We start from the raw sequence: 56,680 nt of genomic DNA, 5'->3' as shown, positions 1-56,680 counted from the left end.
ATCAGCGCGGAGGCCACATCATGGCTCACCACCCGCTCGAACCGCTCTTCGCCGTGGTGCAGCGCTATCCCGGCGTTCTCGAGGACGATCTCTATGCCGAGGCGCGCGCCTTCGAGGAAAGGCTGGCGAGCTCGCTCGGCGCCGCCTGGGAGGAGGCCTGCCAGGAGAATGGCGTCCTGCGGACCGGGGCGGAGGAGGCCGGACAGGACGGCCGCGTCTCCTCGTCCTGGACGATGACGCCCGGCCATCGCGGCACTCTGGGGCTGGCTGCGCGGCAGGCGGATGTCAGCATCGTCGCAGCGGGCGGAACCGGACAGGACCCGGTCGACGGCACGTTCCGTGAGGAACTGCTGCTTTCTTCGGGCAGGCCCGCCCTGTTCCTGCCGCAGGGCGGCTGGGAGGCGCTCCCGCCGGCGGCGCTCATCGCCTGGGACGGCAGCCGCGAGGCGGCGCGGGCGGTGACGGCGGCCCTGCCGATCCTGCGCCTCGTGCCGCGCATCGCCGTCGCCACGGTGGGGGAGGGAGAGGAGGGCGCGCCCGGCGCCGACGCCATCGCAGCCTATCTCCGCCGGCACGGCATGGCGCCGGCCGTGCGGGTCATCGAGCGGCCGGACGGAAGGACCGAGGACTGCCTGCGCGCCGAGGCCCGCGATATGGGCGCGAGCCTGATCATCATGGGCGCCTATGCGAGCCAGCGCTGGCGGGAGCTGGCCTTTGGCGGCGTCACGCGCGCCATGCTGTTCGACACCGAGTTCAGCGTCCTCATGGCCGAGTGAAGGCGACGACCCGTCAGGACGGGTTCAGCCCGAGGGGGGCATAGTCCCATGACCGAAACCCACTCCTTCACCCAAGCGCGGGACGGCGCCATTCCGCATGAGGATGATGCCTTCGGCGCCCTCGACCGGATGTCGCATATCGCGCTCGCCCGCCTCAGCGGCGGCGTGTCTCCCCTGACCTATCTTGCCGCATGGACGGACTGGATCGGCCATCTCGCCATCGCGCCGGGAACGGCGGCCAGCCTGGCGGAGGATGCGGTGCGGCGATGTGCCGAGCTTGCACGCCATGCGGTCTTGCCAGCCCATCACCATCTGCCTCTTGAAGGCGACCGGGATCTTTGCGGTGACGCCCGCTTCCGCGACCCCGAATGGTCGAGATTTCCCTTCGCCTACTATGCGCGCGCCTTCCTCGCGACGCAGGGCTGGTGGCGCCATGCGGCGGAGGCGGTTCCGGGCGTATCGCGCCGCCACCGGCAGCTCGTCAGCTTTTCCTCGCGTCAGGCGCTCGACCTTCTCTGTCCGAGCAACGGGCTGTGGACGAATCCCAAGATCGCGGAGGCGACTCTGGAGGAGCGCGGCGCGAATCTCGTTCGCGGGCTGCATCATCTCGCCGGCGATCTCGCGCGCGAGGCCGCCGGAGATCCGCCGGAGGGTACCGAAGGCTTCGCTGTCGGCAAGGATCTGGCGGTGACGCCGGGACGGGTCGTCCATCGCGACCGGCTGGTGGAGCTCATTCAGTACGAACCGGCGACCGACAAGGTGGCCAAAGAGCCGATCCTGATCGTCCCGGCCTGGATCATGAAATACTACGTGCTCGATCTGTCTCCGCACAACTCGCTGGTCCGGGACCTCATCGGGCGGGGCCATACCGTCTTCATGGTCTCCTGGCGCAATCCGGAGCCGCAGGACCGGGATATCGGGATGGATGACTATCTGCGAAGCGGCATTCTGGAGGCTCTGGGGGTTGTGGACCGCATCGCCGGCGGCGCGAAGGTCCATCTGGTCGGCTATTGCCTCGGCGGAACCCTCGCGGCGGTCGGCGCGGCGCTGCTGGGCCGGCGCAAGGAGGATCGCCTCGCCTCGCTGACTCTGCTCGCGGCGCAGACCGATTTCGAGCAGGCGGGCGAACTCTCCGTCTTCATCGACGAGAGCCAGCTTCACCTCCTCGAGGATCTGATGTGGCAGGAGGGGGTTCTCGATTCCCGGATGATGGGCGGTGCCTTCCAGATCCTGCGGTCGCGCGACCTGATCTGGTCGCGCCTCCAGCAGCAATACTGGCTGGGCGAGCGGCCGAGGCATATCGACCTGATGGCGTGGAACGCCGATGGCACGCGGATGCCCGCGCGCATGCACGCGGAATATCTGCGGCACTTCTATCTGGACAACGACTTCGCCGAAGGGCGGCTGGTCGCGGATGGCGAGGTGGTGGCGCTGTCCGATATCCGTGTGCCGATCTTTGCCTTGGGCACCGCGCAGGATCATGTCGCGCCCTGGCGCTCGGTCTATGCGATCCATCTGCTGGCGGACACGGATGTCACCTTCGCGCTCGCTTCGGGAGGCCATAATGGCGGCATCGTCAGCGAGCCGGGGCATTCGGGCCGCGAATACCGCATGAGGACGAGGAAGAAGGAGGGCTTCTTCATGACGGCCGATGAATGGATGCAGGAGATCCCGGCGGATGAGGGCAGCTGGTGGCCGGCATGGTCGGACTGGCTGAAGGAGCATTCCTCCGGCGAGCGCGAGCCGCCCGTCCTGGGAGAGGTGGATCCCGGCTCCCCTCATGCAATCGAGGGCGAAGGCGAGGGTGTGCCCACGCCCGCGCCGGGCACTTATGTCCTGCAGCGGTAATCCACTGTCCGATCATGCGCAGCGGCCCGGCATGTGCCGGGCGGGAGCGAACCGATGGCCATGCCGGAAATCCTCGTCCTCAACACGGGTTCCTCCAGCCTGAAATTCGCTCTTTACTAGGAGGGCGGACCGGAACCGTCTCTGCGCGGCCAGGTGCGGGACCTCTATGGCCGCGCCCGCCTGATCATCGGCGAGGAAGAAGAAGCCTTCGCATCCGATGGGCTGGCCGGTGCCGTCGCATCCGTCATCGCGCGGATCGGCGGCACGGAGCCCAGAATCGGTGCCGTCGCCCATCGCGTGGTGCACGGAGCGGGCCTTCGCGGGCCTCTCTTCGTCGATGAGGCGGCGCAGGCGCAGATCGAGGCGCTGGTGCCTCTGGCCCCGCTGCATCAGAGCTCCGCCCTCCTGGCGATCGAAGCGGCCCGCTCGGCGCTGCCGGACGCGATCCAGATCGCGAGCTTCGACACGGATTTCCACGCCGGGATGCCGGATCGCGCCGCGCGCCTGCCATTGCCCCGCCGCTTCCATGAGGCCGGCATCCGGCGCTACGGCTTCCATGGCCTGTCCTATCGCTCTGTCGCCGAGCGGATCTGGGGGCCGGGGACACCCGGCCACGCCCGCGCCGTCGCCTGCCATCTGGGCAGCGGGTCGAGCCTCTGCGCCCTTGTCGAAGGGCGCAGCGTCGAGACGACGATGGGACTGACGGCGCTGGGCGGCCTGCCCATGGCGACCCGCACGGGCGATCTCGACCCGGGCGTCGTCCTCCACCTCCTGCGCCAAGGCGGCCTGCCGCTCTCCGAAGCCGAGCGGCTTCTCTCCCAAGAATCGGGCCTTGCGGGAATATCGGGTTCGACCGGCGACATCGGCAGGCTGCTGCATGAGCCGGACGAAGCCGCCGCTCAGGCGGTGGAAGTCTATTGCCATCGCGCGGCCATGGGGATCGCCGCGATGGCGGTCGCTGCGGGCGGGATCGATGCCCTCGTCTTCACGGGAGGCGTCGGCGAGCATCTGCCGCAGGTCCGTGAGCGCATCTGCTCCCGGCTGCGGCCGCTCGGGATCGTGCCGGGCGGGAAGGGCGGCGTTCCGGTGCTCGTCCTGCCGAGCGACGAGGAGGGCGTGCTACGCGCCGATGCGCTGACCCTTCTCGCGCATAAGGGGCCGCACGGTTGACGAAGCGCAAGGACGGAAGGCGTGGGGCCGGATCATCCTGTCTCCTGTCGCCAACAGGGAGACATTCATGCACATGCCCACCATGTTCCCCCGCCGCAGCCGCGATCTGGGCGCTTCCGCGCCGGACCGCAGCCTGCTTTCGCCGAGCCGGGATTTCGACCGCGTCTTCGATCTCATGCGCTCCGACCCCTTCACCCTCGCCGAGCGCCTCTTCGAGCGGCAGCCGACCGGCTTCGGCGCGATGGACGTCAGCGAGACGGAGGATGCCTATCTCGCCGAGATCGACGTGCCCGGCATGAAGGAGGAGGATATCGACATCGACCTCACCGACAGCACCCTGACCGTCCGCGGCGAGCGCAAGAGCGAACGCGAGGAAGAAGGCCGCGACTTCCGCCGGGTCGAGCGGGCCTATGGCAGCTTCTACCGGGAGATCGAACTGCCTCGGGATGTCGAAGGCGCCAAAGTCGCTGCCCGCTATGAAGACGGGGTCCTGAAGATCACTCTGCCCAAGAGCGCCGAGGCCAAGACGCACAAGAAGAAGATACCCATCGGCAAATAGGACCTTGCCCGGCCGGAGAGGGGGGGGGCGCCCGGTATGCGGAAGCGTTTCTCTCCGGCCGGGCCGTGGCTACGGGCTCGGCCGGGTGGACCGTTTCGCCTCATACGAAGTGCCCGTTATCCGCCGGAATCTCCTCGATCCGCTGCAGCAGACCCGCGGTCTCGCTGGTAAGCGGCGTCACCGCCTCCTGCGCCGCGGCCGTCAGCAAGGCCGCCATCTTCGAGGTCTCGGCCGCGTAGTCGTGCAGGGTCTGCTCCATGAAGGCGCTCTGGGTGCTGTAGAGCTCGGCCGGGCTGCGGCATCGCGACATGTGCTGCCCGGTCTCCGCCTCCTTCTTCGCTCTGTGAGAAGCGAAGCGGAGCATCTCGGTCCCGATGGTCAGCACGCCGACCGCGGCGTTCGCACAGGCCTTGAGGCCATGCGCCGCGATGCCGATCCCCACCCTGCCGTCGAGGAGGGGCGTATAGATCGAGACGAAAGGGGGCGGCATTTCGTCGGAACCGGTGACGGCGGGGCCGGGCGAGGCGGCCTCCTTCTTGGATGTGCGGGGTGATGCGTCCGCCATGAGATAACCTCCCTGGTCTGAGATGGTCCGGAGCATGCCGCGACCGGTTCATGCCCGCGCTGATGCCGATCAAGCCCGTGTTGCGCAGCATCAAGGCCGATGCGAGCCGCGGCTGCTTGGTTCTCCCCGAGACGAGGAGGTCCCATGCGGCAGGCGACCGGCAGGAGATGGCAGGATCTGGCCATCGGCGAGGAGGCTTCGCTGACCCGCCGGCTCACCATGCACGACATCGCCGCTTTCGCCGGCATTTCCGGCGACGTGAACCCGGCCCACATGGACGAGGCGTGGGCGCGCTCGGGCCCCTTTCACGGCATCGTCGCCCACGGCGCCTGGACCGCATCGCTGATCTCGACGCTCCTGGGGACGGAACTGCCCGGGCCAGGCACGATCTATCTGCGTCAGGACTTCCGCTTCACCGCGCCGGTGCGGGTCGGCGATGAGGTACGGGCCACGGTGCAGGTCGCAGGCAAGCCCGAAGACGGGCGCGTGCTGCTCGCCTGCCGCGTGTCAGGTGGCGAAGGGGATGTCCTCGTCGGCGAGGCGGAGGTGCTGGCACCGCGCGAGGCGAGAGCCGTCGATCTGCCCGACCTGCCGGCGCTCCTCCTGCCGGAGCGAGGAGAGCGCCTGCATGCGCTCATGGCAGCCCCCGGAGGCGGCGCTATTCCCAAGATCGCTCTCATCCATCCAGTCAGCCCGCGCACGCTGGGTCCGGTGCTGGACCGGGCGGAGGAGGGGCGGGCGGAGCTCGTTCTCGTCGGCCCCCGGCACCGGATCGAGGCCGCCGCGGCGGACCTCGGCCGTCCGCTCGGCGGCGCCCGCATCGAAGACGTGCCGCACAGCCACGCCGCGGGCGCGAGGGCCGCTGAGATGGCAGGACGCGGCGAGGCCGACATCCTGATGAAGGGGGACCTGCATACGAGCGAAGTGCTGGCGCCCGTCCTCGATCGCGCGAACCGTCTGCGGACGGAGCGGCGCGTCAGCCATGCCTATGTCATGGATGCCCCTGCCTACCACAAGCTTCTCATCGTAACCGATGCCGCGGTGAACGTGGCGCCGAGCCTGTCCCAGAAGGCGGACATTCTCGCCAATGCGGGCGCGCTGTCCCGCGCGCTCGGCACCCCCCTTCCCAAGGCGGCGATCCTTTCCGCCGTCGAGACCGTGGAGGAAACGCTGCCGACGACGGTGGAGGCGGCGGCACTCAAGGTCATGGCGGATCGCGGCCAGCTCGGCGTGCTCCTGGCGGATGGCCCGCTCGCCTTCGACCTCGCCGTCTCGCCCGAAGCGGTCGCTGCGAAGCGCCTGCGCTCGGCGGTGGCCGGGGACGCCGATATCCTTCTCGCGCCCGATCTCGAAGCGGGAAACATACTCGCCAAGCAGCTCGACCATCTCGGCGGCGCGGTCGCGGCGGGCGTGGTGCTCGGGGCGCGCGTGCCGATCGCGCTGACGAGCCGCTCGGAGGGCGCGCTGCCGCGCAAGGCCAGCCTCGCCGTCGCCGAACGGCTGTGGCGCGCGGCGGCTTCAGCAACGGAGGAGGCCGATGCGGACGCTCCGGGGTAGCAGGCGCAGAGCACCGGATGCTGCCCCGCCGGAGGCCGGCCAGCGGCACGAGGATGCCTTCGTCATCCGAACGCTGACAAAGGTCTATGGCGAAGGCACGGCCGCCGTCAGGGCGCTGCGCGGCATCGACCTGACCCTGCCGGACGGAGAGCTGACCGTCCTTCTGGGACCGTCGGGAAGCGGGAAGTCGACCCTGCTCAACATCCTCGGCGGCATCGACACGGCCACGGACGGAGAGGTCCTGTTCCGCGGCGTGGCGCTGACGGGGGCTTCGCAGCGGGAGCTCACCCGCTACCGGCGCGCCCATGTCGGCTTCGTCTTCCAGTTCTACAATCTGATGCCCAGCCTCACCGCGCTCGAGAATGTGGAGCTCGTCGCGGAAATCGCGCCGCACCCGGTCGATCCGATGGAGGCCCTGGCGCTTGTCGGCCTCGAGGGCAGGGCGGATCACTTTCCCTCAGAGCTGTCCGGCGGAGAGCAGCAGCGGGTGGCCATCGCCCGCGCCGTCGCCAAGAATCCCACCGTCCTCTTCTGCGACGAGCCGACCGGTGCCCTCGACAGCAGGACGGGAACGGAGGTGCTGGCCGTCCTTCAGGATCTCAACGAGCGCCTCGGCACGACGACACTCATCATCACCCATGCCGCGGCGACCGCGGCCATGGCGGACAGGGTCGTCACCTTCGCGGACGGGCGGGTCGGCTCTGTCGCATGCAATGAGGACAAGGCCCGGGCAAGGGAGCTGAGCTGGTGATCCGCCTGCTGCCGGTTCTGGACCGCAAGCTCCTGCGCGACCTCTGGCGCCTGCGCGGACAGGTGCTGGCGATCGCCTTCGTCATCGCCGCCGGATCGGCGCTGCTCGTCATGTCGACCAGCACCTATGCCGCGCTCGACGCCACCAAGCGCGCCTATTACGAGCGCACCCGCTTCGCGGATGTCTTCGCGCCGGTGACGCGGGCGCCCGTCGGGCTGATCGAGCGGCTGCGGCGGATCGACGGCGTGACGGCCGCAGAAGGGCGCATCAGCGCCTTCGGCCGGGTGGACCTGCCGGGCGCGCCGCCGATCAGCGCCCGGCTCGTCTCCTACGATGCTTCGGCGGCCGCGCCGCTCAACGGCGTCACGCTTTCGGCCGGACGCATGATCGCGCCCGGGCGGTCCTCCGAAATCCTGCTTCTCGACGCCTTCGCCAGAGCGACCGGCCTCGGCCCCGGCGACGACATCACCGTGACGGCGGACGGGCAGCGCGAGACGTTCCGCATCGTCGGAACCGCGTATTCTCCGGAATTCATCTTCGCCATGGCACCTGGCGAGTTCGTGTCCAACGATGCGCGCTTCGCCGTCATCTGGGCCTCGCGCGAGGCGCTCGAAGCGGCATTCGATCTCGACGGCGCCTTCAACGATGCGCTGCTGACCCTGTCGCGTGACGCGGACCTCCTTGCCGTGATCGAGACAGCGGACCGCCTCCTTGCGCCCTATGGCGGCGCGGGCGCCTATGCCCGCGAGGATCAGACCTCGGACCGCTATCTGACCGAGGATCTCGAGCAGCTGCGCGTCATGGATCGGATCATGACGCCGCTCTTTCTCGGGGTCAGCGCCTTCCTCCTCAACGTGGTGATCGGACGGCTGGTCCAGACGGAGCGCGAGGAGATCGGCCTCCTCAAGGCGTTCGGGCGGTCGGGCGGCGAGGTCGGCTGGCACTATCTGAAATTCGCGCTCGCCGTCGCGGTCCTGGGCGGCGTGCTCGGCTGGCTCGGCGGCCTTTATCTCGGCGCCAGGGTCAGCGCGCTCTACAGCTCCGTATACCACTTTCCCTTCCTGCTCTACGATCCGCCGGTCAGGGCGCTCGGCACGTCCATCCTCGCAGGGGTCGCCAGCGCCGGCATCGCCGCGGTCCTCGCCGTCCGGGCCGCCGCTGCCCTGCCGCCCGCCATCGCCATGCGGCCGCCCGTCCCGCCCGATTACGGGGGCAGGGGAAGCCTGCCGCGCTGGCTCGATCAGCCGAGTCGCATGGTCGCCCGCCGCATCCTGCGCGCGCCCCTCAAGGCGGCGCTGACCATTGTCGGCATCGGCGCCGCGATGAGCCTGACGGTGATGATGGGCTTCAACGCCGCCGCCGTGGACGAGATGGTCGTGCGCAGCTTCGACATCGCCGACCGGCACGATGTCGGCGTCACCTTCACCGACCCGCGGGGGCGCGCCGCCCTCTTCGCCCTCGGCCGCATCGACGGCGTGCAGCGGGTGGAAGGCAGGCGCGACGTGCCCGTGCGCTTCGTGAACGGAACATCCGAGCGGCTGGGCAGCATCACCGGCCTCAGCGGCGAGGCCGAGCTGTCCCGCGCGCTCGGCGCCGATCTGCGGCCGCTCGACATGCCCGCCGGCGGGCTCGTCCTGTCGCAAAGCCTGGCGCGGCTTCTCGGCGCCGAGGCGGGTGACGAGATCACGGTCGATGTCCGCACCGGCAGCCGGCCTTCCATCGCGCTGCCCGTCGCCGCGACGGCGGACGCGCTGATCGGCACCCCCGCCTATATGGACGAGGGCGTCCTCGGGCGCCTTCTCGGCGAGGAGGGGCGGGTGAGCGGCGCCGTGCTCATGGTCGATAGCGCGCGGGCCGATGCGGTGACCGAGAGGCTGCGCGAAGCCCCCATCGTTCTCGGCGTGTCCCTGCAAAGCGAGTCCCTCGCGGAGCTCGACCGGATGCTGGACGAGGGCCCCGGGCTGTTCCGCCGCATCATGATGGTCGTCTCCATCGTGATCGCCGTGGGCGTGGTTTACAACAGCGCACGGATCGCCTTCATCGAACGGGCGCGCGACCTCGCCAGCCTGAGGGTCCTGGGCTTCACGAGCGCCGAGGCGGGCTATGTCCTCCTTGGCGAACTCGCCCTTCTCACGGTGATCGCCCTGCCGGTGGGCGGCATGATGGGCGTCTTTCTGTGGATCGTCGTGGCGCAGGCGGTGAGCACGGACCTCTATTCCATCCCCACGGTCTTCGACCCCCGGGGCTTCGGCGTCGCGGCATTGACCGTTCTCATCTCTTCGGTGGCCGCGGGCCTTCTCGTCATGTGCGACGTGCGGCGGCTCGACCTCGTCTCCGCGCTCAAGGTGAGGGAGTAGGGCATGGCCGCAAGACCTCGCAGATCCCGCCGCGGCGTCCTGGCCCTCGTGCTCGCCTCTCTCGTCGGCGCCACGCTCGTCTGGGCCTTCTGGCCCCGGCCGATGGCGGTCGACCTCGAAGACGTGACGGTCGGGCCGATGAGCGTGACCATCAGGGAGGAGGGGCGCACGGTCGTGCGCGACAACTACGTGGTGTCCGCACCGGTCACGGCGCGGGTCTCGCGCATCGAACTCGATCCCGGAGACCCCGTGAAAGGCGGCGAGACCGTTCTTGCCTACATGATGCCCGCGGACCCCGCGGTGCTCGACCCCCGCACCCGGCGCCAGGCCGAAGCGGCCGTCGAGGCGGCCGAAGCGGCGCTCGCGGCAGCGGAGGCCGAGCATGGCCGCGCCCTCGCCGAAAGAACCTATGCGCAAAGCGAACTGGCCCGGATGACGAGCCTGCGCCGGGTCGAGGCCGCCGCCCAGCGCGATCTCGAAGCCGCCCGGCGCAGCGCCGAGGGCGCCTTTGAAGCCGTCGCCGCGGCGCAGGCCACCATCCACGCCGCCGAGGCCGATCTGCGCCATGCGAGGGCGCTGCTCGAGCCGCCGGAGCGCATGATGGCGCAGATGACCGGCAATCCCCATCCGCCCGGAGCGCTGCCGATCCGCGCGCCGGTGACGGGGCGCCTGCTCCAGGTGATGCATGAAAGCGAAGGCGTGGTCGCCGCCGGCACGGCCCTCGCCGAGATCGGAGACCCCGAGGGCGATCTCGAGGTGGAGGTCGAGCTCCTCTCCTCCGATGCGGTCGCGGCCGAGCCGGGCGATCCCGTCCGCATCGAGGCCTGGGGCGGCCCCGAGCCGCTCGCCGGCGAGGTGGAGCGCATCGAACCCTGGGGCTTCACCAAATATTCCGCGCTCGGCGTCGAGGAGCAGCGCGTGATCGCCGTCATCCGCTTCACCGGAAAGGATGCGGCGCGCGCCCGCCTCGGGCATGGCTACCGCATCGAGGCGGTCATCGAGATTTGGGCCGACCCCCAGGCGCTCCGGGTGCCGTCGAGCGCGCTGTTCCGTGCCGGCGGAGACTGGGCGGTGTTCCGGGCGCAAGGGGGACGCGCCCGCCTCACGCAGGTCTCGGTCGCGCAGGACAACGGCGTGGTCGCGAAGGTCAGGCAAGGCTTGGCCGAAGGGGACAGCGTCGTCACCCATCCCAGCGCAGAGCTACGGGACGGCGCCCGCATCACGCAGAGGAAAACAGGATAGGACCATGCACCCCGTCGTCACGCTCACGCCGAACCCTGCGCTCGATACCTATGTCGAGGTGTCCCGCATCCTGCCCGATGTGAAGCTCAGAACCGGCCCCGCAAGGCTCGATCCGGGCGGCGGCGGAGTGAATGTCTCGCGCGTTCTCGCCCGCCTCGGGGTTCCCACCCGCGCCGTCCTGCCGCTCGGCGGCGTCACCGGCGATCAGGTGAAGACGCTCGCCGCCGCAGAAGGGCTGACGCCGGAGGCTGTGCCGATCGCGGGCATGACCCGGTCGAGCTTCGTTGCCCGGTCCGAGGAGACGGGCGAGCTTCTCCGCTTCGTGACGCCGGGGCCCGCGCTCACGCGGGAGGAGGGGGCCGCGCTCCTGACGGCCTTCGCCGATGCCTTGGCGCCGGGCGCGCTCTGCGTGGGCAGCGGCAGCCTGCCGCCGGGCTCGGACGGCGCATTCTGGGCCGGGGCGGCGCGCATCGCGGCGCAGGCGGAGGCGCGCTTCATCCTCGACAGCTCCCGCGGCGTGGCGGGCGCGCTTTCGGCGGGCCTTTTCCTCCTGAGACTGAACTTTTCGGAAGCCGAGGCGCTGGCAGGAAGCGGCCTCTCCTGGCCGGACGGAGCGGTGTCGTGGGCGAGGACACTGCTCGCGCGCGGCTGCGAAGCGGTCATCCTCACTCACGGGGCGCAGGGCGCCCTGCTGGTGGAAGGCGGGGAGGCGGTCGCCGCGATCCCGCCGCCGGTAAAGGTCCGCAGCGCCGTCGGTGCCGGAGACAGCTTCGTCGGCGGCCTCGCGGCGGGGCTTGCGCGCGGAGAGGAGCTCGCGCCTTCCCTGCGCCTCGCGGTCGCGGCCGCTGCCGCGACCATGCAGACGGAGGGAACGGCGCTGTGCGAGGCCGCGGAGGTCGACCGGATCAGGCCGCTCGTGCGCTGAGGCCGGGCTCTCACGAGATAGGCCCGCGGGCCGTCAGCGCGCAAGAAACCCTCCGTCGACCGCCAGGCCATGCCCGATGATCATGCTGGCGCCCGAGCCGCAGAGGAACAGCACTGCGGAGGCGACCTCTTCGGGCTTACCCAAACGTCCGATCGGTACCTCGTCCTTGATCTGCTCCAGCATCTCGGGCTGCTCTTCCTCGAGCGAGTCATTCATCGAAGTGTCGAAGACGCCCGGCAGCACGGCATTCACGCGAATGTTCTTCGCGGCGTATTCGAGCCCGGCGGTCTTGGTCAGTCCCAGAACGCCGTGCTTCGAGGCGTGATAGGCGCTAAGGCCCGGCCCGCCGACTTCGCCGCCCATGCTGGAGCAGTTGACGATGGCCCCCGCCCCCTGCCGGGTCATTTCCTGCAGCTGGTACTTCATGCAGAGCCAGACGCCGCGCAGGTTCACCGCGATGGTCCTGTCGAAGTCGTCCGTGGAGGCATTGGCGGTTTCGGCGCGATCGACCATCACGCCCGCATTGTTGAAGGCGAAATCGAGTCGGCCGAACTCACTTATCGTGCGCGCGACGGCCTTTTCGACAGACGCCTCGTCGCTGACATCGCAGGCGATGGCGAGCGTGGCGCCGCCGATTCTTCCCGCCGCATCTTCGACATCGTCTTTATCAAGATCGATCAGCGCGACATTCGCGCCCGCTTCGGCGAAAGCCCCGGCGGTTGCGAAGCCGAGGCCCGATGCGGCGCCCGTGACGAAGGCGACCTTTCCTTGAAAATCTTCTGTCATTGCTGGTTCTCCTGGCATTTCAGCCGTCCGCTCCCATGAATTCATGAACGATGGCGAAGCAGGCCTTGCCGCGCACCCCTGTCAGGGCCCCTTCCGCCGATTGCAGTATGTCCGCCACCGAGGTGACGATGGCGCCCGCCCGCTCGATCCGCCGCAGCGCCGCTGCCTCCGCCCGGGCCGAACGGGCGCCGACCCCTTCGAGCGCCACCGCGACGCGATAACCGTTGGCGATCCCGTCGAGCGCGAGGTACTGGATCACGGCCTCGGCCGAATATCCCGCGACGACCAAGGTCCGCCGGCCGGTCGCGGCGAGCGCTGCGGTGAAATCCTCGTCGGCGAAAGGGCGGGCATGGCGGCGGGTAAAGCTGTTCGCCGCGCCAGCATGTTCGGCGATGGCGGGGAGGTGGCTCGGCGCCTTTCCGTCCACCCCCACCACGGTGAACAGCATGGGCAGGCCGAACAGGCCGGCCGCGCGCGCCAGCGCAGCCGCCGCTGCCGAGATGCCGTCGGCCGATCGCGTGCGGCTCTTCGCCACCAGCTCGGGCTGGAGATCCGCGAAGATCAGAACGGTATCGTCCGCGTCCACCGTAGGCGTGATTTCAGCGGGCGACATAGCCGCCGTCGACCGCGATGATGTGGCCGGTCACGAAGCTCGCGCCATCGCTGCACAGCCACATCACCGCCGCCGCGATCTCCTCTGGCTGTCCGAGGCGCTTGATCGGGACGTCCCGCATCATCTCCTCGATCACGCCTTCCTCCGCATTCTTCATGTCGGACACCATCGGCGTATCGATGATGCCGGGCGCCACGCCGTTCACGCGGATGCCGCGCGTGGCATATTCGAGCGCGGTGCTCTTGATCAGCCCGTGAATGCCGTGCTTGGCGGCATGATATGCGGCGCGGCCGGGGACGCCGACGAAGCCGCCGAGCGAGCTGTTGTTGACGATCGCGCCGCCGCCGGCTTGGCGCATATGCGCCAGCTGATACTTCATGGCCACGGCCACGCCGCGCAGGTTGATCCCGAGCATCCGGTCGTACTGGTCGATCGCCAGATCCGCGAACTCGACCGCATCGGCCTGGATGCCGGCATTGTTGAAGGCCATGTCGAGAGCGCCGAGTTCGGACACGCTCCGCTTCACCGCGTCCCTGACCGCAGCCTCGTCCGCGACGTCGCAGACGACCGGCAGCACGTGGTGGCCTGCATCGCTCAGACGGTCGGCTTCGGCATGCAGCACGTCCCCGTCCCAGTCGACGAGGGCGACCGCGGCGCCGGCAGCGGCAAAGGCGCTGGCGGCCGCCAGCCCCATGCCCTTGCCCGCACCGGTGACGAAAGCGGTCTTGCCGCTGAAGTCATAGGTTACGCTCATTGCGCCCGCGCCTTGTCCGCATAGACCGGGAACTGGCTCGCATCGCCGTAATCCGTGATCGACAGGTTCTTCAGCCTCTCCATATCCGCATCCGAGATTTCGAAATCGACTTCGGCGTTGCTTTGGATGTGCGAGGGCGTGACCGATTTGGGCAGCGGCAGCAGGCCGAGCTGCAGGCAATAGCGGATCGCCAGTTGCGCGACGCCGGCATCGTAATTGCCGGCGATCTCTCTGGCCTCGGGGTGATCCAGGATCTTGCCGTGACCGAGCGGAGAGAAGGCCTCGACCAGCACGTCCTCGCCCTGCGTATAGGCGATCAGCTCGCGCGGCGTGTTGCCGATATGGGTGAGGAACTGGTTCACCGCGGGCTTCACGCTGCCGTTCTTCAGGATGTTCTCCAGATCGGGCTTCTCGAAGTTCGAGACGCCGATGGCCCGCAGCTTGCCTGCCGCGAGCGCCTCTTCGAGCGCTTGCCACGCCTGAAGATTGCCCTCGAAGAAATGCTCGCCGCTGCGGAAGTCGGACCAAGGCTGCGGGCTGTGGATGATCATCAGGTCGATCATGTCCAGGCCAAGCGTCTTCAGCGAACCGTCGATCGCTTCGCGGGCGTCGTCGAGCGACTTGATCTCGGCCGCCAGCTTGGTGGTGACGAAGACATCCTCGCGCGCAACGGAGCTGTTGCGGATCGCGGCGCCGACGCCGCGTTCGTTCTGATAGGCCTGGGCGGTGTCGATATGGCGATAGCCGGCATCGAGCGCTGCGCCGACCGCCGCCTCCACCTTGGAATCGTCGATCATCCAGGTGCCGAACCCGATCTTGGGAATCGCGACACCGTTGTTGAGCGTATAGGTTTCATCAAGCATCGTCTGCCTCCTCTCGAAGAGTCCGGGCCTGACGGCGCCGGACGGGATCGACAGGGATATGGGCCCGCGAAGCGCCGACGCTGCCGGGCCTTGCGTCATTGCGGCGATGAATGAAATTCACCTACGGGCTCGCAGGCTTTCTCGCGCGATGCCGGCCAGCGGTCCTGGCCGGCGGGTCATCGCGCGAGAGCCCGGCTTCGGCTGAACACTGGGGAAGGCTGGTCGGGGCGGCAGGATTCGAACCTGCGACCCTCTGCTCCCAAAGCAGATGCGCTACCAGGCTGCGCTACGCCCCGACGCTTCGCCGTGTAGGCGCGGCTCAGTCGGCGGACAAGCCCCGCGCGCCCTCGCTCACGCTGCGATAGACGGGGGCGCCGCCGGCCGCCAGCGCATCGCGGCTCGGGGCGGGCTCGCCCAGGCGCTCGCGATAGAGCCAGAGATTGGTCATGACGTGGTCGACGAAGCCGCGCGCTTCGGGGTTCGGCACGCTCTCGATCCGCAGCAGGGGATCGTCGATCGGGTTGCGCGCCTGCCAGCGGCGGTAATTGCCCGGCCCCCAATTGTAGCTGAGCATCATCGCGAAGAGGTCGCGCGAGCCGTCATCGTGCTCGCTCAGCAGGTATTCGACATAGGACTGGCCCAGCTGCATGTTGTAGCCCGGCTCGTAGAGCTTGTCCGATGCGCGGCTGCGCGAATGGGCGAGGCTGCGGTCGCGGCTGATATAGGCGGCGGTGCGCGGCATGAGCTGCATCAGGCCCGCCGCGCCGACCCGGCTGCGGGCATGGGTCATGAACTTCGATTCCTGGCGGATCAGCGCGAAGAGCAGGGCCCTGTCCACCGTGAAGCCGCCATTGGGCGCGTAATCGGGGACGGGGAAGAGCCCAGCGCGCAGCTGCGCGTTCTCGGGCTCGTAGGCGCCGCCGCTCAGCGCGATCATCAGCTGCGCGGTCGGCAGGTCGAGGACATGGGTGAGGGCGGCGAGGGTCGTGTCCTCCTCCTGCGGCAGCTCGGCATGCACCCAGCGCAGCTCGTCCTGCGCCTCGCGCTCATGGCCGATCTGGGCGAGCGCCGCGGCGCGGGCGATCCGTGGGCTGAGCGATGTCAGCCGGTCGTAATCCGACACGGTCAGGACGGGCGGCGTCCAGTCGATGCCGGACTCCCGTCCGAGCTGTCCGAGCGCGAGCTGGCCGTAGAGGGTCAGGGGCATGCCGGCCGCGGTTTCGAGATGGGCGGTGACGGCATCCGCCCGGCCCGCCGCGATCGCCGTGCGCGCCGCCCAATAGGCGCCGGCGGCGCGCAGGCGCGGCGTCTGCTCCTCGATCGCGGCCATGCGCGCGAAATAGGAGTAAGCGCGGGCCGGGTCCTCCATCCGCATATGGGAGAGGCCGGCGATCCAATGGGCGAGGACGGCCGAATCCGGAGAGCGGTCGGCCGCCGCGACGGCGAGCGCGCGCGCCTGCGAGAGCTTCCCGTTGAAATAGAAGCTTTCGGCGATCCAGCCGCGCACGCGGTCGGTCTGGGCGCGGGTGAGGCGATTGAACTGGCGCGGCTCGTTCAGATAGTTGAGCGCCTGGGTCGGCCGGTCGCGCGACAGGAGCGAGCGCAGGCGCAGCTCGATGCGGCGGACCTCGGCGCGGCCATGGGGATTGGCGCGGTAGTCCGCTTCGAGCTCCGCGGGCAGGGGTTTCGGCGGCTCTGTCCGCCAGCGGCGCTTGGCCGGGCGGCGCGGCGTCTCGCCCACGGGACGCCGGCGAAGCGCCAGGCGGTGGACCGGACCGGCATTGGGGTGATCCGCATAGGCATCGAGCCAGCGGGCGAGCTCCCGGTAGGAGGAGCGGTAGGCCGTCGGGTGCATGTAGCGCTGTTCGAGGAGGTAGCCGAGAAGGACCGGGTCCTCGATCGCGCCGATCACTCTGTCGGCGGTCTTCCAGTCGCCTTTCTCCTGCGCGGCGAAGGCCTCGCGATAGCGGGCGGCATCGGCCTCCGACAGGGGGCGCACCTCGCGCAGGACGTCGCTCTGCGACAAAGGCGCCGTGGCCAGACCCTGAGCCGAGGCGGGGCCCGTGCAGAGGGCGCAGGCGGCCAGTGCCGCGAAGAGCGATGCGATTTTCATGCTGTCCCTCGTCCTCCGGATGCGCCGGTTGTCGCGCGGGACTATCGCTTAGCAGGGGGTAACAGGAGGTTGAAGAGCACACGCGCGAGCCGCCGCGCCTTCTTCTTTCACCCGTGCCGCGAGTGGTCAGGCGGCGAGGGCGCGGTGACGGAAGCAGGCGGTCTCGTGATCGTTCACCATGCCGACGGCCTGGCAGAAGGCATAGGTGATGACCGGGCCGCAGAAGCGGAAGCCGCGGGCCTTGAGGTCTTTCGCCATGCGGCGGCTGGTCTGCGTTTCGGCAGGGACCGCCGCTGCCGCGGGCCAGGCGTTCTGGCGCGGCGCGCCGCCGTAATAGGACCACAGCCATTCGGAGAAGGACTCCCGCTCCATCACCGAAAGCCAGGCGCGGGCATTGCCGATGGCCGCTTCGATCTTGGCGCGGGAGCGGACGATGCTCTTATCGCTGAGGAGGCGGGCGATGTCTTCCTCGCCGAAGGCGGCCACGCGCTCCGGCTCGAAGCCCTCGAAGGCGCGGCGGAAGGCTTGCCGCTTGTGCAGGATGGTGCGCCAGCTCAAGCCCGCCTGGAAGCCGTCGAGGACGAGCTTCTCGTAGAGCGCGCGGTCGTCCCGCTCCGGCACGCCCCACTCGGTGTCGTGATACTCGGCGTAAAGAGGATCGTTCGCCGGCACCCAGGCGCAGCGGGCGGGCGCCTGCGGTCCGCTCAAGACAGGTAGTCCGGCGCCAGGAGCGTGACGGGCAGGCCCTCGACCTGCGGCGCTTCCTCGGCGCGCTGCGCCCTGTCGACGCGGAGGAGGGCAATGCCGCTTCCGCCATGAGAGGACGTCACCGTGCCGAGCGTGCTGCCTCCGGCGGTGACCGGCGCGCCTTTCGGCAGCGGCCCTTCGCCGAGGACCCGCCAGCTGCGCTTGCGCACCTCGCCCTTGCGGAACATGCGGCTCGCGACCTCCTGGCCGACGAAGCAGCCCTTCTTGTAGTCGACCGCGCCGAGGGCATCGAGGTTCACGTCCATCGGAAAGACCTCGCCGCTTCCGTAGTCGGCGCCGAATTCGGGCACGCCGAGCGCGATGCGGCGCGCCTCATAGGCGTCGGGATCGCCTTTTTCGGCATCCTCTTCGCAGAGCCGGCGGGCGCCGAGCGCGGCGAGGCGCGGATCGGCCGCTTCGCCATCCCCGCTGACGACGACGGCGAAGCGGCCCGAGACATCCTCGATCTCGACCTTGGCGCGCAGCTTGTAGAGGCGCAGGCGCTGCAGGAGCGGCTGCGCCTCGCCCGGCGCGGCGTCGATCAGGACGCCGTCCTCCCGGCGCCAGACGAAGAAGGCCGAGAGCACCTTGCCCTGCGGCGTGAGCAGGGCGGTGTGGGTGACGCCGCCCGAAGAGAGCTTTTCGAGGTTCGCCGTCAGAAGGCCTTGTAGAAAGGGAACGGTTTCCTCGCCCGTGAGCGAGAGGACGGCTCTGCCGGGCAGGACGGTGGGCGGGAGCGCGGGAAGATCTGGCATGGATGCAAGATATGGCGCCGGCGGCCGCGTGTGTACCCGGGCGCGCAACGCCGCTAGAGGCGGGCCATGATCACACCGCTCATCATCCTCGTCCGGCCGCAGATGGGAGAAAATATCGGCGCCGCCGCCCGCGCCATGCTGAATTTCGGCCTGACGGGGCTGCGCCTCGTCGAGCCGCGCGACGGCTGGCCCAATCCGCGCGCGGGCGCCATGGCGGCGGGCGCCTCCGAGGTCATCGACAAGGCGCGCGTCTTTCCAAGCGTGGCGGACGCCGTCGCCGACTGCACCCATGTGCTGGCGACCACCGCGCGGCATCGCGGGCTGTTCGTGCCGGTGCACGAGCCGCCCGAGGCGGCCGCCGTGCTGCAGGGGCACGCGCAGAACGGCCATCGCACGGCGGTTCTGTTCGGCGGCGAGAAGTCCGGCCTCTCCACGGACGACCTCTCTTATGCCGACGCGATCCTGACCGTGCCGGTGAACCCCGGTTTCTCCTCGCTCAACCTCGCACAGGCCGTGCTTCTGGTCGCTTACGAATGGTCGCGCGCCGTAGCCTCGGGGCAGCGCTTCGACAGCCCCTATGACGAGACGCCCGCGCCGCGGGAGGCCGTCGAAGGCATGATCGTCCATCTCTTCGAGGCGCTCGACGAAGCGGGCTATTTCTATCCCGAAGCCAAGCGTCCGACGCTCGAGCGCAATCTTCGCACCATGCTCACCCATGCCAAGCTGACCGAAGCGGAGACGCGACTGTTCCGGGGGGTAGTCAGGCAGCTTTCCAGGCGGCACAAGGCTGGGACGTGACCATATTCGAGCCGCATTTCGTCCGAACCTCCCGTCTTCGGGGGTGTTCGCAGCTAAGAGCAACAATGAAGCCGAAAACCCATGGCTAGACTCATCGGCGTCTCCAACCGCACCGCGGCCGGGGGGTCGAAGGCAGGCGGCCTCGCCGTCGCGCTCTGGCAGGCGCTTGTCGAAACGAAAGGCACCTGGTTCGGCTGGTCCGGCGACGTGGTGAAGACCGCGCCGCGCGGCGTCGAAGTGTTCGAGGAGGACGGCGTCGAATTCGCCGTCACCGACCTGACCGAGGCCGAACACGAAGGCTTCTATCTCGGCTATGCCAACCGCGCTTTGTGGCCCGTGCTGCACTACCGGGTCGATCTCGCCAATTTCGACGAGGTCGAATACGAGGTCTATGCCGAGGTGAACCGCCGCTTCGCGCGGCTCGTCCGCCCGCGCCTTCAGCCCGGCGACCTCGTCTGGGTCCACGACTACCACTTCTTCCTTCTGGGGCGCGATCTGCGCGATCTCGGATGGCAGGGCCGGATCGGCTATTTCCTGCATATCCCCTTCCCGCCGCCGGAGATCTTCAAGTCGCTCCCCGACCATGCGCAGCTCGCCAGAGGGCTCGCCGCCTATGACGTTGTCGGCTTCCAGACGACGAATGACCGGCGCAACTTCGAGAAATACATTCTCGAGGAGATGGACGCGAAGGCGCTCGGCGACTGCCGCTTCGAGGTCTTGGGCCGCACCATCACCGTGAAGTCCTATCCGATCGGGATCGATGCGGACGCCTTCGTCAAGGCGGCGGAGGGCGAACCGGCCCAGCAGGCGATTTCCCGCATCAGGCCGTTCCTCGGCGGGCGCTCCTTGATCCTCGGCGTCGACCGGATGGACTATTCCAAAGGCATCCCGCAGCGCTTCGAGGCGATGGGTCGGCTTCTCGACCATTATCCCGAGCTGCACGGCAAGATTTCCTATACCCAGATCGCGCCGCCCTCCCGCACCAAGGTCGAGGAATATCAGGACCTGCGCGAGGATCTCGACCAGCTCGCCGGCCGCATCAACGGCGATTACGGCGATCTGGACTGGATCCCGATCCGCTATCTCGCGCGGTCCTATCCGCGCGACTATCTCGCCGGCCTCTATCGCATCGCCAGCCTGGCGCTCGTCACGCCGCTCCATGACGGGATGAACCTCGTTGCCAAGGAATTCGTCGCCGCGCAGGATCCGGAGGATCCGGGCGTCCTCCTGCTGAGCCAGTTCGCAGGCTCGGCCGAGCAGCTCTCGGGCGGCGCGCTGCTCGTGAACCCGCACGACATGTCCGGGATGGCGGACGGGATGCGCACCGGCCTGAAAATGCCGCTGGCCGAACGCCGCAGGCGTTGGGAAGCGATGATGAAGGTGGTGCGGGCGCAGGATATCGTCTGGTGGCGCGACGCCTTCTTGGGAGATCTGGATCCGAATGCGCGGCCGGGGCGGGAGCCCGGCGGCAGCGTGATCGCGATGGGACGGTAGGAATTTCTGGCATGAGGGAAACTCAGGAGGCGCCGCCGGCGCTGCTGACGGCGAAGACTGCGCTTTTTCTCGATTTCGATGGCACGCTCGCGCCGCTCCAGGACGACCCGGATGCGGTGAACCTGCCGGAGGGCGGCGCGGCGACCCTAACGGATTTGTCCGAGCGGCTCGGCGGCGCGGTGGCGCTGGTCTCCGGCCGCGACGCCCGCGACGTCACCGCGCGCGTGCCGGTGATGCTGTGGCGCGCGGGCAATCATGGCGGCATCGTCCTGTCCCCCGGCGAGGCCGAGCCCGCCACCGTTCCGTCCGCGCCCGAGGCCCTGACCGAAGCAGTGCGCGAGGCGGTCGCCGCCTTTCCCGGCGTGGTAGTCGAGGAGAAGGCCGCCGTCCTCGCCATCCACTATCGCCAGAACCCGGACTGCCAGGAGCCGCTGCTGGCGAGCCTGAGCGGGATCGCCGACGCCAATGAAGGCTACAAGCTCCAGCACGGCAAACGGGTCATCGAACTCAAGCCCGAGGGCGTGGACAAGGGCGTCGTCATCGAGCGGCTCATGAAGGAGGCGCCCTTTGCCGGGCGCACGCCGCTCTTCCTCGGCGACGACACGACCGATGAGGACGGCTTCGCCGTGGTCCAGCGGCTCGGCGGGGATGCCGTGAAAGTCGGTGACGGAGAGACCTCGGCACGCTATCGGCTCGACGGGCCCGACGAGGTCTGGAACTGGATGAGGAAGGCGCTGCATGAATTCGCTTGAACTGGGGATTGTCGGAAACGGGTCGATCGCGGGTCTGATCGACGAGCACGGCGCCTACCAGTTCCTGTGCCTGCCCCGTTTCGACGGGGAGCCCGTCTTCGATGCCCTGCTCGGCGGCGAGGGCACCTTTTCGGTCGAGCTCGTCGGTCATACGCATTCCGAGCAGATCTATCTGCGCAACACCGCGGTCCTGAAGACCACGCTCTGCGCGGGCGAGGGCTGCATGGTCGATATCTACGACTTCTGCCCCCGCTTCTCCGCGCGCGGCCGGACCTTCCGCCCCGCCTCCTTCGTCCGCCGCATCGTCCCGCGCGGCGGCACGCCGAGGATCAAGCTGCACCTGTGCCCCAAGGATGGCTGGGCCGGCGGCGATCTCGGCGTCAGCCGGGGCACCAACCATATCCGCTACCGCTCAGAGGACGGCAGCCGCTTCCGGGTCACGACCGACGCGCCGATCTCCTATGTGATGAGCGAGACGCAGTTCACGCTCGACCGCCCGATCAACATGATCTTCGGCCCCGACGAGTCCCTCTCCGATGCCGTCGACGTGGTCACCCGCGACTGGGAAGAGCGCACCATCGACTACTGGCAGGAATGGTCCCGCCGACTCGCCGTGCCCTTCGAGTACCAGCAGGCGGTCATCCGCGCCGCGATCACGCTCAAGCTCTGCGTCTTCGAGGAGACCGGCGGCATCGTGGCGGCGCTCACGTCTTCGGTGCCCGAGCATGCGGGGTCTTCCCGGAACTGGGACTACCGCTTCTGCTGGATCCGGGACGCCTATTTCACGGTGACGGCGCTCAACCGCCTCTCCTCGGTCTCGACGCTCGAATATTACCTGCGCTGGCTGCGCAATGTCGCGGCGCTGACCGATGGCGGGCATATCCAGCCCGTGCTCGGCGTCGGGCTTGAAAAGGACCTCGAGGAGCACATCGTCGAGCGCCTGCCGGGCTATCGCGGCAACAAGCCCGTGCGGCGCGGCAACCAGGCCTCCGAGCATGTCCAGCACGACGTCTACGGACAGGTGATCCTCGGCGCGGCGCAGGCCTTCTTCGACGAGCGCCTGCGCAGCCCGGCGGGCGAGGCGGATTTCCGCCTGATGGAGAAGATCGGCGAGCGGGCCTTCAAGATGCACGACCAGCCGGATGCCGGCATCTGGGAGTACCGCACGCGTGCGGCGGTCCATACGAGTTCCGTCCTGATGTGCTGGGCGGCCTGCGACCGCCTGGCGAATGTCGCCCATCATCTCGGCCACGAGGATCGCAGGATCTACTGGAACGAGCGCGCGGACATCATTCGCGAGACCATCGAGAAAGGCGCCTGGAGCGAGGCGCGCGGCGCCTATACCGGCGATTTCGGCGGCGACTATCTCGACGCCAGCGTCCTTCTGATGTGCGAGGTCGGCTATCCCCGCTCCGAGCAGGAGAAGGCCCGCTTCCGCAGCACGGTCGATGCCGTGGATGCGGAGCTGCGGGAGGGACATGCCGTCTACCGCTACAAGGCGGCCGACGATTTCGGCAAGCCGCAGACCGCCTTCACCGCCTGCACCTTCTGGCACATCGACGCGCTGATCTCCGTCGGCCGCAGGGACGAGGCGCGCGAGCTCTTCGAGCATGTCCTCTCGCGCCGGACCCGGCTCGGCCTCCTGTCCGAGGACATGGACACCGAGACCGGCGAGCTCTGGGGCAATTTCCCGCAGACCTATTCCATGGTCGGGATCATCAATTCGGCGACCCGCCTCTCCATGCCCTGGAGCGAGGTCGTCTAGGGGCAACACGTTTCCGTTAGCGCGGCGAAGCTGCTAGGCTCTGCCGCGTGGAAAGCGCGGCGATATCCTCGAGCGGCAGGTCCCCTTGCGGCCCGGTGACCATGCCGCTGACTCTCCTGCGGCGCCTGATCCGGCCCGTCGCCGGCGATCTCGATCTCGGCGCGATCCTGCGCGCCGAGGGGCTGAGCCCCGACCTCCTCGATGATGCAGCGGAGGCGGAGGTCCGGGTCTCGCATTATCTGCGCATCCGGGAGCGCGTCGCCGAGCAGCTCCGCGACGAGACCTGCCACCTTTCCGCGCGCCACCTCCTCCCCGGCTCGACGGCGCTCGTCCTGTCGCAGCTTCCCGCGCGCGGGACGCTCGAGGAGGCGATGCGGCGCGTGGCCGCCGCCTACAACCTTCTTCACGGCGGCGACTACAATGCCGTCGCCCGCGAAGGCGGCGCGGCCGTCTTCGCGATCGACGACCGCGGCTTCCCCTACACGCTGCGCAACGAGGAATATGTCGCCTTCCTGATGGAATGCGCGCTCCTCTTCGTGCATGTCCTGTTCTGCCGGATTTCGCCGCCCGCGGGGCAGGGCCTCCTGCGCATCGCGGTGCGGCGAAAGCATTCCCCCCTGCTTCCCCTCAGCGATATCGTCGGCGTGCCGGTCGAGACGGGGGCGGAGCGCTATGCCCTGTCCTATCCGCTCGAGGCCGCCACGCGCTGCTCGGCCTATCCGCCGGCAGAGCGCATGGCGCGCCAGGCCGTGACGGAAGAACTCTGCGCGCTTCTCGATCGCGCGGCGGGCGGACCGGCCGAGGGCGGCGAGCGCATCACCGGGGCCGTCGAGGCTCTTCTCCATGAGGGCGTCACGGATCAGGCCGCGATCTGCGCCCGTCTCGGCCTCAGCCCCGCCACGCTGCGGCGCAGGCTCGCGGCCGAGGCCTCGAATTTCCGCATCCTGCGGCGGAACGCGCTCGACCGGCGGGCGCGGGTTCTCCTGGCGACGGAATTGCCGCTTCCCGAGATCTCGTCCCGCCTCGGATTTTCGGATGTCAGAGCCTTCAACCGCGCCTTCAAGAGCTGGAACGGCATCACCCCCAAGACCCAGCGCAGCGAGGCTGCGGGTGAGGGGGCGGGCGTCTCATGAGCGAAATTGTTCACTCCTGCCTGCGCGAAGCGGTCGTGTGAGCAGGACTTGCAGCATGGTAGCCTTGCACAAGATCGGGCCGTCAGAGCCCAGTGTAGGGAGAACCAGCATGCAGAAGACTCAAGGACTTGGCTCGAAAGCCGCCTTGGCCATGGGCGCCGCGCTCGCAGCTCTGGCCGCCGCTTCGGGCGCGCTCGCCCAGGATGCCGAAGAGCAGTCGCTCGACGAACGCTTCGCCTCGGATGACGAGATCGTCGTCACCGCGCGGCGCCGCGGGGAGAGCCTTCAGGACGTTCCCGTCGCGGTCACCGCGCTCGACGGCGAGGCGCTCGAGGAACTCGGCACGCCCGACATCACCTATGTCGCCCAGACCGTTCCGAACACGACGCTGGAAGTCAGCCGCGGCACGAACACGACGCTGACCGCCTTCATCCGCGGCGTCGGCCAGCAGGACCCCGTCGCCGGCTTCGAGCCGGGCGTCGGCATCTATATCGACGATGTCTATCTCGCCCGGCCCCAAGGCGCCGTGCTCGACCTCTACGACGTGGAGCGGATCGAGGTTCTGCGCGGACCGCAGGGCACGCTTTACGGCCGGAACACGATCGGCGGCGCGGTGAAATACGTCACGCGGCGCCTGTCGGACGAGCCGACGGCCGAGCTGCGCGGCTCCTACGGCACCTACAACCAGGCCGATCTGGTGGCCAAGGGCTCTCTGCCCCTTGGGGACACGCTGCGCGTGGGCGGCGCCTTCGGCAGCTTCAACCGCGACGGGTTCGGCGAGAACCTGACGACCGGCGAGGAAAACTACAACAAGGAGATCCTCTCCGCCCGCGGCACGGTCGAGTTCGAGCCCAACGAGGTCTTCTTCGCGCGGCTGATGGCGGACTGGCTCAAGGACACCTCGAATGCCCGCGGCGGCCATCGCCGAATCCCGGGCCTCCTTTCCGGCGCGCCGGTGCTCGACGACGTCTTCGACACGCGCGGCGGCATCGAAGGCCCGAACGAGACCGAAGCCTTCGGCATCGCCCTGTCCGGAGAGCTGCAACTCACGGATACGCTCAGCGTCAAGAGCATCACCGCATGGCGCGAGGACGACACCGAGACGCAGATCGATTTCGACGCCCTGCCGGCGATCGATGTCGACGTGCCGTCGATCTACGAGAACGAGCAGTTCACCCAGGAGATCCAGTTCACCTATGAGGGCGAGGAGGTCTCCGGCGTCGCCGGCGTCTATTACATCGACGCGAACGCCTTCAACACGTTCGACGTCGTCCTCGGCACGACGGGCGATTTCGCGGGCCTTCCCGGCCTGAACGCGAACACGACGGGCGATGTCGACACCGAGAGCTGGGCCGTCTTCGGCGATTTCAGCTTCGACCTCGAGCGCATGATGGGCCTGACGGGCTTCGAGCTGTCCCTCGGCGGCCGCTACACCGAGGATACTCGCGATGCGGAGGTCCTGCGCCGCACCTTCATCGGCGGGCGCATCCCCGAACTCGGCGGCGACAACCCCACGCTGATCGCGACCACCTCGCTCTTCCCCACGCCGACCGGCGAGGGCGAGGAGACCTTCACCGACTTCTCGCCGCGCGTCTCGCTGGGCTATTCGGTGAATCCCGATCACGACCTCTATGTGTCCTATGCGGAAGGGTTCAAGGGCGGCGGCTTCGACCCGCGCGGCCAGACGAGCTCGGCCATCGACTTCGACGCTGACGGCGATGTCGACGACGAGGACATCTTCGAATTCCTGCTCTTCGAGCCCGAGGAAGTGACCTCATACGAAGCTGGCTGGAAGTCGCGGACGCTCGATGGGCGGCTGACGAACAATCTCGCGGTCTTCTTCGCGGACTACACCAATGTCCAGATCCCAGGGTCGGCCGGCGGATTCGACCCGGTCACGGGGCTTCCGACCTTTGTCGGGGTGACGACCAATGCCGGAGAAGTCGAGTTCTTCGGCGTCGAACTCGAAGGCAATGCGGTGGTGTCCGAGGACCTGACGGGTGCGGACGACCGCCTCAACGTCGCCTACAGCGTCGGCTATATCGACGGCGACTACAAGGAGTTCATCGTCAACGACGTGAACGTGGCCGATGACCGCGTCGTGCAGAACACGCCCAAATGGTCCGGCTCGCTCCAGACCAATTATTCCCGTCCCTATGGCGCGGGCGAGCTGAGCTTCCTCACCGTCACCTCGGTCAAGGACGGCGTGAACCAGTTCGAGGTGCCCAACGAGCTGATCGACGAGGCCGCCTATGTCCTCTTCGATGCCAGCCTCGTCTGGCAGAACGACGAAGGCGACTTCCAGGTCGGCCTTCACGGCAAGAACCTCTTCGACAAGGAATACCGGGTCTCCGGCTATAACTTCCTTGCGCAGAACAATGACGGCAGCTTCGTGCAGCCGATCACGCCGACGCTCGGGCTCGAAGGCATCGCCACCGCCTTCTACGGCCCGCCGCGCCAGGTCTTCGCGACCGTCACGCTGCGCTTCTGATCTGGTGGGCGCCGCGCGGAAGTCCGCGCGGCGCCGCCTGCGGAGGAATCCGACATGAAGGAAATCCTGCTCGGCGTCGTCTGCGCCGCGCTGCTCGTCGCGGTCTTCGCCGCGCTCTGGAACCGGCGGGGCGGGGGCGAAGCGGAAGCTGCGCTCAGCCCCCTCGAGGAGGCTTACATGACGGAAGAAGACCGCTTCGTCACCGTCGGCGGCGTCCGCGTCAGGGTGCGCGAGGAAGGACCGCGGCGCGCGCCCGTCCTCCTGATGATGCACGGCTTCACTTCCAGCCTCGAGACATGGGACAGCGTCGCCGAGCGGCTCTCGGAGGAGTACCGGGTCATCCGCTTCGACCTGCTCGGGCACGGCCTGACGGGGCCGGATCCGCAGCGGCGCTATTCACCGGCCGAGCGGGCCGCCTTCACCGGCGCGGTGATGGACGGGCTCGGCATCGCGCGCGCGACGCTGGTCGGCAACTCGCTGGGCGGCCTCGCCGCATGGCGCTTCGCCAGCGACAATCCCGAGCGGGTCTCGGCGCTCGTGCTGATCAGCCCCGGCGCCTATTCGATCAACGGCGTCACGGAAAAGCCCGCGCCGATCCCGCCCGCGACGGCCATCTTCCTGCGCACCGCGCCCGAGGCGGGCCTGCGCGCCGTCGCCGCCGGCATCTATGCCGACCCCTCCGCCGTGCCCGCCGCCCGCATGGCCCTGATGCGCGACATGATGCGGCGCGAGGGCAATGGCGAAGCCTTCATCCATTCGCTCGAGGAGTTCACGCTCCCCGATCCCGATCCCGACCTGCGGCGCCTCGAAATGCCGGTGCTCGTTCTGTGGGGCCGCTCCGACCGCCTGATCCCGCCCCGGCAGGGCGAGCGCATGGCGAAAATCATTCCCGACGTCCGGCTGGTCATGCTGAGCGGCGTCGGCCACGCTGCGCAGGAAGAATCACCGGCGCGTGTCGCCAAAGAAATCGAAGACTTCCTCGCAGAGACGGAAACGCCATAAGCCCGATGTCGACCGCACCCGCAGCCGCCGCGCACCTGCCTCCCGCTCCCAGCGCCGGATACAGGGCCTATGTCCTGTTCATCCTGGTCGTCGTTTACACCTTCAACTTCATCGACCGGCAGATCATCGGCATCCTCGCCGTTCCGATCAAGGAAGAGCTCGGCCTCTCCGACACGCAGATCGGCCTGATGAGCGGGCTCGCCTTCGCGCTGTTCTACACTTTCCTGGGCATCCCGATCGCCATGCTGGCGGACCGCAAGAACAGGGCATGGATCATGACCGGCGCACTGACCGTCTGGTCGGGCATGACGGCCGTCTGCGGCCTGGCGCAGAACTTCACCCAGCTCTTCTTCGCCCGCCTCGGCGTCGGCGTGGGAGAGGCGGGCGGCGTCGCGCCCGCCTATTCGCTGATCTCGGATTATTTCCCCCAGAACGAGCGGGCGCGGGCGCTTGCGGTCTATTCCTTCGGCATTCCGGTCGGCAGCGCGCTCGGCATCGTGCTCGGCGGCGTCCTCGCCAGCGTCATCGGCTGGCGCGAAGCCTTCTTCATCATCGGCGCCGCAGGCATCCTCGTCGCGCCGATCTTCCGCCTGACGGTGCGCGAGCCCGTCCGGGGGCGCTACGACCCGCCCCGGCCGCCGGCCGAGCAGGGAATGTGGGCCGCGGTGAAAGAGGTCGTCGCGACTCTCGTGCGCAAGCCGAGCTTCTGGGGCCTCAGTTTCGGCGCCGCCTTCTCCTCGATGATGGGCTATGGGCTGTTTTTGTGGGTGCCGTCCTTCTTCGTGCGCAGCTATGGCGGCGAGCTGGCCGATTTCATGGCGTTCCTGCCGGATGCGCTCATTCCCGCGAACCCGAGCCCGATCCTCTATGCGGGCTATTTCTACGGCGCGATCCTGCTGATCGGCGGTGTGGCAGGCATCTGGCTCGGCGGGGTCCTGGCGGACCGCTACGGCGCGGCGCGCAAATCCGCCTATGCCGTCGTGCCCGCCATCGCCTTCCTGCTGACAGTGCCCTTCCTGGTCGCCGGGCTGCTGACCAATTCGCTCGGCCTGTCCTTCCTCGTCTTCCTCGTTCCCACCGCGCTCGGCCTCGTCTGGCTGGGTCCCGTCGTCTCGGCGTTCCAGCACCTCGTGCCGCCGCATATGCGGGCGACGGCCTCGGCCGTGTTCCTCTTCATCAACAATCTTGTCGGCATCGGCATCGGCCAGCCCGCGACCGGCCTCATCTCCGACGTGCTGAATGCGGAATTCGGTGACGAGTCCCTGCGCTACGCGCTTCTGGCAGGCACCGGCTTCTATATCGTCGCGGCCGTCCTGTTCCTGATCACCGCGCCGAGGCTGAAGACGGACTGGGAACACTGACCGGACGCCCGCAGGGCGGGCGCCGGGAACGAAAAAAGCCGCGGCCGGGGCCGCGGCTTTTTCATTTGAGTGAAAGAGGAGGGCGCCAAGGCCCTCCGTCCTCAGAATGCCTTGCGCAGCGTGATGCCATAGGTGCGCGGCGGGTTCGGATACCCCAGATAGGTGCCCGTCTGCGCCGTCGCGGGGAAGGCCACCTGCACGAACTCGTCGTTGAACAGGTTCCGGCTCCACAGCAGGGCCTCGAAGCCGTTGTCCATGTTCAGGCCCAGCGAGGCGTTCACCAGATTGACCTCGCGGCCGGGCACGAAGTCGGGAATGTTGTCCGCCGTGTTCACCTCGGATTCGTAGACGTAGTTGATCCGTGCGAAGCCCTCGCCGAACGAGAACGGCTTGAACAGGGTGAGGGCGGTCGTGGTGTTCACCTCGGAGATGCCAGCAGGCGTCGTGCCGGACAGGTCGACCGGCCCGTTGGGGCCCGGGGCGCCGACGAACTCGTCATATTCGGGGTCGAGGAAGGTGCCGGCGAAGTCGAAGGAGATGAAGTCGGCAGGCTGAATGTTCAGCTCGACTTCGGCGCCGCGGACGGATTGCTCGCCGGCATTGGCGAGGACGAATCCCGTGCCCTGGAACAGGTTGGACTGGAAGCCGTCGATCGTCTGGTCGAACAGGGTGACGTTGAGCGCGCCCCAGTCGAAGCTGCTCTTCACGCCGATCTCGAAGACGGAGGATTCCTCGGGGCCCGCATAGCGCGTGCCCTGATAGGTGCCGAGCGCGACCTGTGTCTGGTTCGGCAGGAGGTCCGCAGCGGCGAGGGCCCCGAGATCCGCCGGGAAGGGCCGGCTGTCCCGCGTCAGGTTCCACGAGGACGGCTTGAAGCCCGTGGCATAGGAGCCATAGACGTTGACGCGGTCGGTCACGTCATAGGCGAGCCGCAGCGTGTAGGTCAGCTCGTCGTCCTTGGTCTGGCCGCTTTCGACGGCGTTGGGGAAGTCGACGAAGGGCGGCAGGAACTGCAGCGGCGCGAGGGCGAGGAACGGGTTGACGTCCGGGTTCACGTCATTGGCGTCGGCGAAGGCCTGGGCGCCGGCCTGGATCTGGCCCAGCGCGGCCGGGTTGAGCTGCGTGATGAGGGCGATGTTGTCCGGCGTCGGGGCGAGGCCCGTATTCTCCTGGAAGGCTTGGGCGAAGGCCTGCTGGAAGATCGCGCTGTTGCCGATCTGCACGAGGTTCAGCGAGCTGAACTCGAGCGTGTACTGAGACTCTTCGACAACGTTCTTCTCGTCGCTCGTATAGTTGAGGCCGACGGTCGCCGTCAGGCGATCGGTCACGTCGAAATCGACCTGCCCGAAGAGCGAGATCGACTCGTCCTCCTGATCGAAGAAGTTCGTGTAGTATTCTTCGGTGGACTGGAACTGCGTTCCGGGGGGAACGACGCCGAAGCCGATCAGCGCCTGCTCGGCTTCGATGAAGCCGCCGCCCGCCAGGATGTTGGCATAGGCTCGCTGGTCGGTGCCATAGGACAGGTAGCTGTCCGCCCGGACATCCTCGTTGAAGTAGAACAGCCCGGCGAGCCAGCCCACCCTGTCCGTCGCACCGGAGATGCGGAGCTCCTGGGTGAAGGTGTCGGTGTTGTTCACCTGCGCGAGCAGGTCGAGATTATCGCTGGTCGAGAAGTCCGCGTCGTAGTTTTCCTGCCCGCGCTTATCGCGATAGGCGGTGATCGAGGTCAGCTCGCCGAAGCCGAGATCCCAGTCCGCCTGAAGGCTGACGCCCCGGTTCAGGATGTCGTTTTCCGGATCGAAATTGTAATTCGCTTCGTAGTCGTAGAAGTCGCCGCCGAGCTGGCCGCCGACCGCCCGAATCGCGTCGCCCGTCGGGCCTTCGACGAGAAGGCCGGCATAGCAGCACAGCTCTTCGAGCTCGTCATAGTCCGCGATCAGACGGAAGGAGAGGGCATCGGTCGGCTCGAACAGGGCCTGGCCGCGGATCGACCAGCGGTCGCGCTCATTGATGTCGCTGCCGGTCGTCAGGTTCTCCGCATAGCCGTCGCGCTTGTTCACCGAACCTTCGAGGCTCAGCGCGAGCGTGTCTGAGACGGGGCCGGTGACATAGCCCTTGAGGAGGCGCTGGTCGTAATTGCCATAGGTCAGCTCGACCTTGCCGCCCGGCGTGAATTGCGGCTCCTGCGTGGTGATCGAGATGACGCCGGCCGAGGCATTCTTGCCGAACAGCGTCGATTGCGGCCCGCGCAGCACCTCGATGCGTTCGATCTCGGCCAGGTCCGAGATCGCCGAAGCGGAGCGCGAGCGGTAGACGCCGTCGATGAAGACACCGACGGAGGGCTCGATCCCGACATTGTTCGCGCCGTTGCCGAAGCCGCGAATGGTGAAGGTCGTATTGCCCGAGGACTGGTTCTGGTTGATGCGCAGGGACGGAACGACGGTCTGCAGGTCGAACAACTCGTTGATCTGCGCGTTCTCGATGGTTTCTTCCTGAACGACCGAGACCGCGACAGGCACTTCCTGCAGCGTCTGCTCCCGCTTGGTCGCCGTCACGATGATCTCGTCGACCTGCGCTGCCGCAGTGCCGAGCGCGGATAGCCCGAAGAGGGCCGTCGAGGCCATGAATAGAGTTCTGGTCACCGGATACCTCCCAATCGTCCTGCCAGCCGCCTTCGTTGGACGGCTTCGTCCCGGTGCGGCAGCAAGAAAGTAGGATTTCGGTCCTGCCCCAACCGTGCCGCGCGCTGTGCGTAAGCCGAGGATGGTTGTCACTCAAGCGTGAAGAGGCGGTGAAGGCGAGGAGTGCCGGGCCGATGCAAGGGCGCCACACATGGCCGCCCGTGACCCCTCGGCCCGGACCGGCTAGGAGCCGCTTTCAGGCGAGGAGACCGTCATGCCGCTTCTGACAGCTTTCGCCGCCTCGTGCGGCTTTCTCGGCGTCGCGCTCGGAGCGTTCGGCGCGCATGGCCTCGAGGGGCGGCTCGACGCGAAGGCCGCAGGGTGGTGGGAGACCGCCTCCTTCTACCTGCTGCTCCACGCCGTGGCGGCGCTGGCCATCGCCCTGTCGGGACGCGAAGGGCTTGGCGGGGCCGGCGGCTGGTGCCTTGCCGCAGGCGCCGCGCTGTTCGCTGCCACGCTCTACGCCATGGCGCTCGGTGCGCCGCGGGTCCTCGGCGCGGTGACGCCGGTGGGCGGAACGGTCATGCTGATCGGCTGGGCGCTGGTCCTCATCTCCGCATTCAGGAGCTGAACCCGGCCAGAAAGGCGTCGAGCATCAGGACCGACCAGAGGGCGGGGGCCGCATCAATCCGTCCCCGCTCATGCCGGGCGGCGAGCTTCTCCACGGCGTCGATGTCGAGATAGCCGCTGTCGCGCCAGGCGCCGCGCCCTCTCACCGCTCCGGCCAGCGCCTTGCGCGGCAGGATGACGGGAGCGGCGGGCGGCGCTGCGGGAAGCTCGCCTGCGAAGGCGTGCTCCAGTGCGGAATAGCCGCTTGCCGGTTTCTCGCCCGGCACGCGCGGCAGGCGCAGCGCCCAGTCCGAAAAGGCCGGGTCGAGGAAGGGAGATGCGAGGTCGAGCCCTGCGGAGGCGCTCAGGCGGTCAGCGCCGAAACCCATCCGTCCGGGTACGAGCAGCATGAGGTCGACCGCCCGGACCCGCGCGAAGGCCGGTTGCGCACGCACCGGCTCCAGACGCGCCCGGACATGCCGTGCCGGGTCGGAAGAGCGGAGCGGGGCGGCGAGGAGCGAGCGCCATTGCCCGGGCGGCACGACCGCCAGGGCCGCGGCATAGGCCTCGGCTTCCTCCCGCGCGAGCCGGGTCAGGCGGCTGCGCGCTTCGGCCAGGCCGGGCGCGATGGCCGGACCCGGACAGGCCGCCGCCAACGCTCCGAAGCCGCGGGCCCGAACTGCCGCGGGAAGCGGCGCGCGAAGGCGCGCATCTTCCTCGAAGAGGGCATAGCGGGCATGGCCGCCCAGAACCTCGGCGCCGCCCGCCCCCCAAAGAACGGTTCCGGCGCGCCGGCCCAGCGCTTCGAAATCATCGAGGCGGCGCAGGAGCGACAGATCCGCGAAGGGCTCTCCGAAAAGGCCCATCGCTTTTTCGGCCAGGGCCTCGGGATCGTGCTCGGCGGTGCGCGCCGGCGGGGTGTCAGGATCGGGATGCTGGCCGAGCGCCGCGGCCACGGCGCGATCGGGCAGGGTCTCCGCCGGCATGGCGCCGCAGGCCCGCTCGCCGCGGCGATGCGCCTCGACCGCGGCCTGAAGGAGCGGCGCGATCTCCGCTCGCGCTTCTTCGGCGGCATCGCCGGGCCCTGGCGGGGCAGGCGGTGTCCACCAGCGGCGCGGCGCCGGCACGGGCCTGCGGCGGCGCAGGAGAAGCGTGTGGCCCGCGGGCAGGCAGGCAATGCCGCGATAGATCGTGTGCGGCTCGGGAACGAACCCATAGAACAGATAGTCCGCCACCGCGTCCTCGCTGGGAAGCGTGTGCACGAGGCCGCTGGCGAGCAGGGCGCGCGGTTCGGAGGCGAAGAGCAGGAGCCCGTCCCGCGTGACGTGCCAGTAGAGCGGCCGCTCGCCGAAGCGGTCGCGGGCGAGCAGCAGCGTGCCCTCCCGCGGGTTCCAGGCCGCGAAGGCGAAGGGGCCGGACAGCTCCGGCAGCGCATCGGCGCCGCGCAGATCGACGATCTCGGAGAGGATCGTCGCATCCGACGAGCGCTCCGGCAGGCGGCCCTGAAGGGCGAGCTGCCCTTCGAGGGCGGGTGAATTGGCGAGGCGGCCATCGACGGCCACCATGCTCCGGCCGCCGGCGCTTCTTGCGAGCGGAGCGTCGGCGGCATCGCGCCGGCCCGAACGGGTCGCGAAGGCCAGACCGGGCTCGATGTGAAGATCGCCCCGCGCCGCGCCGCGGTGAGAGAGGGCGTTCCTCATGCGCCCGAGTGCGGCGCGATCGGGCTCCCGTTTTCCGTCAAGATCGAAGATGCCGGCGATGCCGCTCATCGTTCAGCCCCCTCCGCCGTCCAGGCCGTCGCTTTGCGGGCGCGGATGGCGCGCAGAGCCGCTCGGCCTTCCGTGCTGCCGCAAACTCGTGAAGAACGCGTATGCGCGAGGGCGCTATTCCTCAGTAATCCCGCTTGTAATTCGCCGAGACGTCCTGGGCGCCATTTGGCTTCAGGCGGCTTTCGAGCGTGAAGTCGTCCGTGACCTCATAGGTCACGCTGACCTCCGTGCCCGCATCGCCGGCGGATTGGCGGGCGGCGACATAGACATCGTCCGAGATGTACTTGCCGACCGCCAGGACCCCTTCGCCGGTGTCCGAGTCGACGCCGAAGGAGAGGGCATCGAGGCCGAGGGAAGAGCGCACCGTATTGCCGATGCCGCCGCCCCCGCCGCCAAAGGGGCCGGTCCCGGTCAGCTGCGCGACCGCATTCGCGATCTGTAGGCTTTCGAGCGCCGTCAGCTCGGTCGGCTGCTTGCCGAAGAGGATCAGCGCCATGATGTCCTCGTCGGGACGCGGCGGGTTCGAGGAGAGGACGATCTCCGGATCGTTCGCCGGTCCCTCGACGCCGATGATGGCGGTCACGGCGTCCGCGCCGCTGCCTGCCTCGTAGGAGGCTTCGATGTCGATGAAGGGATTGATCGCCTCGCCGCGCTGGAAGGAGATCTCGCCCCGGGTCAGGTCGAAATCCCGTCCCGCGAACGCGAAGCTGCCGTCGAGCAGGCTGACCTCGCCGCTGATCACCGGGTTCACGCTGGTCCCGGTGATCGAAAGATCCGTCTGCCATTCCGATGTCAGGCCGCGTCCGCGCACGAAGAGCTGGTTGTTGGCGCGGATATCGATGTCGAGCGCGATCTCCAGCGGCGGCTCGGCCTGTGCCACTTCGCCGGTACGGTCCACCTCGGGGCCGTCCACGCGCACGACATTGACCGGGACGTATTCGCGCTGGGCTTCGCCGCCGAAATCCGGAATCTGCGCGTCGAGTTCCGAGATGTTCACGTCGCCCGCCAAAGCGAGTTCCGCCAACGGCCCCTGAAGGGTCAGGTCGGAGCTGACTTCCAGTTCGAGCTGCGGGCTGTCGACGAGCTGCGCCTGATCGAGGACGAGCCGCGCATCGACCGACGACGCCTCCGCGCCCAGGCGCACGTCGCCGGTCAGGGACACGGCGCCGTTCCGGCCATCCGCACCCGCGCCTTGCAGGTCGAGGGTCAGCCGCGTCGCCTCTCCGGTATAGCTGAGATCGGCCTGGCCGTTCAGGTCCTGGAGCGTCAGCCCCACCGTCTCTTCCTCGAAGCGGCCATCGGCGAGCCGGATGCTGCCTTCGGCGGCCGGAGCGGTGATCGCGCCCGAAAGGTCGACCTGGGCGGCAAGCTGGCCCTGGACGTATTCGGTCTCGAGCGGCAGGAAGGCATAGAGCGGCGCGATCGCGTCATTGTAGACGATGCGGCCATCGAGGCCTTCCTCCGGCACCTCGACGCCGAGGGTCTCGCCGCGCGTCAGGATCAGCGGGAAGCTCACCTCCGCCGTCGCCACGCGGTCCCCCGACTGGCGGCCGAGCAGCGCGTCGGCCAGCACTCTTTCGCCCGACCAGGTTCCGTCGACCGAAAGCTCGTAGGTCTCGTCGTCATCGGCCAGCGCCGTCGCCGTCATGTTGAGGCGCGCGGGCGTCGGCTCCCGGGTGTCGACGGCCAGCGTGATGTCGGCGCTGGCGTCGATCGAGGGCAGGGACAGGCCCCGGCCCGAAACGGATGCGACCCAGAGATCCGGCGCATAGCGGCCTTCGAGCGTGAGGAGGGCGTCATCCACCCAGTCGAGCCGCGTCTCGGAGACGGCAATCTCCTCGCCGAGCGTGATCGTCGCCGGAGAGAGAAGGGATATCGTGTTTTCCTCGACATCCTCATCGAGCGCCGTCCGGAAGCGCTCGAGCACGATGCGCCGCTCTTCGCTGGCGAGATCGGCGCGGCCTGCCGCTGCGAGATTGGCGAGATAGGCGACCGGCAGCGCCGCATCGTCGAGCGTGACCTCATAGGCCAGGTTCGACAGCGGCCCTTGCGCAACGATGTCCGCCTGAGCGATCTCGATCGCGTCGAAGCGGAGCCCCGTCGCCTCCAGCGCGAGTTCGAGCGCCTCCTGCTGGGCGGCGAGGTCGAGGCGCAGCACGGCCGAGCCACCAATGGTCTGGCCGGTGATGAGCGTCGTCTCCTCGCCCGCATCGAGCGCGAGCCGCGCAGAGGCCGCGCCGGTTTCGGGCGCGAAGCGGCCATCGCCCTCCAATGAAAGGTCGCCGCCCTCGAAGGTCAGGCTGTCGACGAGGATCGCATCCTGCGTTTTCCGCAGCGCGAGAGTGCCGGTATAGGCGCCGTCCTCGGAGACGAGCCGCGCCGTCCCGGCAGGGGCTGTGGGCAAGCCGCTCAGATCGGCCGTCAGACGCCCCGCCCCGAAGGCCTGTCCGTCGAGTTCGCCGGAGGGAATTCGCGCCTCGATCCGGGCGCGTGCGTCGGACGGCGTGCCGGAGGCGTCGATGCTCGCCGCGAGGGGGCCGTTGAATGCGCCCTGGCCGAGCAGGGTCTGCAAGGCGTTCGCCCCGGCGGTCACGTCGAGATCCGCGGTGAAGCGGGAGCTTTCGGTGGCATAGCGCGCGGCGCCCTGCGCCCGCAGCTCTCCGCCATCCTGCCTGCCCAGGCGCGCGTCGAGGCCGGAAACGGCGACCGTGCCGTCATCGCCATAAGCGATGCGGGCATTGGCGCGGAGGCCCTGTTCTAGGAGCGGGTCGAGCCTCGGGTTCTCGACCCTGAGGCCGGCAGCCTGCGCGGCGACAAGGCCGCTGAAGAGCGTTCCCGGCGTCGTCCGCCCCTCTTCGATGGTCAGTCGCAGGTCCGGCGCCGCGAGCGTACCGGCAAAGGCCCAGCCGGGGCTCAGCTGCTCGGCCTGCGCATCCAGGGACAGCGGCCCCGCTATGCGATCCGCGCCGAACTCGCCCGCGACCTCTTCTGCGAGGCGTCCGTCGAGATCGACCGCGATCCGTTCGGCGGAGAGCGAGGCGAGGCGGATCGTGCCTTCGATCTCGCCGAACCGGCCGGAGACGTCTTGCAGCGCGATCAGGAGGCCGCCATCTTCCTGCCGCGTCGCGACATCGAGGAGAAGCGCCTCGCCGGCGACCTGCTGCACGATCGGGGGGAGGCCGGGCCCGGGGCGCAGGCTCCCTTCGAGAGAAGCGGCCTGGAGCGAGCGGAGGTCGCCGGTCAGGGATGCGTCCGCCGCGCCATAGCGGGCGGCATCGGCCAGAAGCTCGCCCCGCCACTGGGAGAGCGGTCCCTCGCCGTCGAGCGTGACCGAGACGGGACCTCCCGCGCCGATCAGCGTCGCGATCAGCCCGTCCTCGCGGCCATTCACCGCCAGCTCGGCGATCAGGCGCTCGGGATCGTAATCGACCGAGAGCGCCACCGTGTCGCTTCTGGTCGTGGTGGCGATCTGCGCCTCGGCGGCGATGTCCTGTCCGAGCGTCTCGGCGCTGGCTTCGGCATTGATCTCGTAGCGCTGGCCAAGCACCTGCTCGTCGATGATGAGCGGCGTCACCGCCAGCCGCTCGACGCGCAGGGAAGGCAGGTTGAGGGGCTGGGGCTCCTGTTCGGGCTGTTCGGGCCGGGGCGGCGGCGCGGCGTGCAGTTCGGCCCGCGTGACCGCCAGCTCCTCGACCACGATGTTCCGCTTGAGAAGCGCGAGCGGCGACCACTCGAGGCGGATGCGGTCGGCCGAGAACCAGACCTCGCCGTCCTCGGACAGGACGAGATCGTCGATGATCAGCTCGCCCGGGAGCGTGCCGCCGAGGCGGGCATAGTCGATGTCCGAGCCGAGCGAATTGCGCACGGCCTTCTCGACCTGAGGCCGCGCCACCGTATCGAGAAGCTGGCGCCCCGGCTCGGTCCGCGGCAGCACGAAGACGAGGAGAAGAAGGAGGACGATCAGGCCGAGAACGACCGCTCCGGAAATCTTGAGCGCTCTAGCCATCAGAAGGGCTGACCGAGAGCGATGTAAAGGCCGATGATGTCATCCTGGAAGACCGTCTCCATATTGTCCGGATCTTCCTCTGTCGGGAAGGGGACTTCAAATTTCCTTCTGTTTAGCGGCGTGGCGATATCGACGCGGATCGGGCCGACCGGCGTGAAGTAGCGCACGCCGAGCCCCGCTCCGACGAAGAAGTCGCCCGAGAAGTTCGGCGTCTGGCTGTCGAAGACCGTGCCCGTGTCGACGAAGGCGGCGAGCTGGATGTTCTCGCTGACGCGCTGGCGGAGTTCGAGATTGCCCTCGGCGATGGACGCGCCGCCGATCGGGCCGACCGGAATGACGGGGTCGCCGTCCTCGTCCAGGATGACGGGGCGCGGCGTGCCGTCCACATCGGGTTCGATATTGATGACGGTGCCGTCCTCGGCCTCGATGATGTTGATCGGCCCGGCTTCCTGATAGCCATAGCCCCGGACCGAGCCGCCGCCGCCTGCGAAATAGCGCTCGGTGGCGGGAATGTCGGCGCGGTCCGCGCCATAGGTCGCCCCCAGAAGGCCGCGCACGGCGATGATCGTGCCGTCATTCTCGCCGAAGGTGACGCGCGTCGCGCCGCCGAATTCGACGCGGTTGAACTGCGTGTCGAAGAAGAAGGGCTCGACGAGGAAGCGCGCCCGGAAGCCGTCCGTCGGGTTCAGCGGGTCGTTCTCATTGTTCCAGATCGCCGCCAGCGGCAGGGACGCCGACGAGAAGGTCTGCGTCGTCCCGTCCGAATCCGTGATGTCGGCGTATTGATACCGGATGCCGGCGGTCGTCTGCAGGTTGCGGTCGAGCCAGTATTTGTTGATCGCGGCGCCCAGCGTGCCGGACTGCGCCTCGAAGGCGTCCGTATCCTCGTTCTCGAAGAGGGCGGAAAGCTTCCACGAGCCCGGCAGGCGGGGGACGGGCTTCTCGAAGACCGCTTCGGCCTCCTGGCGCGGCGCGGCCGCGGCCGCCCGCAGGAGCAGGAGTTCGCCGCCGCCGAAGAGATTGCGATGCTCCCAGAAGGCAGTGACGCCGGGGCCGACATCCGTACCGTAGGAGACGCCGGCGCCAAGGGTGCGCGGCTCCCGCTCGCTCAGCGTGACGAGGATGGGCGTCTCCCCGTCCTCGCCCGGCGGGCCTGCGGCGACCGTGACTTCGCCGAACAGGCCCGTCTCGGCCAGGGCTTCGCGGTATTCCTCGATGTCGCTGCGCGCATAGATCTCGCCGCGCTGGAAAGTCCGCAGCCGGGTCACATAGCTTTCGTCGGTCGCCTCCACCCCGCGCACGACGATGTCGCCATAGGTGGCGAGGGGGCCGGACGAGATCGGGAAGACGGCCGTGGCGGTGCCCGTCTCGAAATTCGCCTCGACCCGGCGGCCAAGGCTCTCCGCGCCCGGATAGCCCTCTTCCCAGAGCTTGGCCAGCAGCCCCGTCTCGAGCGCGAGCAGGCGCTCGCCGGTCGGTGATCCGTCCGCCTTCAGGCCGGCGGCGCCGAAGGTCTGGGGCCGGTCTCCCTCCGCGTCTTCCTGATAGGCGATGCGGTATTCGCTGATCTCGAAGAGCGGGCCGGGCGAAACGGTATAGGTGACGCTCACCTCGGCATCGGAACGCCGCACCTCCGGATCGACGGTGGCCGCGTAATAGCCCATCGAAACGAGCGCCTGCCGCATGGCCTGCGTGTCGCTCTGGGCTGCGCGCCGGATCGGGGCGAGCGAGCCGTAATCATCGTCCTCCGCCCGGGCCAGCACCGAGACATCGCGCAGCGCGCGGCGGAGGCTGCGCTCCTCGACGCCCTCTATGGTCACCTCGACCTGCAAATCCGCCGCGCGCGCATTCGCGAGCAGCGCGGCGGCCAGCGCGGCGCTCATGATCGGGACCGACAATCGTGCAAACCTACCCATAGATGCTCACAACAGCCATGACGGCCTTCCGGTTCGCGTGATGCTTGACGACAGCCCCCGCTCCACCGGAGAGGGGGGGCATGAGAGACACTATCGAAGAACGGTTGAGAAGCCGTGCCCAAGAGGTGGAGCGCGCGCTCGGCTCCGCGCTCTCCTCGCGCGGTGACCGGCCGGCCCTCCTGCGTCTCGATGCCGCGCTCCGGCACGGTGCGCTCGGCGGCGGCAAGCGGCTGCGTCCCTTCCTCGTGATCGAGAGCGCGGCGGCGCTTCGAAGCGGCGCCGATCCGCTGCCCGCCGCCTGCGCGATCGAGATGGTGCACGCCTACAGCCTCATCCACGACGATCTGCCGGCCATGGACGATGCGGAGACGCGGCGCGGCAAGCCGAGCGTGCATGCCGCCTATGACGAGGCGATCGGCATTCTGGCGGGGGACGCGCTCCTGACGGAGGCCTTCGCCCTGCTGTCCGGCGGGGCCTATGCGCCGGCGGTGGCGGTGCGCCTGATCTCGCAACTCGCGCAGGGGGCGGGGCGGGCAGGCATGGTGGGCGGCCAGATGATGGATCTCTATCCCGAGGCTGCGAGCGAGGAAGAGATCGTCGCGATCCAGGCGCGCAAGACCGGCGCGCTGATCGAGGCCTCGGCGCTGATGGGCGGCACGCTCGCCGGCGGCGCGTCCTCCCAGCTCGCCGCGCTCGCCGCCTATGCCCGGGCGCTCGGCCTCGCCTTCCAGATCCAGGACGATGTCCTGGACGCGACGGCGGATGCCGCCACGCTCGGCAAGCCCGCGGGCCGGGACGAGGTGGCCGGCAAGGCGACCTTTGTCGGCCTTTACGGCATAGAGGGCGCCCGCGTCCGCGTCCGCGACCTCACCGAAGAGGCGAAAGCCGCGCTGGGCCGCCTTCCCGACGGCAGCGTGCTCGCGGCCCTGGCCGACTGGCTCGCGACGAGGGAGCGCTGAGGCGGCGTTCAGGCGCCGCCCGCGGGCAGAACCGCTTTCTTTGTCACCTCGCGCAGGGTGAAGCTCGACTCGATCGAGGCGATGTTCTCGGTCCGCAGCAGCGTGTCCGAGAGGAACGGCTCATAGGCGGTGAGGGTCGGCAGCACCACGCGCACGAAATAGTCGAACTTGCCGGTCACGAGGTGGCATTCCATGATCTCGGGGCGCCGCATGGTCAGCTCCTCGAAGGCGCGGAGATGCACCTCGTCCTCCTTTTCCAGCTTGACGAGGATGATCACCGTCACGGGCAGGCCGAGGACGTCGCGGTTCACGTCGGTCCTGTAGCCCTTGATGATGCCGTCGGCCTCGAGCCGCCGCAGCCGCCGCAGGCAGGGCGTCGGCGACAGGCCCACCTTCTCGGCGAGATCGGCATTGGTGATCCGGGCGTTCTCCTGCAGGTGGCGCAGGATCTTGAGGTCGATCTGATCGAGCTTCATTGGGCTTTTCGGGTTGGTGCTGCGTATCGCCCTCATTCGCCCGGAGCGTTAGCAGGATCAAGCGCCCCTGCGCGATATTCTGCCGAATCCATCTTGCTGCCGCCCCGACCATCCGCCTACGCTGAGAGCGAATGAGGCGTTCCTCGCGGACGCCATGCGAGGACGCGCCATGACTGAGAGGCCGGCTCCCGCGGTGCGGGGGCGACCCGCGCCGCGTTTTGCGGCGATCGACCTGGGCACGAACAATTGCCGCCTGCTCGTGGCGGCGCCGCGGCATGAGGGGTTCCGGGTCGTCGATGCCTTTTCGCGCATCGTAAGGCTCGGCGAGGGCGTCACGGCCACCGGACGCCTTTCCGAAGCGGCGATGGACCGCACGGTCGAGGCGCTCAAGGTCTGCGCGCAGAAGATGCAGGCGCGCGGCGTCACCGCCTCCCGCGCCATCGCGACCCAGGCCTGCCGCATGGCCCGCAACGGCCCCGCCTTCCTGTCGCGGGTGGAGGAGGAGACCGGGCTGCGGCTCGACCTCATCACGCCGGAGGAGGAGGCGAAGCTCGCCGCCCGGGGCTGCACCGACCTCATCGACAGCGGGGCGGAGGCCGTCCTCGTCTTCGACATCGGCGGCGGCTCGACCGAGATGTCGTGGCTGCGCCTGGGGCGCGGCGCGCCGGAAACGGTCGCATGGGTCTCGCTGCCCTTCGGGGTCGTCACCCTCGCAGAAGAGCATGGCGCCCACGACATGGACCGCGCGGCCTATGACGCGATGATCGCGCAGGTGGCGGACGCGGTGCGCGAGTTCGCGGGCGCCGGCCCCATGGCCGATCTCTTCGACGGGCAGCGGGCGCATCTGATCGGAACCTCCGGCACGGTGACGAGCCTCGCGGGGGTCAAGCTCGCGCTGCCGCGCTATTCGCGGCGGGAGGTCGACGGCGCCTGGCTGAGCGCCCGGGACGTCGAGGAGGTCTCCGAATCCCTGCGCGAGATGGGGTTCTCCCGCCGCTGCGCCGAGCCCTGCATCGGGCGCGAGCGCGCCGACCTCGTCGTGCCGGGCTGCGCGATCCTGCAGGGCATTCTCTCGGTCTGGCCCTCGGACCGGGTGCGGGTGGGAGACAGGGGGCTGCGCGAGGGCATGCTGCTGGAGCTGATGGAGCGGCACGGACGGTTCCGCCGCTGAAACGGTCTTGCGTCGCTCAGCGAATTCGATACATCCCGGCATGGCCAAGCCGCCCCGCAAACCTTCCGGAAAGTCTCCGACGCGCTCCAAGCCGCGCGGACGGCGCGACCTTTCGCGCACCACTCTCGGCGAGACGCCCGAGAAGCGCGGCCTCAAGAAGCCGGTCAAGACAAGCTCCGAGCAGCAGGCGAACCGCGATCTCGCCACCAAGGTGAAGACCGCGCGCGGGCGCAAGCTCTCCTCGACCCGCTGGCTGCAGCGCCAGCTCAACGATCCCTTCGTGATCCGCGCCAAGGCCGAGGGCTACCGCTCCCGCGCCGCCTACAAGCTGACCGAACTCGACGACAAGTTCGCCTTCCTGCGTCCCGGCGGACGCATCGTCGACCTCGGATCGGCTCCCGGCGGCTGGACGCAGGTCGCCGTGCGCCGAACGGGCGGGCAGGGCCGGGTCGTCGGCATCGACTATCTCGGCATGGAGCCGGTGGACGGCGCCGACGTCCTCGAGATGAGCTTCCTCGACGAGGAGGCGCCGGATGCGCTCAAGGCTCTGCTCGGCGGGAAGGCCGACGTGGTGATGTCCGACATGGCCGCGCCCACGACCGGCCACAAGGCGACCGACCACCTGCGCATCATCGCGCTCGCCGAAGAGGCGCTCGGTTTCGCAGAAGAGGTTCTGGCGCCCGGCGGCGCCTTCCTCGCCAAGGTGTTGCAGGGGGGCTCCGAGAAAGGGCTTCTCGACCGGCTCAAGCGCAGTTTCGAGCGGGTGGCGCATGCCAAGCCCGCAGCCAGCCGGGCGGACTCGGCGGAGATGTATGTCGTCGCGACGGGCTTCCGCGCGGACGCGGCGAAAGAGTGAAGGATCAGTCCAGATGCAAATTCGCGATGCTCTCACCTTCGATGACGTCCTCCTCGAGCCCGGCCCCTCCGAGGTCATGCCTTCGCAGGTCGACGTCACGGCGCAGCTGACCCGTTCGATCCGGCTGAACATCCCGATACTCGCCGCGGCCATGGACACCGTGTCCGAGGCGGAGATGGCGATCGGCATGGCGCAGAACGGCGGGATCGGCGTCCTGCACAGGAACCTCTCGATCGAGGAGCAGGCAGAGCATGTCCGGCGCGTCAAGCGCTATGAGAGCGGCATGGTGGTCAATCCCTATACGCTGACGCCGGATGCGACGCTGGGCGAGGCCCGCGCGATCATGGGGGAGCGGCGGATCTCCGGCTTCCCCGTAGTCGAGGACCCGGACGAGGCGGGGGTCGGCAAGCTGATCGGCGTGCTGACGAACCGCGACATGCGCTTCGCCTCCGATCCCGATCAGCCTATCCGTGAGCTGATGACCTCGCGGGATCTCGCCGTCGTCCGCGAAGGCGGGAGCCAGGACGAGGCGCGCGCCCTGATGCACAAGCGCCGGATCGAGCGGGTGATCGTCGTCGACGACGATTATCGCTGCGTCGGCCTCGTCACCGTCAAGGACATGGAGAAGTCCAAGACCTATCCCCTCGCCGTGAAGGACGAGGCGGGGCGCCTGCGGGTCGCCGCCGCCTCGACCGTGGGCGACCAGGGCTATGAGCGGGCGCTGGCGCTGATCGATGCGGGCGTCGACATCGTCGTCATCGACACCGCGCACGGCCATTCCTCCAAGGTCGCAGAGCAGGTCACCCGCCTCAAGAAAGCGGCCGGCGACACGCAGGTCATCGCGGGCAACGTCGCGACCTACGAGGCGGCGAAGGCGCTGGCCGGCGCGGGCGCGGACGCGATCAAGGTCGGTATCGGACCGGGCTCGATCTGCACCACGCGGATCGTCGCGGGCGTCGGCGTGCCGCAGCTGACGGCCGTCACCGACGCCAGCCGGGCGGGGCGCGAGGAAGGCGTGCCGGTCATCGCCGATGGCGGCATCAAATATTCGGGCGACATGGCCAAGGCGCTCGCCGCGGGCGCCTCGACCTGCATGGTAGGCAGCCTTCTTGCGGGTACGGACGAAGCGCCGGGGGAGGTCTTCCTCTTCCAGGGGCGTTCGTACAAGTCCTATCGCGGCATGGGCTCGATCACCGCCATGGCGCGGGGGTCGGCGGACCGCTATTTCCAGTCCGACGTGAAGGAGCAGATGAAGCTCGTTCCCGAAGGCATCGAGGGGCGGGTGCCCTATAAGGGGCCGATCGCTCCGATCCTGCACCAGCTGGTGGGCGGGGTGCGCGCCTCCATGGGCTATGTCGGCGCCGCGAACCTCGACGAGATGCGGCAGAAGGCCCGCTTCGTGCGGATCACCAATGCGGGCCTGCGCGAAAGCCACGTCCACGACGTCTCGATCACGCGCGAAGCGCCGAACTATCCCTCCCCGAACTGATCGCTCTTACCGCCGCTCGCGCAGCGGCGAGAGGCGGGGGTCGTCCGGGCCGCGCAAGGCGACGAGCCGCGCCGGCGCGTCCCCGCCGATGATAGCGAGGTAGAGGGGCGCCTGATCGCCCTCCCGGCAGGCGGCGTCGGAGGCTAGTTCAGGAGAAGGTTCCGGCAGCAGGATCGTGCCCGCAGCCTGTCCGCGCAGGACCTCGCGGACATCGTATGGCGCGCCGGCGGCCAGCGTGCGGTTGCCGCTGCGCCCTTCCTCGGCCAGGCGGCGGGCCGCTTGCAGCGCTTCTTCAAGATCGGGCGCCTCTCCCCCTGCGCCCTCCGCGGCGACGGAAACGGCGCCGCTCCGCTCGAGCGGCGCGACCAGCAGGAGGACCGGCGCGTCTTCGGCCAGCCGCTCGAGCGCGCGGGCATCCAGGCCGCACGGAGCCGCCCCGGCGCAGCTTGTCTGTAGACAGAGCAATGGCAGAAAAATCGAAGCGAATCGGTTCACGCGGCACCTCCTGCCCGAAATGCTAGCAAAAGCCGTTGATTGTCGCTCTGTTAAGGTTCATAAATTCGTCGCAGGAAATCCCCGGAGTGAACATATGAAGTCTCTTCTGTGCTGCGCGGCCGCCGCCGCGCTCTCGATGAGTGCTGCCGTGGCGGGACCTCTCACGCCCGAGGCGGCGCGGTCCATGTCCGAGGACGAGCTGAGGGCGGCGATCGCGAATGCCGAGGTGTTCGGCTACCGGATCGAGGCCGATGACTGCGCGGCGGCAAGCTGTGATGCGACGGCCGCGGGCGCACAGGCGATCGTGGATGCGATCACCGCGCGCGCCATGCTCGACGGCGAGGGCGGCGCGAACGCGCCGCGCATCGATGCCTCGGCGGACGGGACGGTGATCTTCCGCGGCAGTGGCCAGGGCCTCAAGCGCGTGCGGACCGGGCCGCAGGTGATCTATCTCAATTTCGACAATCAGGGCTCGCCGCTCTATCCGGTCGATCTCGTCGACGCGGAGACCGAGGAATACATCGATACCCTGCTGATCGAGGATTACGTCTTCACGCAGGCCGATCGCGCCGTGATCCGCGACCGCATCGCGGCGGATCTCGCGCCCTTCGATGTCGAGGTCGTCACGACGCCGCCGGCCAATGGCGAATACATGACCATCGATTACACGGACAATGACCGTGCGCCTGGCGAGACGAACATCACGCTGTTCCTGCGCGATGACGGGCGGGTCGGGTTCTCGATCCTGTTCGGCCGCGCCGAAGGCATCGATTTCGGCAATGACGACTACGGCAATGGCGCGTTCTCGGACGCCAATTTCTGGAAAGTCCTGTTCGATCTCTTCTCGCCTGCGACCTTCGCGAGCTTCACCGGCTTCTCGCCCGATGCGGAGGGCCTCGTGACCGCCGTCCGGAACCAGGCGGCGAATACCGGCGCGCACGAGGCCGGACATGCGCTCGGCCTGCGCCACCATGACAGCTTCGGCGCGCCCGATAACGGCCTGCCCTCGACCGGCGTGCCGGCGCCCGGAACCTTTGTTCCGGTCTATGAGGGGCCGCAGCAGGGCGACGAGTCGATCCTGCATCTCATGGCATCGGGCGCGAGCGTCGGCCTGCCGCTCGCAGGTTCGGCGGTGAGCGACCGCTTCTTCTCCGAGCGGTCCGCTCTCAAGCTCGACCTCGCCGAAGAGGCGCGGGTCTTCGATGAAGCCGAACTCCGGCACGATCGCCGGTCCGGCGCGAAATTCGTGGACCTCAAGCGCACGCTCGTTCCGAACACGATTCTCGAAGGCGAGAATGCGGGCGGGAAGTTCGTGGCCATGGACACCGCCTGGATCCAGGGCACGCTCGACGGCGTGGGCGACAGCGACGAATACGTCTTCTCGGCGAAGCGCTCCATGTTCATCAACGCCGAGCTGATGAGCTACACCGACAGCTTCATCACCGATCCGGTGATTGCGACGCTCAACCTCTACAAGGTCGGACGGAACGGCAGCCGGACGCTGATCTCGAGCAACGCCCAGACCTTCGAGCCCTATGACCCGCTTCTGGTGGACATCGAGGTGCCGAGCTACGGGCAGTATGTCCTCGAGGTCGTCCCGCAGGAAGTCGTCTACATCCCGCTCGGCGGCGGCCAGTACTTCCCGCTGCCGCTCAACACGCCGGCCAATGAAAGCCTGCTCGCCGGCGATTACGACCTCCTGATCTACCAGGTGGACCGCCCGCTCGGAAACGCGCCGGCCGTGGGCGCGGCCCAGTCCCGCCTCGCGCGGCGCTGACCGCAACCGATCCGACGAAAGGGCCCGGCGCTGCACCCAGCGCCGGGCCCTTTGCTTTGCGCTGAGAGGCAGGGTCAGGCGACCTTGATGCCTTCCCAATGAAGGCGCCGGTTCAGCGATTCATTGTCTTCCTTTGACATCCTGTCCCGGAAGGGCGGGAAGATGTCCTCCTCTTCCTCGCGCGCATGGTGCACGACAAGATCGCGCAGCTCCCGCGCAGTCGCGATCCAGCGCGGATCGTCCTTCGGAATTTCGTATTGGAGATCAGCGATCAGCGTCTTGATATCCAGATGCTCGGCGCCGAGTCCGCAGGACGCGTCCTTGTCATATTTGCGCAGGGCCGGATAGATCACGTTCTCTTCAGTGATCGCATGCTTGTTGAGCGCATGAGCGATCTGCGTCAGCAGCAGCTGGCGTCGCCCGGTCTGGTCGTCCGAGGTCTGGAGCAGCTTGTCGAAGGCCCTTTCGACCGCATGGTGCTCGGCTTTCAGAATGTCGTACCAGTCGCCTGTCATTGCCTCCATACCTTCGAGGGCAAGCTTCCGGGCGGGGTTCAGCGCCGCACCGATGACTACGCCGATCAGCCCGCCGATGAGCAGGCCTCCGAACAGATTATCATCGCTGCCCTCGCGGCGTGCGGCCGCCGAAGAAGCGGGCGGCGAATCGCGGAGTGCGACAGGCGCGGGGCGGGGGGCGGAGCGGTCGGACTGCAGGGACTGGGACATGTCATCCTCCTTGAGAGAGGAAGACACTTTCCGCAGGCGAACGTTCCTCCCGAGTCGGGGGGCGGGGGTGCCGGAGGGCGCGGCGGGACTATTTCCCCCGATCGAGACGGATAGGAGATTTTCATGGCGGACCTGCAGGACAGCGCCGTGCTCGTGACCGGAGGAAGCTCGGGCATCGGCGAGGGCGTGGCCCTGCGCCTCGGCCGGGACGGGGCCAGGGTCGGCGTCGGCTATCACAGCGGCAAGGAGAGGGCGGAGGACGTCGTCCGCCGGATTGAGGAGGCCGGGGGCACTGCCATCGCCGTGCCGGGTAATGTGGCCGACGAGGACGAGGTGTCCGACGCCTTCGGCACGCTCCTCGACGCCTATGGCCGGGTCGACGGCGTCGTCGTCAATGCCGGCCTCCAGGCCGATGCCCCCGATGCCGAGATGAGCTATGAGGAGTGGCGGAAGGTCCTCTCGGTCGATCTCGACGGCGCCTTCCTCTGCGCGCGAGAGGCGCTCCGCCGCTTCGAGGGCCAGTCCCGGCGGGGCGGCGTCAGGGCGCATGGCAGCATCGTCTTCGTGACCTCCGTCCACCAGTTCATTCCCTGGACCGGCCATGCCAATTACGCGGCGGCGAAGGGCGGAGCCGGCATGCTGATGCGGACGCTCGCCCAGGGCGCGGCCGAACGGAAGATCCGCCTCAACGCCGTCGCGCCCGGCGCCATCAAGACGCCGATCAACGAAGAGGTCTGGAACGACGAGGACAAGCGCCGGCAGCTCCTCGAGCTCATTCCCTATGGCCGCCTCGGCGAAGCCGAAGACGTGGCGGCCTGCGTCTCCTGGCTCCTCTCGGATGAGGCGGATTACGTCACCGGCACCACGCTGACCGTCGATGGGGGCATGGCGCTCTATCCGGGCTTCATCGGCAATGGCTGAGGCCTTGCCCGAAGGCCCGGCGCGCGCCACACGGCGCCTCCGGCGAAGGGCAGGAGGAAGACGGCAATGCGTGACGGTGGCAGGATCGCGGCGGCGCTCGACGTGCTGGAGACCTTCCGGGCGCGGCGCGTCCCGCTCAAGGTGGCGCTTGCCGATTGGGGACGCGGCGCGCGCTATGCGGGTTCCAAGGACAGGGCCTTCGTGTCGGGGCTGTGCCTCGACGCCTTGCGCCGCTGGAAGAGTTTCGGCGGACAGGAGAGCCCTCGCGCCGCGCTCGTCCTGACATTGCGCGCGCTTTGGGGGTGGGACGAGGCGCGGATCGCGGCCGCCTTCGCGGAAGCGCCGCACGGGCCCGGCGCGCTGACCGACGAAGAGCGCGCGGCCCGGCCCGCCGACGAGCGGGACATGCCGGACTGGCTGGCGCCGCTTTTCGAGCGGCTGGGCGATGGGAATGCCGAGCTCGCGGCTCTCTGCGCCCGCGCTCCCGTCGATCTGCGCGTCAACACGCTCAAGGCGACGGCCGAACAGGCCGCCAGGGCCACGGACAAGATCGGCGCTGCGCCCGCGCCGCTGGTCCGCTCGGCGCTGCGTATCGCGCCGCCGCCCGCCGCCGAACGGGCGCCGGCCGTCACCATCATCCCGGCCTATGGCAAGGGCTGGGTCGAGGTGCAGGACGAAGGCAGCCAGATCGCGGCGCTCTGCGCGGGCGATATCGCAGGGGCGCAGGTCCTCGATCTCTGCGCGGGCGGCGGAGGCAAGACGCTCGCGCTGTCGGCCATGATGGGAAATACCGGCCAGGTCTTCGCTTTCGACGCAGATCCGCGCCGCCTCGCGCCCATCCATGAGCGCCTTCGCCGCGCGGGCGTCCGCAATGCGCAGGTGCGCAGCCCGGCGGCGGGAGAGAGGCTCGAGGATCTGACGGGCCGGATGGACCTCGTCCTTATCGACGCGCCCTGCTCGGGCACCGGAACCTGGCGGCGGCGTCCCGATGCCAAATGGCGCCTGACCCAGGCGCAGCTCTCCGAGCGCATGGCCGAGCAGGATGCCGTGCTGGACGAGGCCGCGCGGATGGCGGCGCCGGGCGGAATGCTGCTCTACATCACCTGCTCCGTCCTCGCCGAAGAGAACGAGGACCGCGTTTCCGCCTTCTTGTCCCGGAACAAGGACTTCGCGGCGGAAGACGCCGGCGCCGCCATTCCGCCCGAAGCGCTGACCGATGCGGGCAGGGCGCGCCTGCCCGAGCTCGCCGCGGACGGCGTTCTGCGCCTGTCTCCTGCGCGCTCCGCAACGGACGGCTTCACGGTTGCGCGCTTGCGGCGGCGGGCTTGACCGCAAAGGGGTTGGAAAGAAGACCGGACCACGCTACGTAATTCTCACGAAGGCGAACCCTAGTGGTTCCTCGTGAGACCCAGACATCCACTCGTCGTGTTTCGGACCGGGCGTCCGCTGTGCTGGAGTGGAAGACGGGAATTCGCGCGGACATGTGTCATCGCCTTCTCGGATCGGTCCTGCCGGGGGCGGGGCCGGATGTGCGCTGGAACGGATCGCATTCACGATGGCCGCCTCACCGGGCGGCGCCAGCGCGGCTACAGGGAACGTAAACGCAAGCCTATGGCGCAGAACTCCAAACGCGGGCGGGGCAGCCGCCGCCGCCAGGGGGGCAACAACAACCCCAATCGCTCGATGGACAGCCAGGGCCCGGAGGTGAAAATCCGCGGCACGGCGCAGCAGATCTACGACAAGTACACTGCGCTGGCGCGCGACGCCTTTTCCTCGGGCGACCGAATCCGCGGCGAGAGCCTGCAGCAGCATGCCGAGCATTATTACCGCATGCTCAAGGCGATGCAGTCGCAGGAAAAGAAGGACGACCGCTCCCAGCAGGACGCGAAGAGCGACAAGTCCGAGGCTTCGGGCAACGAGGCCAGGGACGACGCCGCCCAGAACGAAGGCGACTCCCGTTCCGGCAAGGACGAGGCCGAAAACGCGAAGCCGCGCGAGGACCCTCCTGCCGAAGCCTCCGAGGACGAGGCGGCTTCCAAGCCCCGCCGTCCGCGCCGCCGCCGCACGCGGCGCGACGAGGAGGAGGAGGAGGGCTCTTCCGAACCCGACGAGGCGAAATCGAAGGAGCGTGAGGAAGCGCCCGCCGCGTGAGGCTGCACGCCGCGGCGTCCTGACGCCGCGGATTGCGGGAAAGGGCGCAGGGCGTCAGCATGGGCGGGTTTCGCTGAAAGGATGCCCTCATGCCTGACCTGTCCGGCACGCTCTTCGACCTCTCCGGCAAGAACGCCATCGTCACCGGCGCGAGCCGCGGCATCGGCGAGGCGATCGCCCGCCGCCTCGCCCAGCACGGCGCCAATGTCGTGATTTCGAGCCGCAAGCTCGACGCCTGCCAGGCCGTGGCCGATGCGATCAACAAGGCCGAGGGGCGCGACGCCGCGGTGGCCAAGGCCTGCAATATCTCGCACCGCGAAGATCTCGCCGCGCTCGTCGAGTTCGCCAGGGACGCGCACGGGCCGACCGATATCCTCATCGCCAATGCCGCGGTGAACGTCCATTACGGCCCCTCCTCGGACATCACCGAGGAGCAGATCGACAAGATCATGGGCTGCAACTTCAAGTCCAACCACTTCCTCAGCCACATGGTGGCGCCGGGCATGAAGGCGCGGGGCGGCGGCGCCATCGTCATCATCTCTTCCATCTCCGCTTTCGTGGGCAATTCCGGCATCGGCACCTATGGCGTCTCCAAGGCGGCCGACCTGCAGCTCGCGCGCAATCTCGCCGTCGAGTACGGGCCGGAGAATATCCGGACGAACTGCATCGCCCCCGGCATCGTGAAGACCTATTTCGCCGAGGCGCTGTGGAAGGATCCCAAGGTCGAGCAGCATGTCACGGCCCAGATTCCGGCCCGCCGGTTCGGGGAACCCGATGACGTCGCCGGCGCGGCGGTCTTCCTCGCCTCGGACGCCGCTCTCTGGATGAACGGGCAGACCGTGACCGTCGATGGCGGCACCATGGTGGGCTTCGGCGGCATGTAGCGCGGAAGAGCGTTTGCAGCAGCGTCTGTGACATTTCGCCCTGCCGGCTGTTCGTGAAGCCGGGCAGTCAGCGGAGGCGCAAGAGTGAGCGATGCCAAGAAGAGCGATGATCTGACGATCGTGCCGCCGCACAAGGAAAGCGGCGGACGCACGACGCTCATCGCGATCATCGCCGCGATCCTCATCGCCTGGGCGCTCAAGGCGACGGCCCTCGTGACCATGCCGCTGGCCTTCGCGGTCTTCATCGCGCTCGTCGTCTGGCCCATCGACAAGGCGGTGCAGAGCCGGGTGCCGGACAAGCTGTCATGGCTCGGCCATGTCGCCGCCATGATGGTGGTCGTCCTCGTGCTGCTCCTGTTCATCGCCGGGGTGGCCTTTGTTGCGCGCAGCGTTGCGGACGAATTGCCGGGCCATGTCGAACAGATCCGCCAGCAGCTCAGGAGCCTGGCGGAAGGCGGCGGAAGCGGCGGATCGTTGCCCCAGACCCTGCTGCACGCGCTGAACAGCGGCGATGGCGGGGCGGGTCTTCTCGACATCGTCAGCGGCTTCGCAAGACGGCTCCTGCGGTCGATGGGGACGACCCTGTCGCTGATGACCCTGATCTTCTTCTTCTCGCTCCTTATGCTGATCGAAGCGCCCCGCTGGTGCGCGAAGCTGGAGACCGCGACCCGCGGACGGGCGGAGGAGGCCTGGTTCGAAACGATCAGGGCCTCGGCCCAGCGTTTCCGCTGGTACCTTCTCGTGCGGACGGTCGTGGGCCTCTTGACGGCTGCGCTCTACGGCCTGTGGCTCTGGCTGTTCGGGGTCGAGTTCGTGATGCTGTGGGTGGTTCTGACCTTCCTCCTCAGCTACGTGCCGACGATCGGCTCGCTGATCTCCGGCATCCTGCCCTTCGGCTTCGCCTTGGCCACGAAGGATCTCGGGACGGCGCTTCTCGTCGGGGCGGGGCTTCTCGTCATCGAGCAGGTCATGGGCAATTTCGTCGATCCACGCATGCAGGGAAAGCGGCTGGCGATCTCGCCCCTGGTTCTCCTGATCTCGCTTCTGGTCTGGGCCTTCATCTGGGGCGTGGCGGGAACGCTGATCGCCGTTCCGATGACGGTCCTCCTCATCGTCGTCTTCTCTCACATCCGGGTTCTGCGACCTCTGGCGCTGATGTTGAGCGACAGGACGGATTATGACGGCCTCGACGAGACGCTCGCTCCGTGATCGGCCTGCTCGGGAGCCTCGTTCTCGCAGCGCATCTGCAACCCTCATCCATGGCGCCTGCGGCGCGTTACGGGGCTCATTATCTCGGCCGCTACGCCAAGAACGGCGCCTGTTCCGACCCAGAGGCCATCTGGCAGCTTTCCGCGAAGGAGGTCGTACGCGGGAGGCTGACCTGCGACGTGAACAGCGTCAGCGATGCGGACGGGGCCCTGCGCCTGCGCCTGCGGGGGTGCTCACGGGACGGTGAGGCCGTTCGCGCGAGAAGCTATGTGATCGACCTCATGTCTGCGGACGTCCTCATGGCTGCCGGTCCGTTCGGACGCGAAATGATCCGGCGCTGTCCCTAGCCGTTCAAGCGACCCGCGCTATTGGCGGAACAGAGCGCCCTTCCCGACCGTTGGCAGGGCATGAGCCGCACCGCGCTTCGGGGCCGGTGCCGGTCAAGCTAATTGGAAGGAGACGTTCATGTTCACACGAGTCACCGCCAAGACGTTCGCCGCCGCCGCCGCGACGAGCCTGCTCGCCCTCGGCACCGCAAGCGCGCAGACCGCCGACCTCGAGGAAGGAAGCTTCATCACGCTGACCGGCGCGGTCGAGGAAGCCGAGACCGACAGCTTCGTGCTCGACTACGGAACCGGCACGATCGAAGTCGAGACGGAGGATCTCTACGACTACAATCCCGACCTCCGCCTTCAAGCCGGTGAGGCCATCACCGTTTACGGCACCGTGGACACAGATTTCTTCGAGGGCCGGGTCCTCGAAGCGCAGTCGATCTACGCCCGCAGCCAGGACACTTACGCCTCTGTCGAGGATCCGATGGTCGGCATGCTTCTCTTCGTGCCGGACAGGACGAGCGGCATGACGAATATGCGGGGCACCCGCGTCACGCTCGAAGGCATGGTGACCAATGTTTCGGACGACAGCTTCACGCTCAACACCGGCGATATGAGCCTCGATGTGATGACGGCGGAACTGGGTTACGATCCGCTCGACGATATCGGTGCGCAGCGGATCGACAGCGGCGACAGGGTCATCGTTTCCGGTATGCTCGAGGATAGCCTCTTCTCGGACATGATGCTCGATGCGCAGGCGGTGACGACGCTGGCCGCCGGCGGAGAGACGCAGTCCGACCGTCAGGCGCAGCGGGACCGCTATCGCGAACGCATGCAGCGTGAACGCAGCATGCAGATGACCGAGAACCGGAATGACCGCCCGATGCGGTCCAGCCGCGCGCCGTCCGGCGAGATGGAATTCACGGTCGACGAATTCGACGCGCTCGACCGCAATGATGACGGCGTCGTCACCCGCGGCGAATATGTGCGCGTCGCTGCCGGGCCGGACAACATCACCCGGACCGAGGCCCGCCGCCTGTTCAACATCCTCGCCCGCGGCGACCGCGAGATGACGCAGCAGGAATTCCTGAATCCGCCGCAGGGCTATCAGGACGTCTCGCAGCGCGTTCTGCAGGCGGAAGACTGATCGCCTGCCAGGGGGCGCTGCGGCGCCCCTGCATTCTTCAACTTTTCTTCGGCGGCTGAGGCCGGGTGAAGACCCATTTCGCCTCGTCCGACTGGTCGGGGCGGAACGTGTAGCCCCCGCCGCCGAAATCCTTCAGATCCTCTGTCCGTTCCGCGCGCTGATCAACGGCCCAGCGCGCCATCATGCCGCGCGCCAGTTTCGCGAAGAGGGCGAGCGTGCGGGACTGGCCGTCCTTTTCTTCCTTGAAGACAGGCGTGACGACGGGCGCGGACACGCCCTTGGCTGACCGGAAATATTCGTTCGAGGCGAGGTTCACGACAGTCCGGTCGTCATGGCCCTCAAGGTCGTCCTCGATCGCCGAGGCGATCTTGTCATCCCAGAAAGCGTAGAGGTCGGCCCCTTCGCGGGTGCGGAGCTTCGTTCCCATTTCCAGCCGATAGGGCTCGATCAGGTCCATCGGACGCAACAGGCCGTAGAGTCCGGAGAGGATGCGGATCCTGTCCTGCGCCGCGGAAAGGTCGTCGGCGCTCATAGTTCCCGCATCGAGGCCGCGATAGACGTCGCCGTTGAAGGCGAGGATCGCCTGCTTGCGCGACTGCTCGCCGAAGGCGCGGTAGCGCTCGCGGTTGAGGCGTGCGAGGTCGTCGGACAGCGACATGAGCGAGGAGAAGTCGGCTGCGGACTTGCCCCGCAGCGTCTTGACCAGCGCATCCGTCTCGGCAGGAAAGCGCGGCGCGGTCGTCTTCAGGCGGCCATCCGCCTCTTCGAAATCGAGGCTCTTGGCGGGGGAGAGGAGGATCAGCATGGCGGGGTCTTTAGCATCCCCGCCCTGTGGATCGCGAGTCCCTCACCGTCAAAGCAGCTTTCCGGGGTTCATCAGGCCCTGCGGGTCGAGCGCGGCCTTGATCGCGCGCATCATGTCCATCTCGACCGCCGATTTGCGCTCGGTGAGCTCCTCGCGCTTGAGCTGGCCGATCCCGTGCTCGGCCGAGATCGAGCCTTCATGCTCCGCAACGACATCGTGGACGATGCGTTCGAGCCGGGACGCCTTTTGCCGCCAGGCCGCATCCTCCGCGCCTTCGGGGCCGAGAATGTCATAGTGGATATTGCCGTCGCCCATATGGCCGAAGGCGATGACGCGGGCGCCGGGCGCCTCGCGCTCCACCGCCGCATCCGCATCCTTCAGGAAACCCGGCACATGGCGGATGGGAACCGAGACATCGCATTTCACGCAATAGGTCGGGTCGTTCTTCATCGCCTCGGTCGCATTGTGCCGGATCGTCCAGAGGCCTTCAGCCTGCGCCTCCGATTCGGCGATCGTGCCGTCGGTGACGATCTCGTCCTCGAAGGCGGTCTCCAGAAGGCTCTCCACCACGCCGCGCAGCGTGCCCTTCATGCCCGAGGAGAACTCGATCAGGGCGTAGAAAGGCGCCCGCGTCTCGACCGGGCGGGGCAGATCGGGGAAATGCTCGAGCACGAGGTCCACCGTCGCGGCATTCATCAGCTCGAAGGAGGTCGCTCCGCCGCCCGAGCGTTCCTGCGCGAGGGAGAGGAGGGAGACCGCCGCCTGTGCCGAGGGGACGGCGAGAAGGGTCGTCACCCGCTCGGCCGGGCGGGGGAAGAGCTTGAGCACGGCGGCGGTGACGATGCCGAGCGTGCCTTCGGCGCCGACGAAGAGATGCTTGAGGTCGTAGCCCGTATTGTTCTTCCGCAGGCTGTTGAGGCCGTGCCAGATCCGCCCGTCGGGCAGCACGGCTTCGAGCCCGAGCACGAGGTCGCGCGCATTGCCGTAGCGGATCACGTTCACCCCGCCCGCATTGGTCGAGAGGACGCCGCCGATATTGCAGGTGCCCTCCGAGCCGATGGAGAGGGGCAGGAGGCGGCCTGCCTCTTCCGCCGCCCCTCGCGCCTCGGCGAGGGTCACGCCCGCCTCCGCCGTCAGCGTGAAATCCTCCGGCGAGACGGCGCGGATCCTGCGCATCCTCCACTA

Annotated in this window: 47 protein-coding genes and 1 tRNA gene (1 of these 48 cut by a window edge); 30 read left to right on the top strand and 18 right to left on the bottom strand. The window is 68.4% G+C overall.

The window, feature by feature from the left end; translation table 11 throughout:
* The 4 genes from IE88_RS17470 to IE88_RS0112570 form a co-directional block, all read left to right on the top strand.
* Positions 1 to 776 carry the 3' portion of a universal stress protein gene (locus IE88_RS17470; protein WP_051882138.1) on the top strand. The gene continues 82 nt to the left of window position 1, outside the view, so 776 of the gene's 858 nt are visible here — the last part of the coding sequence; its start codon lies off the left edge, out of view; it ends in the stop codon at positions 774 to 776.
* Between the two features lie 48 nt (positions 777 to 824).
* Positions 825 to 2,624, top strand: coding sequence for a PHA/PHB synthase family protein (locus IE88_RS0112580; RefSeq protein ID WP_036767216.1), 1,800 nt, complete (start codon positions 825 to 827; stop codon positions 2,622 to 2,624).
* A gap of 153 nt (positions 2,625 to 2,777) precedes the next feature.
* Positions 2,778 to 3,794 carry an acetate/propionate family kinase gene (locus IE88_RS16695; protein ID WP_051882136.1) on the top strand — a complete coding sequence of 339 codons (1,017 nt, stop codon included), beginning with the start codon at positions 2,778 to 2,780 and terminating at the stop codon, positions 3,792 to 3,794.
* Positions 3,795 to 3,861: 67 nt separating this feature from the next.
* A complete protein-coding gene (locus IE88_RS0112570; RefSeq protein WP_051882135.1) occupies positions 3,862 to 4,353 on the top strand; it encodes an Hsp20/alpha crystallin family protein in 492 nt (163 codons plus the stop codon).
* Between the two features lie 100 nt (positions 4,354 to 4,453).
* Here the strand turns inward: IE88_RS0112570 and IE88_RS0112565 are convergent, their stop codons facing one another.
* Entirely contained in the window at positions 4,454 to 4,918 is a 465-nt protein-coding gene (locus IE88_RS0112565) for a phasin family protein (protein WP_031555004.1), read from the bottom strand.
* A gap of 144 nt (positions 4,919 to 5,062) precedes the next feature.
* Between IE88_RS0112565 and IE88_RS0112560 the strand changes: the two genes are divergently transcribed.
* The 5 genes from IE88_RS0112560 to IE88_RS0112540 are packed head-to-tail and all read left to right on the top strand — an operon-like array spanning position 5,063 to position 11,750.
* Positions 5,063 to 6,475 carry a bifunctional enoyl-CoA hydratase/phosphate acetyltransferase gene (locus tag IE88_RS0112560; protein WP_031555002.1) on the top strand — a complete coding sequence of 471 codons (1,413 nt, stop codon included), beginning with the start codon at positions 5,063 to 5,065 and terminating at the stop codon, positions 6,473 to 6,475.
* A complete protein-coding gene (locus IE88_RS0112555) occupies positions 6,456 to 7,226 on the top strand; it encodes an ABC transporter ATP-binding protein (RefSeq protein WP_081871656.1) in 771 nt (256 codons plus the stop codon). Before IE88_RS0112560 ends, IE88_RS0112555 begins: the two co-directional genes overlap by 20 nt.
* On the top strand, positions 7,223 to 9,583 hold the full coding sequence (locus IE88_RS0112550) for an ABC transporter permease (RefSeq protein WP_051882133.1): 2,361 nt from the start codon (positions 7,223 to 7,225) through the stop codon (positions 9,581 to 9,583). Before IE88_RS0112555 ends, IE88_RS0112550 begins: the two co-directional genes overlap by 4 nt.
* Before the next feature lie 3 nt (positions 9,584 to 9,586).
* Positions 9,587 to 10,825, top strand: coding sequence for an efflux RND transporter periplasmic adaptor subunit (locus IE88_RS0112545; RefSeq protein ID WP_031554998.1), 1,239 nt, complete (start codon positions 9,587 to 9,589; stop codon positions 10,823 to 10,825).
* A 4-nt stretch (positions 10,826 to 10,829) separates the two neighbouring features.
* A complete protein-coding gene (locus IE88_RS0112540; RefSeq protein WP_031554996.1) occupies positions 10,830 to 11,750 on the top strand; it encodes a 1-phosphofructokinase family hexose kinase in 921 nt (306 codons plus the stop codon).
* 33 nt (positions 11,751 to 11,783) lie between these two features.
* On the opposite strand, the gene IE88_RS0112535 is transcribed toward IE88_RS0112540, so the two are convergent.
* The 8 genes from IE88_RS0112535 to ygfZ form a co-directional block, all read right to left on the bottom strand.
* Positions 11,784 to 12,536 carry a glucose 1-dehydrogenase gene (locus IE88_RS0112535; RefSeq protein ID WP_031554994.1) on the bottom strand — a complete coding sequence of 251 codons (753 nt, stop codon included), beginning with the start codon at positions 12,534 to 12,536 and terminating at the stop codon, positions 11,784 to 11,786.
* Positions 12,537 to 12,555: 19 nt separating this feature from the next.
* A complete protein-coding gene (locus IE88_RS0112530) occupies positions 12,556 to 13,149 on the bottom strand; it encodes an isochorismatase family protein (protein ID WP_031554993.1) in 594 nt (197 codons plus the stop codon).
* A complete protein-coding gene (locus IE88_RS0112525) occupies positions 13,136 to 13,903 on the bottom strand; it encodes an SDR family NAD(P)-dependent oxidoreductase (RefSeq protein WP_031554992.1) in 768 nt (255 codons plus the stop codon). Before IE88_RS0112525 ends, IE88_RS0112530 begins: the two co-directional genes overlap by 14 nt.
* Positions 13,900 to 14,766 (bottom strand): aldo/keto reductase, encoded by an 867-nt coding sequence (locus IE88_RS0112520; RefSeq protein ID WP_031554991.1) that lies wholly within the window; start codon positions 14,764 to 14,766, stop codon positions 13,900 to 13,902. The genes IE88_RS0112525 and IE88_RS0112520 overlap by 4 nt, the downstream gene beginning before the upstream one ends.
* Before the next feature lie 219 nt (positions 14,767 to 14,985).
* Positions 14,986 to 15,062 (bottom strand) — tRNA-Pro (locus tag IE88_RS0112515).
* Between the two features lie 23 nt (positions 15,063 to 15,085).
* Positions 15,086 to 16,879: a lytic transglycosylase domain-containing protein gene (locus IE88_RS0112510; protein WP_031554988.1), complete on the bottom strand. Its 1,794-nt coding sequence runs from the start codon at positions 16,877 to 16,879 to the stop codon at positions 15,086 to 15,088.
* Between the two features lie 126 nt (positions 16,880 to 17,005).
* A complete protein-coding gene (locus IE88_RS0112505) occupies positions 17,006 to 17,587 on the bottom strand; it encodes a DNA-3-methyladenine glycosylase I (protein ID WP_031554986.1) in 582 nt (193 codons plus the stop codon).
* Positions 17,584 to 18,381, bottom strand: a complete 798-nt coding sequence (gene ygfZ / locus IE88_RS0112500; RefSeq protein ID WP_031554984.1) for a CAF17-like 4Fe-4S cluster assembly/insertion protein YgfZ — start codon at positions 18,379 to 18,381, stop codon at positions 17,584 to 17,586. The genes IE88_RS0112505 and ygfZ overlap by 4 nt, the downstream gene beginning before the upstream one ends.
* A 66-nt stretch (positions 18,382 to 18,447) precedes the next feature.
* Here ygfZ and IE88_RS0112495 point away from each other — a divergent pair, with 66 nt between their 5' ends.
* From IE88_RS0112495 to IE88_RS0112455, 8 genes are all read left to right on the top strand, one after another.
* The gene (locus IE88_RS0112495; RefSeq protein ID WP_031554982.1) at positions 18,448 to 19,179 is read left to right on the top strand and encodes an RNA methyltransferase; all 732 of its coding nucleotides are present in this window, start codon (positions 18,448 to 18,450) and stop codon (positions 19,177 to 19,179) included.
* An 81-nt stretch (positions 19,180 to 19,260) separates the two neighbouring features.
* Positions 19,261 to 20,673 carry an alpha,alpha-trehalose-phosphate synthase (UDP-forming) gene (locus IE88_RS0112490; RefSeq protein ID WP_051882128.1) on the top strand — a complete coding sequence of 471 codons (1,413 nt, stop codon included), beginning with the start codon at positions 19,261 to 19,263 and terminating at the stop codon, positions 20,671 to 20,673.
* 11 nt (positions 20,674 to 20,684) lie between these two features.
* Positions 20,685 to 21,425, top strand: coding sequence for a trehalose-phosphatase (gene otsB / locus IE88_RS0112485; protein WP_031554978.1), 741 nt, complete (start codon positions 20,685 to 20,687; stop codon positions 21,423 to 21,425).
* Positions 21,412 to 23,190, top strand: coding sequence for a glycoside hydrolase family 15 protein (locus tag IE88_RS0112480; protein ID WP_031554977.1), 1,779 nt, complete (start codon positions 21,412 to 21,414; stop codon positions 23,188 to 23,190). The genes otsB and IE88_RS0112480 overlap by 14 nt, the downstream gene beginning before the upstream one ends.
* Before the next feature lie 101 nt (positions 23,191 to 23,291).
* A complete protein-coding gene (locus IE88_RS0112470; protein ID WP_031554975.1) occupies positions 23,292 to 24,323 on the top strand; it encodes a helix-turn-helix domain-containing protein in 1,032 nt (343 codons plus the stop codon).
* Between the two features lie 109 nt (positions 24,324 to 24,432).
* Positions 24,433 to 26,814: a TonB-dependent receptor gene (locus tag IE88_RS0112465; protein ID WP_031554973.1), complete on the top strand. Its 2,382-nt coding sequence runs from the start codon at positions 24,433 to 24,435 to the stop codon at positions 26,812 to 26,814.
* Between the two features lie 54 nt (positions 26,815 to 26,868).
* A complete protein-coding gene (locus IE88_RS0112460) occupies positions 26,869 to 27,816 on the top strand; it encodes an alpha/beta fold hydrolase (RefSeq protein WP_036767213.1) in 948 nt (315 codons plus the stop codon).
* 5 nt (positions 27,817 to 27,821) lie between these two features.
* A complete protein-coding gene (locus tag IE88_RS0112455) occupies positions 27,822 to 29,177 on the top strand; it encodes a spinster family MFS transporter (RefSeq protein WP_031554961.1) in 1,356 nt (451 codons plus the stop codon).
* Positions 29,178 to 29,278: 101 nt separating this feature from the next.
* On the opposite strand, the gene IE88_RS0112450 is transcribed toward IE88_RS0112455, so the two are convergent.
* The gene (locus tag IE88_RS0112450; protein ID WP_202900503.1) at positions 29,279 to 31,819 is read right to left on the bottom strand and encodes a TonB-dependent receptor; all 2,541 of its coding nucleotides are present in this window, start codon (positions 31,817 to 31,819) and stop codon (positions 29,279 to 29,281) included.
* Between the two features lie 253 nt (positions 31,820 to 32,072).
* Between IE88_RS0112450 and IE88_RS0112445 the strand changes: the two genes are divergently transcribed.
* Positions 32,073 to 32,429 carry a DUF423 domain-containing protein gene (locus IE88_RS0112445; RefSeq protein WP_031554958.1) on the top strand — a complete coding sequence of 119 codons (357 nt, stop codon included), beginning with the start codon at positions 32,073 to 32,075 and terminating at the stop codon, positions 32,427 to 32,429.
* Here the strand turns inward: IE88_RS0112445 and IE88_RS0112440 are convergent.
* The 3 genes from IE88_RS0112440 to IE88_RS0112430 form a co-directional block, all read right to left on the bottom strand.
* A complete protein-coding gene (locus tag IE88_RS0112440; protein ID WP_031554957.1) occupies positions 32,419 to 34,176 on the bottom strand; it encodes an asparagine synthetase B family protein in 1,758 nt (585 codons plus the stop codon). The two genes, IE88_RS0112445 and IE88_RS0112440, sit on opposite strands and share 11 nt — an antisense overlap.
* 121 nt (positions 34,177 to 34,297) lie before the next feature.
* Positions 34,298 to 38,182: a translocation/assembly module TamB domain-containing protein gene (locus IE88_RS0112435; protein ID WP_031554955.1), complete on the bottom strand. Its 3,885-nt coding sequence runs from the start codon at positions 38,180 to 38,182 to the stop codon at positions 34,298 to 34,300.
* On the bottom strand, positions 38,182 to 40,065 hold the full coding sequence (locus tag IE88_RS0112430; protein WP_031554953.1) for an autotransporter assembly complex protein TamA: 1,884 nt from the start codon (positions 40,063 to 40,065) through the stop codon (positions 38,182 to 38,184). The genes IE88_RS0112435 and IE88_RS0112430 overlap by 1 nt, the downstream gene beginning before the upstream one ends.
* Positions 40,066 to 40,178: 113 nt before the next feature.
* Between IE88_RS0112430 and IE88_RS0112425 the strand changes: the two genes are divergently transcribed.
* Positions 40,179 to 41,057: a polyprenyl synthetase family protein gene (locus IE88_RS0112425; RefSeq protein ID WP_031554950.1), complete on the top strand. Its 879-nt coding sequence runs from the start codon at positions 40,179 to 40,181 to the stop codon at positions 41,055 to 41,057.
* 8 nt (positions 41,058 to 41,065) lie between these two features.
* Here the strand turns inward: IE88_RS0112425 and IE88_RS0112420 are convergent, their stop codons facing one another.
* Entirely contained in the window at positions 41,066 to 41,533 is a 468-nt protein-coding gene (locus tag IE88_RS0112420; protein ID WP_031554949.1) for an Lrp/AsnC family transcriptional regulator, read from the bottom strand.
* Positions 41,534 to 41,702: 169 nt separating this feature from the next.
* On the opposite strand from IE88_RS0112420, the gene IE88_RS0112415 reads away from it, so the two are divergent.
* From IE88_RS0112415 to guaB, 3 genes are read left to right on the top strand one after another with little or no spacing between them, the layout of a single operon-like run.
* Positions 41,703 to 42,704, top strand: a complete 1,002-nt coding sequence (locus IE88_RS0112415; RefSeq protein ID WP_036767208.1) for a Ppx/GppA phosphatase family protein — start codon at positions 41,703 to 41,705, stop codon at positions 42,702 to 42,704.
* A 40-nt stretch (positions 42,705 to 42,744) separates the two neighbouring features.
* Positions 42,745 to 43,560: an RlmE family RNA methyltransferase gene (locus tag IE88_RS0112410; RefSeq protein ID WP_081871654.1), complete on the top strand. Its 816-nt coding sequence runs from the start codon at positions 42,745 to 42,747 to the stop codon at positions 43,558 to 43,560.
* Positions 43,561 to 43,573: 13 nt separating this feature from the next.
* A complete protein-coding gene (gene guaB, locus IE88_RS0112405) occupies positions 43,574 to 45,049 on the top strand; it encodes an IMP dehydrogenase (protein WP_031554942.1) in 1,476 nt (491 codons plus the stop codon).
* A gap of 6 nt (positions 45,050 to 45,055) precedes the next feature.
* Here the strand turns inward: guaB and IE88_RS0112400 are convergent, their stop codons facing one another.
* Complete coding sequence (locus tag IE88_RS0112400) at positions 45,056 to 45,544, bottom strand: hypothetical protein (RefSeq protein ID WP_031554940.1); 489 nt, start codon at positions 45,542 to 45,544, stop codon at positions 45,056 to 45,058.
* 94 nt (positions 45,545 to 45,638) lie between these two features.
* On the opposite strand from IE88_RS0112400, the gene IE88_RS0112395 reads away from it, so the two are divergent.
* Complete coding sequence (locus IE88_RS0112395) at positions 45,639 to 47,321, top strand: zinc metalloprotease (protein WP_031554938.1); 1,683 nt, start codon at positions 45,639 to 45,641, stop codon at positions 47,319 to 47,321.
* A 74-nt stretch (positions 47,322 to 47,395) separates the two neighbouring features.
* Here IE88_RS0112395 and IE88_RS0112390 read toward each other — a convergent pair whose 3' ends face one another.
* On the bottom strand, positions 47,396 to 48,046 hold the full coding sequence (locus tag IE88_RS0112390) for a hemerythrin domain-containing protein (RefSeq protein ID WP_051882124.1): 651 nt from the start codon (positions 48,044 to 48,046) through the stop codon (positions 47,396 to 47,398).
* A gap of 123 nt (positions 48,047 to 48,169) precedes the next feature.
* Between IE88_RS0112390 and IE88_RS0112385 the strand changes: the two genes are divergently transcribed.
* The 7 genes from IE88_RS0112385 to IE88_RS0112355 all read left to right on the top strand — a co-directional run bounded on the left by IE88_RS0112385 (position 48,170) and on the right by IE88_RS0112355 (position 54,690).
* Positions 48,170 to 48,967, top strand: coding sequence for an SDR family oxidoreductase (locus IE88_RS0112385; protein WP_031554933.1), 798 nt, complete (start codon positions 48,170 to 48,172; stop codon positions 48,965 to 48,967).
* Between the two features lie 66 nt (positions 48,968 to 49,033).
* Positions 49,034 to 50,296, top strand: a complete 1,263-nt coding sequence (locus IE88_RS0112380; protein WP_031554932.1) for an RsmB/NOP family class I SAM-dependent RNA methyltransferase — start codon at positions 49,034 to 49,036, stop codon at positions 50,294 to 50,296.
* A 282-nt stretch (positions 50,297 to 50,578) separates the two neighbouring features.
* A complete protein-coding gene (locus IE88_RS0112375) occupies positions 50,579 to 51,118 on the top strand; it encodes a DUF4167 domain-containing protein (RefSeq protein ID WP_051882122.1) in 540 nt (179 codons plus the stop codon).
* An 89-nt stretch (positions 51,119 to 51,207) separates the two neighbouring features.
* Positions 51,208 to 52,002 carry an SDR family NAD(P)-dependent oxidoreductase gene (locus IE88_RS0112370; protein WP_031554928.1) on the top strand — a complete coding sequence of 265 codons (795 nt, stop codon included), beginning with the start codon at positions 51,208 to 51,210 and terminating at the stop codon, positions 52,000 to 52,002.
* Between the two features lie 84 nt (positions 52,003 to 52,086).
* Complete coding sequence (locus tag IE88_RS0112365) at positions 52,087 to 53,211, top strand: AI-2E family transporter (protein WP_051882120.1); 1,125 nt, start codon at positions 52,087 to 52,089, stop codon at positions 53,209 to 53,211.
* Positions 53,208 to 53,558, top strand: coding sequence for a hypothetical protein (locus tag IE88_RS0112360; RefSeq protein WP_031554926.1), 351 nt, complete (start codon positions 53,208 to 53,210; stop codon positions 53,556 to 53,558). The genes IE88_RS0112365 and IE88_RS0112360 overlap by 4 nt, the downstream gene beginning before the upstream one ends.
* Before the next feature lie 118 nt (positions 53,559 to 53,676).
* Positions 53,677 to 54,690: an SH3 domain-containing protein gene (locus IE88_RS0112355; RefSeq protein ID WP_031554924.1), complete on the top strand. Its 1,014-nt coding sequence runs from the start codon at positions 53,677 to 53,679 to the stop codon at positions 54,688 to 54,690.
* Between the two features lie 37 nt (positions 54,691 to 54,727).
* On the opposite strand, the gene yaaA is transcribed toward IE88_RS0112355, so the two are convergent.
* Both yaaA and IE88_RS0112345 read right to left on the bottom strand, forming a co-directional pair.
* On the bottom strand, positions 54,728 to 55,495 hold the full coding sequence (gene yaaA / locus IE88_RS0112350; RefSeq protein ID WP_031554923.1) for a peroxide stress protein YaaA: 768 nt from the start codon (positions 55,493 to 55,495) through the stop codon (positions 54,728 to 54,730).
* 48 nt (positions 55,496 to 55,543) lie between these two features.
* Positions 55,544 to 56,671 carry an FAD-binding oxidoreductase gene (locus IE88_RS0112345; RefSeq protein ID WP_051882118.1) on the bottom strand — a complete coding sequence of 376 codons (1,128 nt, stop codon included), beginning with the start codon at positions 56,669 to 56,671 and terminating at the stop codon, positions 55,544 to 55,546.
* Positions 56,672 to 56,680 lie beyond the last annotated feature (9 nt).

Origin of the sequence: Parvularcula oceani (assembly GCF_000733125.1) — a bacterium.
Taxonomy (GTDB): domain Bacteria; phylum Pseudomonadota; class Alphaproteobacteria; order Caulobacterales; family Parvularculaceae; genus Parvularcula; species Parvularcula oceani.
The sequence above is the reverse complement of the archived record's forward strand: the minus strand, read 5'-3'. Positions and strand labels throughout refer to the sequence as shown.

What these genes read in the sequence shown, in the direction of transcription:
- IE88_RS0112480 (WP_031554977.1), top strand. Translation starts at nt 21,412, where the DNA reads ATGAATTCGCTTGAACTGGGGATTGTCGGAAACGGGTCGATCGCGGGT.
- IE88_RS0112420 (WP_031554949.1), bottom strand. Translation starts at nt 41,533, where the DNA reads ATGAAGCTCGATCAGATCGACCTCAAGATCCTGCGCCACCTGCAGGAG.
- IE88_RS0112415 (WP_036767208.1), top strand. Translation starts at nt 41,703, where the DNA reads ATGACTGAGAGGCCGGCTCCCGCGGTGCGGGGGCGACCCGCGCCGCGT.
- IE88_RS0112430 (WP_031554953.1), bottom strand. Translation starts at nt 40,065, where the DNA reads ATGAGCGCCGCGCTGGCCGCCGCGCTGCTCGCGAATGCGCGCGCGGCG.
- IE88_RS0112470 (WP_031554975.1), top strand. Translation starts at nt 23,292, where the DNA reads ATGCCGCTGACTCTCCTGCGGCGCCTGATCCGGCCCGTCGCCGGCGAT.
- IE88_RS0112375 (WP_051882122.1), top strand. Translation starts at nt 50,579, where the DNA reads ATGGCGCAGAACTCCAAACGCGGGCGGGGCAGCCGCCGCCGCCAGGGG.
- IE88_RS0112540 (WP_031554996.1), top strand. Translation starts at nt 10,830, where the DNA reads ATGCACCCCGTCGTCACGCTCACGCCGAACCCTGCGCTCGATACCTAT.
- IE88_RS0112495 (WP_031554982.1), top strand. Translation starts at nt 18,448, where the DNA reads ATGATCACACCGCTCATCATCCTCGTCCGGCCGCAGATGGGAGAAAAT.
- IE88_RS0112555 (WP_081871656.1), top strand. Translation starts at nt 6,456, where the DNA reads ATGCGGACGCTCCGGGGTAGCAGGCGCAGAGCACCGGATGCTGCCCCG.
- IE88_RS0112380 (WP_031554932.1), top strand. Translation starts at nt 49,034, where the DNA reads ATGCGTGACGGTGGCAGGATCGCGGCGGCGCTCGACGTGCTGGAGACC.
- IE88_RS0112410 (WP_081871654.1), top strand. Translation starts at nt 42,745, where the DNA reads ATGGCCAAGCCGCCCCGCAAACCTTCCGGAAAGTCTCCGACGCGCTCC.
- IE88_RS0112560 (WP_031555002.1), top strand. Translation starts at nt 5,063, where the DNA reads ATGCGGCAGGCGACCGGCAGGAGATGGCAGGATCTGGCCATCGGCGAG.
- IE88_RS0112525 (WP_031554992.1), bottom strand. Translation starts at nt 13,903, where the DNA reads ATGAGCGTAACCTATGACTTCAGCGGCAAGACCGCTTTCGTCACCGGT.
- IE88_RS0112565 (WP_031555004.1), bottom strand. Translation starts at nt 4,918, where the DNA reads ATGGCGGACGCATCACCCCGCACATCCAAGAAGGAGGCCGCCTCGCCC.
- IE88_RS0112460 (WP_036767213.1), top strand. Translation starts at nt 26,869, where the DNA reads ATGAAGGAAATCCTGCTCGGCGTCGTCTGCGCCGCGCTGCTCGTCGCG.
- guaB (WP_031554942.1), top strand. Translation starts at nt 43,574, where the DNA reads ATGCAAATTCGCGATGCTCTCACCTTCGATGACGTCCTCCTCGAGCCC.
- IE88_RS0112370 (WP_031554928.1), top strand. Translation starts at nt 51,208, where the DNA reads ATGCCTGACCTGTCCGGCACGCTCTTCGACCTCTCCGGCAAGAACGCC.
- IE88_RS0112440 (WP_031554957.1), bottom strand. Translation starts at nt 34,176, where the DNA reads ATGAGCGGCATCGCCGGCATCTTCGATCTTGACGGAAAACGGGAGCCC.
- IE88_RS0112435 (WP_031554955.1), bottom strand. Translation starts at nt 38,182, where the DNA reads ATGGCTAGAGCGCTCAAGATTTCCGGAGCGGTCGTTCTCGGCCTGATC.
- IE88_RS0112425 (WP_031554950.1), top strand. Translation starts at nt 40,179, where the DNA reads ATGAGAGACACTATCGAAGAACGGTTGAGAAGCCGTGCCCAAGAGGTG.
- IE88_RS0112395 (WP_031554938.1), top strand. Translation starts at nt 45,639, where the DNA reads ATGAAGTCTCTTCTGTGCTGCGCGGCCGCCGCCGCGCTCTCGATGAGT.
- IE88_RS0112530 (WP_031554993.1), bottom strand. Translation starts at nt 13,149, where the DNA reads ATGTCGCCCGCTGAAATCACGCCTACGGTGGACGCGGACGATACCGTT.
- otsB (WP_031554978.1), top strand. Translation starts at nt 20,685, where the DNA reads ATGAGGGAAACTCAGGAGGCGCCGCCGGCGCTGCTGACGGCGAAGACT.
- yaaA (WP_031554923.1), bottom strand. Translation starts at nt 55,495, where the DNA reads ATGCTGATCCTCCTCTCCCCCGCCAAGAGCCTCGATTTCGAAGAGGCG.
- IE88_RS0112455 (WP_031554961.1), top strand. Translation starts at nt 27,822, where the DNA reads ATGTCGACCGCACCCGCAGCCGCCGCGCACCTGCCTCCCGCTCCCAGC.
- IE88_RS0112535 (WP_031554994.1), bottom strand. Translation starts at nt 12,536, where the DNA reads ATGACAGAAGATTTTCAAGGAAAGGTCGCCTTCGTCACGGGCGCCGCA.
- IE88_RS0112385 (WP_031554933.1), top strand. Translation starts at nt 48,170, where the DNA reads ATGGCGGACCTGCAGGACAGCGCCGTGCTCGTGACCGGAGGAAGCTCG.
- IE88_RS0112580 (WP_036767216.1), top strand. Translation starts at nt 825, where the DNA reads ATGACCGAAACCCACTCCTTCACCCAAGCGCGGGACGGCGCCATTCCG.
- IE88_RS0112355 (WP_031554924.1), top strand. Translation starts at nt 53,677, where the DNA reads ATGTTCACACGAGTCACCGCCAAGACGTTCGCCGCCGCCGCCGCGACG.
- IE88_RS0112490 (WP_051882128.1), top strand. Translation starts at nt 19,261, where the DNA reads ATGGCTAGACTCATCGGCGTCTCCAACCGCACCGCGGCCGGGGGGTCG.
- IE88_RS0112520 (WP_031554991.1), bottom strand. Translation starts at nt 14,766, where the DNA reads ATGCTTGATGAAACCTATACGCTCAACAACGGTGTCGCGATTCCCAAG.
- IE88_RS0112570 (WP_051882135.1), top strand. Translation starts at nt 3,862, where the DNA reads ATGCACATGCCCACCATGTTCCCCCGCCGCAGCCGCGATCTGGGCGCT.
- IE88_RS0112545 (WP_031554998.1), top strand. Translation starts at nt 9,587, where the DNA reads ATGGCCGCAAGACCTCGCAGATCCCGCCGCGGCGTCCTGGCCCTCGTG.
- IE88_RS0112345 (WP_051882118.1), bottom strand. Translation starts at nt 56,671, where the DNA reads ATGCGCAGGATCCGCGCCGTCTCGCCGGAGGATTTCACGCTGACGGCG.
- IE88_RS0112445 (WP_031554958.1), top strand. Translation starts at nt 32,073, where the DNA reads ATGCCGCTTCTGACAGCTTTCGCCGCCTCGTGCGGCTTTCTCGGCGTC.
- IE88_RS0112465 (WP_031554973.1), top strand. Translation starts at nt 24,433, where the DNA reads ATGCAGAAGACTCAAGGACTTGGCTCGAAAGCCGCCTTGGCCATGGGC.
- ygfZ (WP_031554984.1), bottom strand. Translation starts at nt 18,381, where the DNA reads ATGCCAGATCTTCCCGCGCTCCCGCCCACCGTCCTGCCCGGCAGAGCC.
- IE88_RS0112510 (WP_031554988.1), bottom strand. Translation starts at nt 16,879, where the DNA reads ATGAAAATCGCATCGCTCTTCGCGGCACTGGCCGCCTGCGCCCTCTGC.
- IE88_RS0112390 (WP_051882124.1), bottom strand. Translation starts at nt 48,046, where the DNA reads ATGTCCCAGTCCCTGCAGTCCGACCGCTCCGCCCCCCGCCCCGCGCCT.